51 protein-coding genes, 1 tRNA gene and 1 pseudogene (1 of these 53 only partly in view) are annotated in these 56,872 nt (G+C 59.3%); 29 read left to right on the forward strand and 24 right to left on the reverse strand.

Going from position 1 to position 56,872, the window contains the following annotated elements; translation table 11 throughout:
- On the reverse strand, positions 1-644 hold the 5' portion of the coding sequence (gene dapD / locus C7U61_RS02160; protein WP_106996490.1) for a 2,3,4,5-tetrahydropyridine-2,6-dicarboxylate N-succinyltransferase. 214 nt of this gene lie to the left of the window's left edge; only the first 644 of its 858 coding nucleotides appear in the window; the start codon lies at positions 642-644; its stop codon lies off the left edge, out of view.
- Positions 645-857: 213 nt separating this feature from the next.
- Here dapD and C7U61_RS02165 point away from each other — a divergent pair, with 213 nt between their 5' ends.
- On the forward strand, positions 858-1,745 hold the full coding sequence (locus tag C7U61_RS02165; protein ID WP_106996491.1) for an LOG family protein: 888 nt from the start codon (positions 858-860) through the stop codon (positions 1,743-1,745).
- Positions 1,746-1,816: 71 nt separating this feature from the next.
- Here the strand turns inward: C7U61_RS02165 and C7U61_RS02170 are convergent, their stop codons facing one another.
- Together C7U61_RS02170 and C7U61_RS02175 are read right to left on the reverse strand one after the other, a co-directional pair.
- Complete coding sequence (locus C7U61_RS02170) at positions 1,817-2,545, reverse strand: calcium-binding protein (RefSeq protein WP_106996492.1); 729 nt, start codon at positions 2,543-2,545, stop codon at positions 1,817-1,819.
- 113 nt (positions 2,546-2,658) lie between these two features.
- A complete protein-coding gene (locus C7U61_RS02175) occupies positions 2,659-3,363 on the reverse strand; it encodes a pyrimidine 5'-nucleotidase (RefSeq protein ID WP_106996493.1) in 705 nt (234 codons plus the stop codon).
- Between the two features lie 211 nt (positions 3,364-3,574).
- Here C7U61_RS02175 and C7U61_RS02180 point away from each other — a divergent pair, with 211 nt between their 5' ends.
- Positions 3,575-4,345, forward strand: coding sequence for an isocitrate lyase/phosphoenolpyruvate mutase family protein (locus tag C7U61_RS02180; RefSeq protein WP_106996494.1), 771 nt, complete (start codon positions 3,575-3,577; stop codon positions 4,343-4,345).
- A 66-nt stretch (positions 4,346-4,411) separates the two neighbouring features.
- Here C7U61_RS02180 and argB read toward each other — a convergent pair whose 3' ends face one another.
- Positions 4,412-5,299, reverse strand: a complete 888-nt coding sequence (gene argB, locus C7U61_RS02185; RefSeq protein ID WP_069611182.1) for an acetylglutamate kinase — start codon at positions 5,297-5,299, stop codon at positions 4,412-4,414.
- A 378-nt stretch (positions 5,300-5,677) separates the two neighbouring features.
- Between argB and C7U61_RS19590 the strand changes: the two are divergent.
- Positions 5,678-5,983 (forward strand): annotated as a pseudogene (locus C7U61_RS19590) (sigma factor-like helix-turn-helix DNA-binding protein); the annotation flags it as partial.
- Positions 5,980-6,693 carry an anti-sigma factor gene (locus tag C7U61_RS02200; protein WP_106996496.1) on the forward strand — a complete coding sequence of 238 codons (714 nt, stop codon included), beginning with the start codon at positions 5,980-5,982 and terminating at the stop codon, positions 6,691-6,693. The pseudogene C7U61_RS19590 and the gene C7U61_RS02200, both read left to right, overlap by 4 nt.
- 57 nt (positions 6,694-6,750) lie before the next feature.
- Here the strand turns inward: C7U61_RS02200 and yihA are convergent, their stop codons facing one another.
- From yihA to rpmH, 4 genes are all read right to left on the reverse strand, one after another.
- A complete protein-coding gene (gene yihA, locus C7U61_RS02205) occupies positions 6,751-7,410 on the reverse strand; it encodes a ribosome biogenesis GTP-binding protein YihA/YsxC (protein WP_075855491.1) in 660 nt (219 codons plus the stop codon).
- A 193-nt stretch (positions 7,411-7,603) separates the two neighbouring features.
- A complete protein-coding gene (yidC, locus tag C7U61_RS02210) occupies positions 7,604-9,406 on the reverse strand; it encodes a membrane protein insertase YidC (RefSeq protein WP_106996497.1) in 1,803 nt (600 codons plus the stop codon).
- Positions 9,406-9,807, reverse strand: a complete 402-nt coding sequence (gene rnpA, locus C7U61_RS02215) for a ribonuclease P protein component (protein WP_106996498.1) — start codon at positions 9,805-9,807, stop codon at positions 9,406-9,408. Before rnpA ends, yidC begins: the two co-directional genes overlap by 1 nt.
- A gap of 25 nt (positions 9,808-9,832) precedes the next feature.
- Positions 9,833-9,967, reverse strand: coding sequence for a 50S ribosomal protein L34 (rpmH, locus tag C7U61_RS02220; RefSeq protein ID WP_041677194.1), 135 nt, complete (start codon positions 9,965-9,967; stop codon positions 9,833-9,835).
- A 390-nt stretch (positions 9,968-10,357) separates the two neighbouring features.
- Here rpmH and C7U61_RS02225 point away from each other — a divergent pair, with 390 nt between their 5' ends.
- The 3 genes from C7U61_RS02225 to C7U61_RS02235 all read left to right on the forward strand — a co-directional run bounded on the left by C7U61_RS02225 (position 10,358) and on the right by C7U61_RS02235 (position 14,249).
- On the forward strand, positions 10,358-12,367 hold the full coding sequence (locus C7U61_RS02225) for a methyl-accepting chemotaxis protein (RefSeq protein WP_106996499.1): 2,010 nt from the start codon (positions 10,358-10,360) through the stop codon (positions 12,365-12,367).
- 159 nt (positions 12,368-12,526) lie between these two features.
- Positions 12,527-14,047 (forward strand): HAMP domain-containing sensor histidine kinase, encoded by a 1,521-nt coding sequence (locus tag C7U61_RS02230; RefSeq protein ID WP_106996500.1) that lies wholly within the window; start codon positions 12,527-12,529, stop codon positions 14,045-14,047.
- A 125-nt stretch (positions 14,048-14,172) separates the two neighbouring features.
- Positions 14,173-14,249, forward strand: a tRNA-Arg gene (locus tag C7U61_RS02235).
- A 228-nt stretch (positions 14,250-14,477) separates the two neighbouring features.
- Here C7U61_RS02235 and C7U61_RS02240 read toward each other — a convergent pair.
- A complete protein-coding gene (locus C7U61_RS02240; RefSeq protein WP_106996501.1) occupies positions 14,478-16,034 on the reverse strand; it encodes an MDR family MFS transporter in 1,557 nt (518 codons plus the stop codon).
- The gene (locus C7U61_RS02245; protein WP_106996502.1) at positions 16,031-16,480 is read right to left on the reverse strand and encodes a MarR family transcriptional regulator; all 450 of its coding nucleotides are present in this window, start codon (positions 16,478-16,480) and stop codon (positions 16,031-16,033) included. Before C7U61_RS02245 ends, C7U61_RS02240 begins: the two co-directional genes overlap by 4 nt.
- Before the next feature lie 151 nt (positions 16,481-16,631).
- Between C7U61_RS02245 and C7U61_RS02250 the strand changes: the two genes are divergently transcribed.
- The 5 genes from C7U61_RS02250 (at position 16,632) to C7U61_RS02280 (ending at position 22,648) form a co-directional block, all read left to right on the forward strand.
- The gene (locus C7U61_RS02250) at positions 16,632-17,105 is read left to right on the forward strand and encodes a BA14K family protein (RefSeq protein ID WP_106996503.1); all 474 of its coding nucleotides are present in this window, start codon (positions 16,632-16,634) and stop codon (positions 17,103-17,105) included.
- A 725-nt stretch (positions 17,106-17,830) separates the two neighbouring features.
- Positions 17,831-18,478 (forward strand): methyltransferase domain-containing protein, encoded by a 648-nt coding sequence (locus tag C7U61_RS02260; protein WP_106996504.1) that lies wholly within the window; start codon positions 17,831-17,833, stop codon positions 18,476-18,478.
- Positions 18,479-18,701: 223 nt separating this feature from the next.
- Positions 18,702-19,583, forward strand: a complete 882-nt coding sequence (locus C7U61_RS02265) for an aldo/keto reductase (RefSeq protein ID WP_106996907.1) — start codon at positions 18,702-18,704, stop codon at positions 19,581-19,583.
- Positions 19,584-20,132: 549 nt separating this feature from the next.
- Positions 20,133-21,437 carry an alpha/beta hydrolase gene (locus tag C7U61_RS02275; protein ID WP_106996506.1) on the forward strand — a complete coding sequence of 435 codons (1,305 nt, stop codon included), beginning with the start codon at positions 20,133-20,135 and terminating at the stop codon, positions 21,435-21,437.
- 173 nt (positions 21,438-21,610) lie between these two features.
- On the forward strand, positions 21,611-22,648 hold the full coding sequence (locus C7U61_RS02280) for a 4-hydroxyproline epimerase (RefSeq protein ID WP_106996507.1): 1,038 nt from the start codon (positions 21,611-21,613) through the stop codon (positions 22,646-22,648).
- 217 nt (positions 22,649-22,865) lie between these two features.
- Here C7U61_RS02280 and C7U61_RS02285 read toward each other — a convergent pair whose 3' ends face one another.
- Together C7U61_RS02285 and C7U61_RS02290 are read right to left on the reverse strand one after the other, a co-directional pair.
- Positions 22,866-23,300, reverse strand: coding sequence for an RbsD/FucU family protein (locus tag C7U61_RS02285; RefSeq protein ID WP_106996508.1), 435 nt, complete (start codon positions 23,298-23,300; stop codon positions 22,866-22,868).
- The gene (locus tag C7U61_RS02290; RefSeq protein ID WP_106996509.1) at positions 23,284-24,531 is read right to left on the reverse strand and encodes an ROK family transcriptional regulator; all 1,248 of its coding nucleotides are present in this window, start codon (positions 24,529-24,531) and stop codon (positions 23,284-23,286) included. The genes C7U61_RS02285 and C7U61_RS02290 overlap by 17 nt, the downstream gene beginning before the upstream one ends.
- A gap of 250 nt (positions 24,532-24,781) precedes the next feature.
- Here C7U61_RS02290 and C7U61_RS02295 point away from each other — a divergent pair, with 250 nt between their 5' ends.
- From C7U61_RS02295 to C7U61_RS02320, 6 genes are all read left to right on the forward strand, one after another.
- The gene (locus tag C7U61_RS02295; RefSeq protein ID WP_106996510.1) at positions 24,782-25,807 is read left to right on the forward strand and encodes a sugar ABC transporter substrate-binding protein; all 1,026 of its coding nucleotides are present in this window, start codon (positions 24,782-24,784) and stop codon (positions 25,805-25,807) included.
- Positions 25,808-25,979: 172 nt separating this feature from the next.
- Positions 25,980-27,044, forward strand: coding sequence for an ABC transporter permease (locus C7U61_RS02300; protein WP_106996511.1), 1,065 nt, complete (start codon positions 25,980-25,982; stop codon positions 27,042-27,044).
- The gene (locus C7U61_RS02305) at positions 27,020-27,829 is read left to right on the forward strand and encodes an ATP-binding cassette domain-containing protein (RefSeq protein ID WP_181315769.1); all 810 of its coding nucleotides are present in this window, start codon (positions 27,020-27,022) and stop codon (positions 27,827-27,829) included. The genes C7U61_RS02300 and C7U61_RS02305 overlap by 25 nt, the downstream gene beginning before the upstream one ends.
- Entirely contained in the window at positions 27,826-28,458 is a 633-nt protein-coding gene (locus C7U61_RS02310; RefSeq protein WP_106996512.1) for a nucleoside triphosphate hydrolase, read from the forward strand. The genes C7U61_RS02305 and C7U61_RS02310 overlap by 4 nt, the downstream gene beginning before the upstream one ends.
- 142 nt (positions 28,459-28,600) lie before the next feature.
- Positions 28,601-29,641: a dihydroorotase gene (gene pyrC, locus C7U61_RS02315; RefSeq protein WP_106996513.1), complete on the forward strand. Its 1,041-nt coding sequence runs from the start codon at positions 28,601-28,603 to the stop codon at positions 29,639-29,641.
- Between the two features lie 188 nt (positions 29,642-29,829).
- Positions 29,830-30,981: a GGDEF domain-containing protein gene (locus tag C7U61_RS02320; RefSeq protein WP_106996909.1), complete on the forward strand. Its 1,152-nt coding sequence runs from the start codon at positions 29,830-29,832 to the stop codon at positions 30,979-30,981.
- A gap of 40 nt (positions 30,982-31,021) precedes the next feature.
- On the opposite strand, the gene C7U61_RS02325 is transcribed toward C7U61_RS02320, so the two are convergent.
- Entirely contained in the window at positions 31,022-31,501 is a 480-nt protein-coding gene (locus C7U61_RS02325; RefSeq protein ID WP_106996514.1) for an anthrone oxygenase family protein, read from the reverse strand.
- Between the two features lie 265 nt (positions 31,502-31,766).
- Between C7U61_RS02325 and C7U61_RS02330 the strand changes: the two genes are divergently transcribed.
- The 3 genes from C7U61_RS02330 to C7U61_RS02340 all read left to right on the forward strand — a co-directional run bounded on the left by C7U61_RS02330 (position 31,767) and on the right by C7U61_RS02340 (position 34,245).
- On the forward strand, positions 31,767-32,417 hold the full coding sequence (locus tag C7U61_RS02330; RefSeq protein WP_106996515.1) for a TetR/AcrR family transcriptional regulator: 651 nt from the start codon (positions 31,767-31,769) through the stop codon (positions 32,415-32,417).
- Between the two features lie 126 nt (positions 32,418-32,543).
- Positions 32,544-33,242, forward strand: a complete 699-nt coding sequence (locus tag C7U61_RS02335; protein WP_106996516.1) for an orotate phosphoribosyltransferase — start codon at positions 32,544-32,546, stop codon at positions 33,240-33,242.
- A 76-nt stretch (positions 33,243-33,318) separates the two neighbouring features.
- Positions 33,319-34,245: a carbohydrate kinase gene (locus C7U61_RS02340; protein WP_106996517.1), complete on the forward strand. Its 927-nt coding sequence runs from the start codon at positions 33,319-33,321 to the stop codon at positions 34,243-34,245.
- 82 nt (positions 34,246-34,327) lie between these two features.
- On the opposite strand, the gene pgi is transcribed toward C7U61_RS02340, so the two are convergent.
- Positions 34,328-35,953, reverse strand: a complete 1,626-nt coding sequence (gene pgi, locus C7U61_RS02345) for a glucose-6-phosphate isomerase (RefSeq protein ID WP_106996518.1) — start codon at positions 35,951-35,953, stop codon at positions 34,328-34,330.
- Between the two features lie 174 nt (positions 35,954-36,127).
- Positions 36,128-37,825 carry a long-chain fatty acid--CoA ligase gene (locus tag C7U61_RS02350; RefSeq protein ID WP_106996519.1) on the reverse strand — a complete coding sequence of 566 codons (1,698 nt, stop codon included), beginning with the start codon at positions 37,823-37,825 and terminating at the stop codon, positions 36,128-36,130.
- Positions 37,826-38,173: 348 nt separating this feature from the next.
- Here C7U61_RS02350 and C7U61_RS02355 point away from each other — a divergent pair, with 348 nt between their 5' ends.
- A complete protein-coding gene (locus C7U61_RS02355) occupies positions 38,174-38,566 on the forward strand; it encodes a PRC-barrel domain-containing protein (RefSeq protein ID WP_106996520.1) in 393 nt (130 codons plus the stop codon).
- A gap of 57 nt (positions 38,567-38,623) precedes the next feature.
- On the opposite strand, the gene C7U61_RS02360 is transcribed toward C7U61_RS02355, so the two are convergent.
- The gene (locus C7U61_RS02360) at positions 38,624-39,019 is read right to left on the reverse strand and encodes a VOC family protein (protein ID WP_106996521.1); all 396 of its coding nucleotides are present in this window, start codon (positions 39,017-39,019) and stop codon (positions 38,624-38,626) included.
- 178 nt (positions 39,020-39,197) lie between these two features.
- Here C7U61_RS02360 and C7U61_RS02365 point away from each other — a divergent pair, with 178 nt between their 5' ends.
- Complete coding sequence (locus tag C7U61_RS02365) at positions 39,198-39,581, forward strand: YciI family protein (protein ID WP_106996522.1); 384 nt, start codon at positions 39,198-39,200, stop codon at positions 39,579-39,581.
- Between the two features lie 27 nt (positions 39,582-39,608).
- Here the strand turns inward: C7U61_RS02365 and C7U61_RS02370 are convergent, their stop codons facing one another.
- The 4 genes from C7U61_RS02370 to C7U61_RS02385 form a co-directional block, all read right to left on the reverse strand.
- Complete coding sequence (locus C7U61_RS02370) at positions 39,609-40,358, reverse strand: ABC transporter permease (protein WP_106996523.1); 750 nt, start codon at positions 40,356-40,358, stop codon at positions 39,609-39,611.
- Positions 40,355-41,302, reverse strand: a complete 948-nt coding sequence (locus tag C7U61_RS02375; RefSeq protein ID WP_106996524.1) for an ABC transporter ATP-binding protein — start codon at positions 41,300-41,302, stop codon at positions 40,355-40,357. The genes C7U61_RS02370 and C7U61_RS02375 overlap by 4 nt, the downstream gene beginning before the upstream one ends.
- Entirely contained in the window at positions 41,299-42,465 is a 1,167-nt protein-coding gene (locus tag C7U61_RS02380) for an ABC transporter permease (RefSeq protein ID WP_106996525.1), read from the reverse strand. Before C7U61_RS02380 ends, C7U61_RS02375 begins: the two co-directional genes overlap by 4 nt.
- Positions 42,466-42,697: 232 nt before the next feature.
- Positions 42,698-43,606: an ABC transporter substrate-binding protein gene (locus C7U61_RS02385; RefSeq protein WP_106996526.1), complete on the reverse strand. Its 909-nt coding sequence runs from the start codon at positions 43,604-43,606 to the stop codon at positions 42,698-42,700.
- Positions 43,607-44,052: 446 nt separating this feature from the next.
- Between C7U61_RS02385 and C7U61_RS02390 the strand changes: the two genes are divergently transcribed.
- The 3 genes from C7U61_RS02390 (at position 44,053) to C7U61_RS02395 (ending at position 46,236) form a co-directional block, all read left to right on the forward strand.
- Positions 44,053-45,279, forward strand: coding sequence for a LysR family transcriptional regulator (locus C7U61_RS02390; protein ID WP_106996910.1), 1,227 nt, complete (start codon positions 44,053-44,055; stop codon positions 45,277-45,279).
- A 166-nt stretch (positions 45,280-45,445) separates the two neighbouring features.
- The gene (locus C7U61_RS19430; protein WP_162703228.1) at positions 45,446-45,604 is read left to right on the forward strand and encodes a hypothetical protein; all 159 of its coding nucleotides are present in this window, start codon (positions 45,446-45,448) and stop codon (positions 45,602-45,604) included.
- Between the two features lie 254 nt (positions 45,605-45,858).
- Complete coding sequence (locus C7U61_RS02395; RefSeq protein WP_210202917.1) at positions 45,859-46,236, forward strand: hypothetical protein; 378 nt, start codon at positions 45,859-45,861, stop codon at positions 46,234-46,236.
- 76 nt (positions 46,237-46,312) lie between these two features.
- Here C7U61_RS02395 and C7U61_RS02400 read toward each other — a convergent pair whose 3' ends face one another.
- Positions 46,313-46,612 (reverse strand): putative quinol monooxygenase, encoded by a 300-nt coding sequence (locus C7U61_RS02400; protein ID WP_106996911.1) that lies wholly within the window; start codon positions 46,610-46,612, stop codon positions 46,313-46,315.
- A gap of 147 nt (positions 46,613-46,759) precedes the next feature.
- A complete protein-coding gene (locus C7U61_RS02405; RefSeq protein ID WP_106996527.1) occupies positions 46,760-47,638 on the reverse strand; it encodes a glycosyltransferase in 879 nt (292 codons plus the stop codon).
- A 702-nt stretch (positions 47,639-48,340) separates the two neighbouring features.
- Here C7U61_RS02405 and C7U61_RS02410 point away from each other — a divergent pair.
- From C7U61_RS02410 to C7U61_RS02425, 3 genes are all read left to right on the forward strand, one after another.
- The gene (locus tag C7U61_RS02410; RefSeq protein WP_181315770.1) at positions 48,341-49,657 is read left to right on the forward strand and encodes a site-specific integrase; all 1,317 of its coding nucleotides are present in this window, start codon (positions 48,341-48,343) and stop codon (positions 49,655-49,657) included.
- A 986-nt stretch (positions 49,658-50,643) separates the two neighbouring features.
- Positions 50,644-51,006 (forward strand): hypothetical protein, encoded by a 363-nt coding sequence (locus C7U61_RS02420; protein WP_106996530.1) that lies wholly within the window; start codon positions 50,644-50,646, stop codon positions 51,004-51,006.
- A gap of 660 nt (positions 51,007-51,666) precedes the next feature.
- Positions 51,667-54,426, forward strand: coding sequence for a PriCT-2 domain-containing protein (locus tag C7U61_RS02425; protein ID WP_106996531.1), 2,760 nt, complete (start codon positions 51,667-51,669; stop codon positions 54,424-54,426).
- 120 nt (positions 54,427-54,546) lie between these two features.
- Here C7U61_RS02425 and istB read toward each other — a convergent pair whose 3' ends face one another.
- Both istB and istA read right to left on the reverse strand, forming a co-directional pair.
- On the reverse strand, positions 54,547-55,284 hold the full coding sequence (gene istB, locus C7U61_RS02430) for an IS21-like element helper ATPase IstB (protein WP_106996532.1): 738 nt from the start codon (positions 55,282-55,284) through the stop codon (positions 54,547-54,549).
- Between the two features lie 12 nt (positions 55,285-55,296).
- On the reverse strand, positions 55,297-56,826 hold the full coding sequence (gene istA / locus C7U61_RS02435) for an IS21 family transposase (protein ID WP_106996533.1): 1,530 nt from the start codon (positions 56,824-56,826) through the stop codon (positions 55,297-55,299).
- Positions 56,827-56,872: the final 46 nt, after the last annotated feature.

Consider the following 56,872-nt stretch of genomic DNA (forward strand, 5'->3'; position numbering starts at 1 on the left):
ATGAAGACGCCCATGCCGAGCACGGAACCTTCGCGGATGATGCAGCCTTCGACGACTTCGGAGCGGGCGCCGATGAAGCAATTGTCTTCGATGATCGTCGGGCCGGCCTGCATCGGCTCCAGCACGCCGCCGATGCCGACGCCGCCGGAAAGATGCACATGCTTGCCGATCTGGGCGCAGGAACCGACGGTCGCCCAGGTATCGACCATGGTGCCTTCGCCGACATAGGCGCCGAGATTGACGAAGGACGGCATCAGGATTGCGTTGGGGGCGATATAGGCGGAGTGGCGCACGACGGCGTTCGGTACGGCGCGGAAGCCCGCTTCGCGAAAGCGGTTCTCGCCCCAGCCTTCGAACTTCGAGGGAACCTTGTCCCACCAGGTGGCATTGCCGGGGCCGCCTTCGACGATCTTCATGTCGTTCAGGCGGAAGGAGAGCAGAACCGCTTTCTTGAGCCACTGGTTGACGCTCCAGTTGCCGTCGACACCACGTTCGGCCACGCGAACCTTGCCGCTATCGAGGAGATTGAGCGCCGTCTCGACTGCGTCGCGGACCTCGCCGCGCGTCGACGTGTTCACATTGTCGCGATTGTCGAAGGCAGCCTCGATGGACTTTTCGAGGGAGGCGAGGTCGGTAGCGCTCATGGGAATTCCTTACAACGTCAGGGCCTATCGTGATTTCCGGATAAAGGTCCGGATGCGGTCGATTGGTCCTATAGCATGGATGCTGAAAATGGAATGTCTTTTCCGCGCCGATTGAGCTTGGATTCAAGGCGTTGTAGGGCATATGCAAGAGGTTGGCTATTTCTGTTCGCGGACGAAACGGCCCGTCATGATCGGTTTGAAAGGCATGAATAGATGAGCAAGACGAAGAACGGCAGGCTGAGGCGCAAGGACGGGGTATGGGACCCGTTGAAGACGAGCTCGGCGGACAAGCAGCGGGCGGAGTCGGTGCCGCGCACGCCGCAGTCCATGTCGCCGTCCTACCGTCTTGCCTATGCCGATGAGGATTTCCTGTGCCGTGAGGAACTGCGGCCGATCCGCCTGCAGCTGGAACTGCTGAAGACCGAAATGTCACTCGCCGAGCGAGGCATCAAATCGACGGTCGTCATGTTCGGCGGTGCGCGTATTCCCGCCCCCGGTACCAACGCCTGGGCCGCCCGCAACGAGATGCAGCGCGCCAATCTCGAGGCGGCATCGGTCTATTACGAAGAGGCGCGCAAGTTTGCGCAGCTTTGCTCGCGCTATTCCGCCGGCTTCGACTTCCATGAATATGTCGTCGTCACCGGCGGCGGTCCCGGCGTGATGGAAGCAGGCAATCGCGGCGCGGCCGAAGAAGGTGCTCCCTCGATCGGCCTCAACATCGTCCTGCCGCATGAGCAGGCGCCGAACGCCTATGTGACGCCGGAACTCAGCTTCAACTTCCATTATTTCGCGATCCGCAAGATGCACTTCATGGTGCGCGCCAAGGCGATCGCGGTGTTCCCGGGCGGCTTCGGCACGCTCGACGAATTGTTCGAGTGCCTGACTCTGATCCAGACCGGCCGCATGGAGCGCCTGCCGCTCATTCTCTTCGGCGAAAAATTCTGGCGCAGCATCATCAATTTCGATGCGCTGGCGGAGTTCGGCACTATCGCGCCCGACGATGTGGACCTCATCAGCTTCGTCGATACCGCCGACGCGGCCTGGAAGATCGTCACCGATTTCTACGAGCACGACAACGGCCATCCCGAAAACGGCCATTGACAACGAAAAGCCCGCCGTCGCGTGGGCGAGGGCGGGCTTTTGTTCTTGGGACCGTTGCCGGAGCGATCGGCTTACAGCAGCGGCCGGCCTGGCATGTCGTCAAGGTTGACGACACCGTCATGGTTGCGGTCCAGCCGGTCGAAGAGCTTGTTCACGGCGTCTTCGGCTTCCTTCTTGCTGATCTGGCCGCTTTCGTCGGTATCGGCAAAGCGGAAGACCATTGCGCCGCGCATGAAGCCACCTTCATGCATGAAGCGGCCATGGGCTCCGTGATGGCGATGGCCTTCGCCGCCCTTGTCGTTGTCATTGTCGTTTTGAGCCTGGTCGCTCTTGGACTGGTCGGCCGGAGCCTGGTTGTCTTGCGCCTGATTACTTGGGGCCTGACTACCTGGGGCCTGATCGTTTTGAGCTTGGCCGCCGCCCTGTGCTTGGCCATTTTGAGCCTGATCGCCATTGGCCTTGGCGCGCTCGGCTTTCCATTCCTTGAGGCGTTCCTGCCGGTAGGCGCGATATTCGCCGGGGGTGATTTCACCGTCATGGTTCACGTCGATCTGGTCGAAGATCTTGTCGACGCCGGCCTTGACTTCATCCTTGGTAAGCTTCGTATCGCCGGGATTGCCGAATTCCTTCAGCATGCGCACGTAAAGGACTTCAGGCGAAACATGTGGTCTGTGCCAGCGGCCGTGATGATGCCTGCCCTCACCGTCGCCATCATGCGAAGCCGCAAGCGCCATCTGTGCGGCACCGCCTAGAAGCAGGGTTGCGGAAAGACCGGCCAGAAGAAGTTTTTTCCCGTTCATCGCTTTTCCTTTCGTGTCGAGGAATGGTCAAACGATACGGCTGGCGGTCGAAAACGACCAATTAAACCTCTGTAAGGCGCATGAAACTTTCGTAACCACGTCCTGATGAACCGTTAAACCAGCGCTTTGAGAAAGGCGGTGAGGTCGTCGGTCACGTAGTCGATGTGATCGTCTTCGCCGGTGGTCCGTTCCCACCATTCGACGACTGTCGTCTCGAGATTTTGCGGCACGAGAAGCACCGTTTTCATGCCGAGCGCCTTTGGCACAGTGAGGTTGCGCGGCAGGTCCTCGAACATGACCGCCTTCTTCGTGTCCACGCGATGAAGGCTCATGAACTTGTCATAGGTGCTGCCGGCCGGTTTCGGCACATAGTCGGCCGCGACGATGTCGAAAATGTCGTCGAAATTTTCGAGAATGCCGAGCGCGCCGGCCGTGGCTTCGGCATGCTTGACGCTGCCGTTGGTGAAGATGAACTTGCGTCCCGGCAGCGCCTTGATGGCGGCGGCGAGTTCCGGCTGCGGCGTCAGCGCCGAATAGTCGATCGCGTGCGCCTTCTCCAGGAAGTCATTGGGATCGATGCCGTGATGGATCATCAATCCCTGCAGGGTCGTGCCGTGATCGAGATAATATTGCTTCTGCAGCTTGCGGGCGTCTTCGCGCTCCATCTGCAGGAGGGCCGAGACGTAGGCCGTCATGTTCTTGTCGATCTGCGCGAAGAGATCGACATGATGCGGATAAAGCGTGTTGTCGAGATCGAATACCCAATCGCGGATGCCGGAGAAATCTGAAGGTTCGCATAGCGTTTTTGTCTGGCTCATGCCGTCTTATGACACCCCGTTCCGGGCTGGGGAAGGAAAATATTCATGCTGCTGCATCTCGCCGATTCTGGGAGATTATGGCGCGACCGCTGCCGGCTAGGATTTTACTGTTGCTTTCCGGGGTTTTACTCTATTTCCCTTGTGAGTGAGGGCTTACGCTCTTTCTGGTCGCGGAGGGAAATCGCCCGGCCGGGCTTTCGGAGGGGATGCGATGAGTCAGGTGGAAAAGGCACAGGAATTCGCGCGGCTGCATAAGAAGGGCGAGCCGCTGATCCTTTTCAATATTTGGGATGCCGGCTCTGCCAAGGCCGTCACGGAGGCCGGCGCGAAGGCGCTGGCGACGGGAAGCTGGTCGGTCGCGGCAGCGAATGGCTTCGGTGACGGCCAGGCCATTCCGTTATCATTGCTGGCGGTGACCGCCCGGCTGATTTCGGTGACGAGCCCGTTGCCGCTGTCCGTTGATTTCGAAGGCGGTTACGCCGTCGAACCCGAGGAGGTCGCCGCTAATGTCGAAAAGATCATGGATCATGGCGCGATCGGCATCAATTTCGAAGATCAGGTGATCGGCGGCCAGGGCGTTCATCCTATCGAGGTGCAGACGGCACGCATCCGCGCCATCCGGGATATGGCTGACCGCCGGGAAATGCCGTTATTCATCAATGCCCGCACTGATCTTTTTCTGCAGGAAAGCGACACGGCGCATCATCAGCTCCTTCTCGATGAAGCCTATCGCCGCGCCGATGCCTTTGCCAAGGCCGGCGCTAGCGGCTTTTTCGCCCCGGGGCTCGTCGAGCCGGAATTGATCGGAGATCTTTGCGAGCGTTCGCCCCTGCCGGTCAACATCATGGTGCGGCCGACGACGCCGGACAATGAAACCATGGCAAGGCTGGGCGTCAGCCGCATCAGCTATGGGCCGGCTCCCTATCGCTCCGTCATGGGAATGCTGAAGAGCGAGGCCGAAGCGATCTATCGGCCGTCCTGACGAACCTGCCGGTGCTTCGCAATTCTGTTTGCGACGCACCGTCGGGATAGTGCGGACGAGGCCGTCTTACGGAACGATCAGCGTGCCCGCGCCGCGCTCGGTGAAGATTTCGAGCAGCACGGAGTGCGCCGTCTTGCCGTTGAGAATGACGACGCCCTGAACACCGGCCTTGATGGCGTCGATGCAGGTCTCGACCTTCGGGATCATGCCGCCGGAAATCGTGCCGTCGGCAATCAGGGCATGGGCCTGGGCGACGGACAATTCCTTGATGAGCTGGCCCTGCTTGTCGAGCACGCCCGGAACATCCGTCAGAAACAGCAGGCGCGTGGCACTGAGCGCGCCGGCGATCGCGCCGGCAAAGGTATCGGCATTGATGTTGTAGGTCGCGCCGTCACGGCCGGGCGCGACCGGGGCGATGACCGGGATCATCTCGGACTTGGCAAGCAGGTCGAGCAGCGTGCGGTCCACTTCGACCACTTCGCCGACGAAACCGAGATCGAGCACGCGCTCGATGTTGGAATCCGGGTCCTTGATGGTCTTGTGCGCTTTTTCGGCGAAGACCATGTTGCCGTCCTTGCCGCAGAGGCCGATCGCCCATTCGCCGGTCTGGTTGATCAGCGCGACGATTTCCTTGTTGATCGAGCCGGCGAGCACCATTTCGACAATTTCGACCGTCTTCTGGTCGGTGACGCGCAGCCCGCCTTCGAACTTCGATTCGATCCCCATCTTCGTCAGCATCGCGCCGATCTGCGGGCCGCCGCCATGGACGACGATCGGGTTGACGCCGGACTGCTTCAGGAGCGCGATATCGGCCGCAAAGGCCTTGCCAAGTTCGACATTGCCCATGGCGTGACCACCATATTTCACGACGATGGTCTTGTTTTCATACCGCTGCATATAGGGCAGCGCCTGTGCGAGCAGGTTGGCTTGGAGTTCGCTTTGGGCTTCGGACATGGTGCACCCTTCGGAATTGTTCGCGGGCCTTTTATCTCAAGTTTTTGACAGAGGGAATAATGATCTCGGGAATAAAGCATGTCGCGCAAAACTGTGGCAGCGGTTTTGCGATAACACGGGCGCTCAAATGTCTAAGCGCGAAAAACCTGTCTGTGAAAGATCGCGCTGTGCTTGAGCTGACGCTGTGTCACATCCGCGTCGCCGAATTTGATGACGTCGGCACGTTTGCCGCAGGATAGTTTCCTTCTAAAGATGGTGCAGGCATTGCGATCGGGGAGCTGAATGGCGAGCGGGGAGACGTAAGCGCTGATCGGCCGCGTGCGGCAGCGCCGATAATTTGTGATCGCGAGAGGACCGGTCATGGCTCGATTGAGGAACATCGCAGGCAAGCGAACCATTGATTTTGGCATGCCCGCAAGCCGATAGCCGGCGAGACGGGGAGTGCCCATCGTCTCGCCGGCCCGGAATACGGTGCCGAAGAGCAAGCAATGGCAAAGGGAGAGGGAAGGCGGATTGACAGGTGCATGGAAGAGTTGGAAGCTGATCGCGCGCGGGCTGTTCGCAGCGCCTATGTCGAGGCTTGAGCTACCAGGAGCTCGCCGACCAACACGCTGCACCATGACCACGATGCGCACCTGGCTGCGCCGAAGCCTGATTAGACTGAGAGAGTGCATGGACCGATGAGTACGCCCGATCAAAGCAAGGGAGGCCGCTCCCGCGATGAAGTCCTGGCTGGAGAATATGTGCTTGGCGTGCTCTCCCTGGAGGACCGGCAGAAGGTTGAGCGCCGCATGCGCAGCGACCGCCAGTTTGCCGCCATCGTCAGCCGCTGGGAGCAGAACCTCTCGGAATTCAACGAGGAATACGAAGCGGTGACGCCGTCTTCTTCGGTCTATCCGAAGATGGAAAAGCGCATTTTCGGCAACGTGGCATTCGGTGCCCAGCTCTGGAACTCTCTTTTGGTCTGGCGCTCGGTGGCCTTCGGTTCATTGTTCTTGGCGGCTGGGGTTCTGGTCTTTGCCATCACCAATGAAGGCACCCTGCGTGGGACATCGGGCAAGCAATTGACTGCATCCCTTTCCGGTCAGAACAGCCCGATCGCGCTGCTCGCCAATTATGATGTTAGCAACGGCCGTTTGAAGGTGACGCCGGTGGCGGCCGGCAAACCGGAAGATAAGTCGCTTGAGCTCTGGCTAATTCGCGGCAGCGACCCCGCCGAGGCGCTTGGCGTTCTGCCGCAGGGCGGCGATGGTGAAATCGTTCTGCCGCCGGAACTTCACGGTAAATTAACAGAGGGCGCGATCATCGCCGTCAGCGTCGAACCCTTTGGCGGTTCGCCGGCCGGCAAGCCGACGGGCGATGTGGTCGCTTCCGGCACGATCCACCTGCCCTGAGGAATTTCTGTTCGCGAAAGGGCTGGCGGTGGCCGCCTTATTCCATCTGTGCGGTTTTCAGACCTGGATGCCGACCGTCAGGCCAATAGCTTCGCGCAATTCCTGAAGACCAACGCCTTTTTCCGACGACGTGGCAAGGATGCCGGGATAGGCGGCCGGGCGCTTGCGAATTTTTTCGGCGGTATCGGCGAGCAGCTTGGGTATGCCCGCCTCCTTGATCTTGTCGGTCTTGGTCAGCACGATCTGATAGGAAACGGCGGCCTTGTCGAGGAGGTCCAGAACCTCCGCATCGTTCTTCTTGATACCGTGGCGGCTGTCGATCAGCACATAGACGCGTTTCAGCGTCGTGCGCCCGCGCAGATAGTCGAAGACCAGCTTCGTCCAGGCATCGACCTGATCCTTCGGCGCTTCGGCATAGCCATAGCCGGGCATGTCAACCAGAGCCATGGGCGGCAGGTCGCCGCCCTCGCCGGAAAAGCCGTCGGGAACAAAATAGTTGAGCTCCTGGGTGCGTCCCGGCGTATTCGAGGTCCGCGCCAGTCCCTTATGTCCGACCAAGGCATTGATCAGCGACGACTTGCCGACGTTGGAGCGGCCGGCGAAGGCGATTTCCGGCGGGCCTTCCGGCGGCAGAAATTTCATCGACGGCACGCCGCGGATGAAAATCCACGGTCGTCCGAAAAGCGGCTTGTCGTCTTTGGTCGTCTGGTCGGCCATTTGCTCGGTCTTTTCGCCTGGTTTGATGGTCTGGCTTCGGGGTTTTGCCCCTGAAAGTCAAGTTTCGATCGCGCGATGCGGATATTCTTGAATTCTTCCGCCAAAATCTCGCCCCGGGCGGCATGAGAGCTGAGAGTTGCAGCAAAACGGGCGCTAAAAAAGAGAAGCCCCGCCGATGAAGCGGGGCTTGCCGTCATTTCGATGGCGCCGGTTTTCGTTTGAAGAGGCCCTTCAGATTGTCGAAGAGTTCCACCTTCACGCCGTGGCGCTTCATGATGATCGACTGCTGGATGACCGAGAGCGTGTTGTTCCAGGCCCAGTAAATCACGAGGCCGGCCGGGAAGCTTGCCAGCATGAACATGAATACCAGGGGCATCCAGTTGAAGATCATCGCCTGGGTTGGATCGGGCGGCGTCGGGTTCATGCGCATCTGCAGGAACATGGTGATGCCCATGATCAGCGGCCAGACGCCGAGATGCAGGAAGGTCGGGGCCGCAAAGGGCAGCAGGCCGAACAGGTTGACGATCGAGGTCGGATCCGGCGCGGAAAGATCCTGGATCCAGCCGAAGAACGGCGCATGGCGCATCTCGATGGTGATATAGATCACCTTATAGAGCGAGAAGAAGATCGGGATTTGCAGAAGTACCGGCCAGCAGCCCGCGATCGGGTTGATCTTCTCTTCCTTGTAGAGCTGCATGGTCGCCTGCTGCAGGGCCATGCGGTCGTCGCCGAACTTGGCCTTCAGCTCCTCCATCTTCGGCTGCACGCGCTTCATGTTCGCCATGGAGGCATATTGCCGGCTGGCGAGCGGGAAGAAGAGCGCCTTGACGACGATGGTCGTGCAGAGGATGGCGACGCCGAAATTGCCGAAGTAGCGGAAGAAGAAATCCATCAGCTTGAACATCGGCTTGGTGATGAAATAGAACCAGCCCCAGTCGATCAGGCGGTCGAAGCGTGGGATCGAGTAGCTCGTCTCATAACGGTCGATGACCGGAACTTCCTTGGCGCCGGCAAAGACCAGGTTCTTCAGATCCTGCGACTGCCCGGGAGCGATGGTGATGGCATCCTGCTTGTAATCGGCCTGATAGCGCGGCGTACCGTCGGTGAAGTGCGAGAAGCGTGCGTCATACGCCGTCGACTGCGGCGGCACGATCGTCGCGGCCCAGTATTTGTCGGTCATGCCGAGCCAGCCGCCGGTTGCCTTGGCGGGCGTCGTAGCCTCCTTTTCGGTCGATGCGTACTTGGTCTCGATCAGGCCATCATCGCCGATGACGCCGATGAAACCTTCATGCAGGACGTAGGCCGACGGCGTCTCGGGCTTGTTGTACCGGGTGACACGGCCATAGCTCGACAGCGAAACCGGAGCCTGTCCGGCGTTGGCGATCTTGTCGCTGATCGTAAACATGTAGCGATCGTCGACGGAGATTGTGCGGGTAAAGGTGATGCCCTTGTCATTGGTGTAGGAGAGCGTCACCGGCGTTTTGTCGGTCAGCTTGTCCCCGCTTGTCAGCTTCCACACGGTCGAAGGGCCGGGCACGGTACCGGTCGCGTCGCTGCCGACATAGCCGAGCTCGGTGAAATAGCCGTCCTTGGTGTCGGCCGGGCTGAACAGCGTAATGATCGGACTGCTCTTATCGACGGTCTCGTGATAGCTCTTGAGGCGGAGATCGTCGAGGCGGGCGCCTTCCAGGTTGATGGAGCCGGCAAGGGCCGGCGTATCGATGACAACGCGCGAGGATGCGGTCTTTTCGACGGACTGGTCACGGGTGAGGACCGCCGAGTTCATCTGGCCGTTCGCCGGCAGCGAACCGTTCACCGCAGTGCCCGCAGGAGCTGGCTGCGTCGTCTGGGCCTGCTGGGTCTGCTGGTGGGCCTTGGCGGCCTGCTCGGCCTGGCGCTGCGCTTCGAGGCGCGGGTTCATGTAGAAAAACTGCCAGCCGAGAACAATCAGCACGGACAGTGCAATTGCAATGAAGTAATTGCGGTTGTTTTCCATCATACTTTCCTGGAGCGGTCCTTTTCCGACCGCCGGTGTTTCGGCCTGGTTTCGATGCGGCTTACGAGTTCGCTCGCCAGTTTTTCGAAAGGCGCGGTCAGCACCTCGCGTCGCGCGACAACCACATAGTCGTGTCCGGGCTGCATTGCAAACCCGGCGTGAAGCCGCACGGCTTCTTTCAGCCTGCGCCGCATGCGGTTGCGCTCCACCGCGTTGCCATGTTTTTTGGTAACGGTAAAACCAACGCGGGGTTCGGCGTCGGTAGTCTTGCGGTCCAGCATTTCGATGAGGAAGAAGCTGCCTCTGCGCTTTTCGCCTTCGCGGACTGCAAGAAACTGCGGCCGGCTTTTCAGCCGCCCGACAGTCTTTTTGGGTCGCTCATTCGTCAATTTGCCCGCCATCCTGGATTATCGGGCACTTCGGCGCTTAGGCCGAAAGGCGCTTGCGGCCGCGGTTACGGCGAGCGGAAAGAACCGCGCGGCCGCCCTTGGTGGCCATGCGCGCACGGAAGCCGTGACGACGCTTGCGGACAAGCTTGGATGGTTGGTAGGTACGCTTCATTTATTTAAACACCGCGGAGTGCGGCCCTTCTTGAGCTTTGCTTTGAGTAGCAAGGAGCGTTGTTGATTATGGCGAACGGACTTGGCCCGCAAATGCAGGCTCCATGACCGGACGTGCGCGGGCTTATACGGATCAAGGCCTCGGAAGTCAATTATGGGCGCGCAGATTCCTTGAATTCCGGCAAATTCGCGCCGCGTGCGGGCGTTGGAAGATCGGTTGCCACATGCCGTTGCGGGCCGAATAATTCGCCAGGAGAAATAAGTAGATCATAAAATCCATGGGCACATGGGCCGGGGAGCACTTCAAGCGAACGTTAATTATTTTAGTTGATATCTAATGGAAGTCGGAAACCCATCGATTTCTGGGGGTGGGCGGCGTCGGAGGAATATTGTGAAGATTCGCGGCAAAATTAATCTGCTTGTGTCGGTCATGGCCGGGGCGGCGCTTCTGATTGGCGTCACCGCGCTCTATGCATTGCATCAATATGACCAGAAATTACAAAGCTACGAGCAGACGGCGAGCCGCGCTTACATGGGCGAGCGCCTGAACCGTTACGTGACCGCGGTGGTGATGGAAGCGCGCGGCATCTATGCCGCCGCTGCTGCAAAGGATTCCAAGCCTTTTGCCGATGGGCTGATGGCCGATCTCGACGAAATCGACAAGGTGCTTGCAAGCTGGTCGCCCCTGGTGCCGGAAACGCAGAAGCCGGATTTCGCCAAGCTTCAGGCCCGTGCCCAGGAGTTTCGCGTCTTTCGCATGGAAACGGCGAAGCTCGGCGTGACCGATGGTCCCGATGCCGCCGGCAAGCAGGGCAATAACGAAGCCAACCGCGCCAATCGCAAGGCTTTCCAGGCTGAGATCGATGCGATCGTTCAGACCGACAAGGCGGAACTTGCAAAGGCAGAGACCGAGATCGCAGCCTTTCACAGCAGCGTCTTGTGGGTCGTCCTCGGAATCATGATTGCCGGCATCGTGGCGGGGGTCGGCCTCGGCGCCTATATCGGAACCGTTCATCTGAGCCGCCCGATCCGCAAGGTGACCGACGCGATAAAGAATGTCGCCGATGGCCATTTCGATATCGAGGTGCCATTTGCCGGCCGCAAGGACGAAATCGGCGAGATGGCGGCGGCTGTCGACATCTTCAAGGAAAACGGCAAGGCCGTGCGCCGCATGAATGCCGAGGAAGCGGCCCTGCGCGCAAAAAGCGACGAGCTTCAGTCGAGCATGTCCCTTGCGGTCTCTGCCGCGGCGGCCGGCGATTTCAGCCAGCGCATCGAGAAAGACTATGGCGACGTCAATCTCAATCGCTTCGCCGGCAATGTGAACGCGCTGCTTGTGAGTGTGGACACGGGTATCGGCGAGGTCCGCCGCGTCATCGCGAGCCTGGCCGAGGGCGACTTGACGCAGGCGATGAGGGGCAATTTCCAGGGCGCGTTCGCAGAGCTGCAGCAGAACGTCAACGCGACATTCGAGACGCTCAAAAGCACCATGCGCGAAGTGCGCGAGACCACAGGTTCGATCAACTCCAATACCAGCGAGCTCCGTCACGCCAGCGACGACCTTTCCAAGCGTACCGAACAGCAGGCGGCAGCTCTGGAAGAGACCTCGGCAGCGCTCGACGAGATCACCTCCGTCGTCCAGAACTCCACCGAGCGGGCGCGCGAGGCCAGTGTCATGGTGAGCGAGGCCAAGGACGATGCGGCACGGTCCGGCACGGTCGTTCGCAATGCCATCGACGCCATGGGGCGCATCGAGCAGGCATCCGGCGAGATCAGCCAGATCATCGGTGTGATCGACGACATCGCCTTCCAGACCAATCTGCTGGCGCTGAATGCCGGCGTCGAGGCCGCGCGCGCCGGCGAGGCGGGTAAGGGCTTTGCCGTCGTTGCCCAGGAAGTGCGTGAGCTGGCCCAGCGCTCCGCGACTGCCGCTAAGGATATCAAGGCTCTGATCGGTAAATCCGGCAACGAGGTGCAGGTCGGCGTCAAGCTGGTGCAGGCGACCGGCGAGGCGCTGTCGTCCATCGAGGCCCGTGTGTTGAAGATCAACGATCACATTCATTCGATCGCAACGGCGGCGCGCGAGCAGGCAACGGGCCTGTCCGAGGTGAACAACGCCGTCAACCAGATGGACGAGGTCACGCAGCGCAATGCCGCCATGGTCGAGGAGACATCGGCCGCGACCCACCGGCTGGCGGCCGAAGCGGACGGCCTTGTCCAGCTCGTCTCCCGCTTCAAGGTCGATGCAGCCACTGTTTCCGCTCCCGTTCCAGCGCGCGCCGAAACGCATCGTCCGGCCGCGTCGCCGGCACGCCGCATGATCGATAGGGTCGCGAACGCCTTTGGCGGCGGCGGGGCGCTTGCTCCGGCTGCGCCAGCGCCAGGCTGGGAAGAGCGCTGATCCGTCAGATGCGAGGTCGACTGCGGCGTCTGGGCGTCGCTGCCGGCTTTTACTCCTGTCAAAATCCCGAGCCGATTGGAAAAACCACCACGATCGCCTATTATCTGGTTTCGATCAGGTCGCATCAGATCGCTTTTCAAGCGAAGCGGGACAGTTGAAATGGATAGTGGGCAGGACAAGGGTGCCGTAAAGGACGGCCGGGTCGAGAAAGGCCGCCTGTCCCAGTTTTGCCGCCCCACAGGCATTTTCGGCGGCCTTTCCGGCAAGCTTCTCATCCTCACCGTCGTCTTCATTTCAATGGCGGAAGTGCTGATTTTCGTGCCCTCCGTCGCCAATATGCGGCTGCGCTGGCTGGAGGATCGGCTGAACACCGCCGCCGCTGCCGCGATCGTCATCGACGGCCTGCAGCCGGCCGAACTGCCGCGGGCTCTGCAAAAGGAGACGCTGATGGCGACGGGCACGCGGGCGATCGTCCTGCGCAAGGACGGCACGTCGCGCCTGCTGGCAACGGCCGAGATGCCGGCCTCCGTCGATGAAAAGTACGATCTCAGCGACGTGTCCCAGCTCACCGCCATCAAGGATGCGCTCGATACGCTGCTGTTCGGCGGCAATCGCATCATCCGGGTTTTTGGCCCGGTTGGCGGCGATGCCAATACGGGCATCGAGGTGGTGCTGAAGGATACCCGGCTGCGCAATGCGATGCTTGCCTATTCGGTCAATGTGTTCTTCGTTTCCATCCTGATCTCGCTGTTCACCGCAACGCTGATCTTCTTTGCGATCAACCGCATGATGATCCGTCCCATCCGCCGCCTGACGGACAGCATGCAGGCCTATTCCGATGACCCTGAGGATCCCGGCCGTATTCTTGCGCCGGTGAAGGGGCGCGACGAACTGGCCGTGGCCGGCCGGCATCTCGCGGCAATGCAGTCGCAATTGCAGAAAACCCTGAAGCAGCAGAAGAACCTGGCTGCGCTGGGCCTCGCCGTGTCGAAGATCAATCATGACATGCGCAATATCCTCTCGGCCGCGCAGCTGATGTCGGACCGTCTGGTCGATGTCGACGACCCGATGGTCAAGCGCTTTGCCCCGAAGCTCTTGCGCACCATCGATCGCGCCGTCGGCTATACGACCGAAGTTCTCTCCTTTGGCCAGACTTCCGAGTCGGCGCCGCGCCGGCGCAAGATTCGCATATTCGAACTAATTGAAGAAGTTCGCGATATCCTGGCGATTGATCCGGAAAGTGGCATCGAGTTCATCGTGCAGCTCAGCCCGGATCTGGAGGTCGATGCAGATAGCGAGCAGCTGTTCCGCGTCATCCACAATCTCTGCCGCAATGCCTATCAGGCGCTGGTCGCTTTCGGCGAGGCCGAGCCCGGTGGTGTCAGGCGGATCACGGTCTCGGCGCATCGGATCGGCAGCGTCGTCAGCATCACGGTCGACGATACCGGTCCGGGCATGCCGCAAAAGGCGCGGGAGAACCTGTTTACGGCCTTCCGCGGTTCGGCCCGCTCGGGCGGCACCGGCCTTGGCCTAGCGATCGCCCGTGAACTCGTCCTTGCTCATGGCGGCACGATCGCGCTCGTCGAAAAGCCGGCGGCCGGTACGCAGTTCCGCATCGAAATTCCCGACCGCCCCGTATCCCTCGACGACTATCGCAGCAGGAGCCTGCAAGAAAACTAATTGTTTTCAGTCGCTTGATATCGATATGCATGAAAATTGCGATCTTTTTCAGAAATCCACTTGCATTCCCTCAAGGGAGGCTTTAGAGAACCGCCCACGCCAACGGTTTCTTCCGTTTCGGCCACGCACCCGTAGCTCAGCTGGATAGAGCACCAGACTACGAATCTGGGGGTCAGGAGTTCGAATCTCTTCGGGTGCGCCATTTTCCTTCATTTTCGCATATGATCTGTCTCTTGTGAGACAGGCGCTCCGTGCCTTCGAATCGATCGGCGCCGATCGAATGTGGATCGATCATTCAGCTTTCCTATTGTGAGAGCAATTCCAGGAAAACTGCGCATCGTTTTCCGTCCGGAGTTGCGTCAAAACAAAGAGATAGAGCGGTCCAGAGATTCCGTGAAAAGCTGAATCGCTCCAGTTCGTTGAGCGCCACTCAGCCCTGGCGCTTCGTGGCCCCTCCATGATCCGCTCTTAGCGGCAATTCCGGCAGAAACAGCAGCGCGATCAGCGCCAACGCCACGATCGCCGTTCCCGTCGCAAAGGTCATGGCGATGGCATGACGACAGAGCGTTATCGCAGCCTCGTGCGCTTCCGGCGAGGCGGTGGCGAGTTGCCTCATGCCGGCTTCCGTCAATGAGGATAGATGTATCCCGTCGAGGACGCCGCCGGCATTCTGCACCCGATAGGCGAGAATGGCCCCCGAGCCGGTGACGCCGATGAGGCCGCCGAGCGAGCGGAAGAAGGCGAGCGTCGCCGTTCCCACGCCACGATGGGCGAGGGGCAGGGCGTTCTGCACCGCGATCGTCATCGTAGGCATGACGAGGCCAAGGCCGAGGCCGAGCGCAAAGATAGTAGGCTCGATGATCCAGAAGCCCTGGCTGGTGGCCGCTGCCCAGGCGAGCGCGGCGAACGCGGCGGTTGCGAGACTGAGGCCACAGAGCTGCGCCGGCTTGTAGCGCCCGAAGCGATGCAGCAGCACGCGCCCATTGACCATGGAGGAGATGACGACGCCGATCATCAGCGGACCGGTGAGCAGGCCGGAATGCGAGGCGCTGACGCCCATGACCATCTGGAAGAACAGCGGAAAGAACAGGCTTGCTCCCAGCATACCCATGAAGGTCAGGGCGAGCACGACGCAGGCGACGACAAAGAGCCGGTTGCGGAAGAGATCGGGCGGCAGCACCGGCTCGGGCTCGCGCCGGATATGCAGGATGAAAAAGGTGAAGAGAACGAGCGCAAGCGCGGAAAGGCCGAAAATCTCGGGCGAGTTCCAGCCCCATTCATTGCCGCCGAGCGCAAGCACCAGCAGGAAGCTGGTTGTACAGCTCGTCAGCAGAGCTGCGCCGAGATAGTCGATCCGGCGGCTGCGTGCATGGTGCGGGCGCTTGAGTGCACGGCCGATCATGACGAGGGCGACAGCGCCGATCGGCAGGTTGACGTAGAAGATCCAGTGCCATGACAGAAGATCGGTGATGATGCCGCCGGCGAGCGGACCTATGACGCTGCAGACGGCGAAGACGGCTGCAATCGAACCTTGATTGCGCCCGCGTTTCGCCGGCGGCACGATGTCGCCGATGATGATCTGCGCCAGCGGCAGCAATCCGCCTGCGCCGATACCCTGAATCGCCCGGAAGACGATCAACTGCATCAGCGTCTGCGCCATGCCGCTCAGCACCGAACCGAGAAGGAAGATGAGGATTGCCGCATAGATCATCGGTTTGCGGCCATACTGGTCGCTAAGCTTGCCATAGAGAGGCATGGTGCTGGTCGAGGCGAGCACATAGGCGCTGACCACCCAGGAGAGGTGCGTCAGCCCGCCGAGATCGCTGACGATGCGCGGCAGCGCTGTCGCGACGATGCTCTGGTCGATGGCGCCGAGGCCGAGAACGATCATCAGTCCGAGGATGACGGCGCGGATCTCGCGGCGATCGGGCGGGACGTCTGCCGCCGGCGCCGACGATGTGGCACTATCCGGAAGAGGCGCATTCATTGCCCGATCTCCATGAGCGGATCGATGGCGGCGCGAATGGCGGCGCGCTGCTGCGGCGATAGTTTGACGAGTTCGCAGGCGAGCCAGTCGGTTCGCCGCTGTTTCAGGCTTTGGATGACTTTTTCCCCTTTTTCCGTCGCGACCAAACCATTGCGACGCCGGTCGTTCGGGTCCGGTTCCGAACGGGCAATAAGGCCATCCCGCTCCATCGCCTTCACATGGCCTGAGATCGTCGGTCCGCGCAGTTTCTCCATTCGCGCCAGTTCGGCAACGCCGATGCCCGGCTGGCGCAGGATGGCGACAAGCAGCAAGGCATGCAGCGGGGACAGCCCGGCCTCGCCGCTTTCGCGCCGCAATTGCCGATGCAGGCGGTGCAAGGCAGGACGCAGCGCCTCGGCCAGCGCGTAGGCCTCCTCGATCCCCTGATGGCGGTCGGCTTTACTCATCGATAGTCCCCGTTTACATATAGATAGATAGGCTTCCTATCTATACATCTATCGTGGGGCATGTACTTGCGCAAGTGATAATATTGTGAAAGATTTTCAATCATTGCGCGTTGTTCACCAGTATTTACGACTCATGAGGAGGAGAAGAGCTGTGAAACGATTTCTGACAACCGTAACAGTGACTGCCCTGAGTGCCCTGCTGGCCGTAACGTCTTTCGACCCGGCTGCCGCTGCGCCGATTCAGCCGCTGATCCAGCCGGCAATCCAGCAGACGGACAATCAGCCCGCTGGCCTGACTGAAGTTCAATATCGCCATCACGACAGGCACTACCGCGGGCGGCATCGCCCTCATTATCGTCCCCACTACCGTCCGCATCATCGTCCGGGCTATTGGCATGGTCATCGCGGTTATCGCTATCACCGTCCGGGTTATCGGCGCCATGATGGCTGGTGGTATCCAATGGCCGCATTTACCGCCGGGGCAATCATCGGCGGAGCCGTTTCTCAGCCGCCGCGCGGCAGCGCGCATGTTCGCTGGTGCGCAAGCCGTTACAAGACCTATCGTGCCTCGGACAATACCTATCAGCCGACCAATGGGCCGCGCCGTCAGTGCGTTAGCCGTTGATATCCCGCTATCGAGATCCCTGTCCGTCATGCGGAGAGGGATTTTTCGGCCCGTTGCGGGCAGACACACTTCAACCGGTCAACTGCGCGGAGATGTGCCAGCCGCCGCCTGATCGCATGATCAAAAACACGAGCTGCAATCTTGGCCTAAACCGGCGGAGTTTGAGTTCATGGAAACCGTGCCGTACATGGCGCCATCTTCCGCAGTCGATGCCGCGGCGGCAAAGAGGGTCGGCAAAGCGCCGGCCGCTGCCGATTGCGAGGCAAATGGCTCCATCCCCTTCATGGCGAGTTCGAACAGACTTGCCCGGTCTCTGCCCAGGCGAGGACCCGTGGTTTGCAGACCAGTGACGGCATAGCCGCGATGGGCGGCAATGTTTTAAGCGTCCAGCCTTCGGCGCGCGCGATGCGATCGAGTTTCAGGCTGAAGAGCAGCGTCGCCGGTTTCGCTTGGCAATAAGCCGGCCAGGGCCGATAGCGCTTGCCCACTGCAGATCGTCGAAATAGCCAGCCTCATAGGCCGATATCGCTGTTGGCACCGATAATGACTGCGATGCGGAGCGTCTGCGGCGGAAATGCAAGTTTGTATTGAATTTTTAAGCGCAAAAATATGCGACAACGCTTGCATATCAGGGACTTTCAACAGGTGAATGGGGTGGCACGCCTTTGAATTGCCATCCTGTTCGGCCCTCATCATGCTTTGTGGCGGAAGATTGGATTTGCGGAATGACGACGAAGACCTCATGCGCTGATTTTGTGCAGTTCTTCCGCTCCTGGGTGAGCAATCCGATGCGCGTTGCGGCAGTGGCACCTTCCGGTGAACGGCTCGCTAGGTTGATGACCCAGGAGATCGAGCCGTTTGATGGTCCGATCCTCGAGCTCGGTCCGGGCACCGGCGTATTCACGCGGGCACTGCTGGCGCGAGGCATTCCCGAAAGCGCGTTGACACTCATCGAATTCGGCGAGGAGTTTGCCGTCCGGCTGCGCGGTCGTTTCCCTGAAGCGCGGGTGGTGCATATGGATGCGGCGCAGCTCGGCCAATGTGGCCTTTTCGATGACGCGCCATTCGGCGCCGTCATCAGCGGCCTGCCGCTGCTGTCCATGCCGCCCGCCAAAGTCACGGCCATCGTAGGTGGCGCCTTCGAGACGATGAAACCGGGAGGCGCTTTCTATCAGTTCACCTACGGCCCGCGCTGTCCGGTGCAGAAAACTATCCTTGAAAGCCTCGGCCTCACTGCGAAGCGCATCGGCGGGACGGTGCGTAACATTCCGCCGGCGGGCGTCTACAGAATATCGCGGCCAAATCCCCTGGAACTCTCGATCATCGGCTCCAGATATCGCAGCATCGGAGAGAATGCCGGGATCAGCGCCTAGGCACGGAAGCCGGCAAGGCCGATTTGGGGCGGCCCGAAGCGAGCGCCGGGGTAGCGGATGGCGAAAAGCCGGATGTCGACAGCGCGGTAAAGGAAGGCCGCCGCGAGTGCAAGCGCCGTGCAACCCGCGACGCATCGAAGCCGCCGCCCACAGTCAGATCTTGGCCTCCTTCCCGGATGCCGCCCATGCCAGATATATCCAGATCAGCAAAGGGACTACAACCATGTCAGAACTCGACGCAGCTAAATCCGGCCAGTTCAAGATCGGCGGCGATCTCCCCGTTCATCGTCTCGGTTTCGGTGCCATGCGTATTACCGGTGCCGGTATATGGGGTGAGCCGGAGGACCGTGATGAAGTCGTCCGTACGCTGAGACGCGTGCCGGAGCTCGGCATCAATTTCATCGATACGGCTGATTCCTATGGCCCCGACGTTTCCGAGCGTCTCATCAAGGAAGCGCTTCATCCCTATGCCCACGGTCTCGTCATCGCGACGAAGGGCGGACTCACCCGCACTGGGCCGAACGTATGGGTGCCTTTGGGCCGCCCCGAATATCTGATCCAGCAGGCGTACAAAAGCTTGCGCAATCTCGGCGTCGATCGCATCGATCTCTGGCAGTTGCATCGGATCGATTCCAAGGTGCCGGCGGCGGAGCAGTTCGATGCCGTGAAGTTGCTGCAGAATGACGGTATCATCCGTCATGCGGGATTGAGCGAGGTCTCCATTGCCGACATCGAGGCGGCTTCGAAGCATTTCAAGGTGGTGACGGTACAGAACCGCTACAATCTAGTCGATCGCACCAGCGAAGATGTGCTCGATTATTGCGAAAAGCATGATATCGGCTTCATCCCCTGGTTCCCGCTGGCCGCCGGCGATCTTGCCAAGGAAGGCTCGCTGCTCGATACCATCGCGAAAAAGCACGATGCCGCTCCGAGCCAGATCGCGCTTGCATGGGTGCTGAAGCGCAGTCCCGTGATGCTGCCGATCCCCGGAACCGGCAAGGTCAAGCATCTCGAGGAAAACACCGCAGCCGTCGATATCGTTCTGTCCGACGAGGAGTTTGCTGCGCTCGATGCCGAAGGCAAGAAGGCCTTCAAGGCGGCCTGAAATCGAAATTCGTTTGTCCGGTGGCGGTGGCTGACCGGACAAGCGTCGGCGAGGGCGCTTTCCCATGCAGAAACGCTGATCACAATCATGTGAATCTCAGGATTAGGGTTAGTTACGACTGCAAAATAGGCGCAGAAACGCTCAGAACGCCAGCGGTATGCGATATTCCTGGTGTCTGAGAAGAAAGCGATGCGCTCAGCGCATTGCTGCATTGCGAAAGCCGGTCTGTTCATCCCCATCCGCTCGTTATATCTAATCCCTCGAAGGCAGCGCACTCCTCCTCCCAGCGCTCCTTCAATGATTGGCAACACTCCTCCTCCTCCCAGTTGCCAATCCGGATCAAGAGCCCGATGCATCCTCCTCCCGCATCGGGCTCTTTTTTATTTTCAGCCAGATCATCAGTTCGCGGTGTTGGACGATTGCGTTGCGCCTTTGCAGTGCTGTCGCGAATTAGCATTGCTTCATGAGCCAAAGAATTGCTGGAGTCGCTTGCGCCGTGGACATGCATGCGTAGAGTGGCGCGACGTTACGGCAGTAAGGAAGGGTTGCATGATGCAGCGCATGGCGGGTTCGGGCCGGTGGCGGAAGCTGTTTTTCCGGACCATGGCCCTCGTTGCGACATTGTCGCTCGCCGCATGCGGCCGCCCCATCGGGGTTATGCAACCCGTCAGTGAAAGCGTGCCTGGCACATCCAGGGTCGATCTGCTCGTTGCGACGACACGCCTGCCGGACAAGGATCCGGCCATTCTGTTTTCGGGCGAGCGCGGGCCGGGGCTCAAGGTGGATGCCGTCAGCGTCTCCATTCCGCCGGAGGCCAATCGCAAGGTCGGTCAGGTGCAGTGGCCGAGCCGTCTCCCGGGCAATCCGCTGAAGAATTTCGTCACCACGGCCGTCAAGCCTCTGGCAACGGAGGCGGATGGGCGTGCCTGGCTGCATGCGGAACTGCCGAAGAACAGGCGGGTGCTGATCTTCGTACATGGCTTCAACAACCGCTATGAGGATGCCGTCTACCGCTTCGCGCAGATCGTTCACGATTCGCATGCCGACGTCGCCCCGATCGTGTTTACCTGGCCATCGCGCGCCAGCATTTTCGATTATGCCTACGACAAGGAAAGCACCAACTATTCCCGCGATTCGCTGGAAGAGCTGCTGCGCCGTGTCGCCGACGACCCTGCCGTCGGCGACATCACCGTCATGGCGCATTCGATGGGCAGCTGGCTCGCCGTCGAATCGCTGCGGCAGATGGCGATCCGCCACGGCCGCGTCGCGCCGAAGATCAACAATGTCATCCTCGCTTCACCGGATCTGGACGTCGATGTCTTCGGAAGGCAGTTTGCGGCACTCGGCAAGGACAAGCCGCATTTCACGCTGTTCGTCTCGCGGGACGACCGCGCGCTTTCACTTTCACGGCGTATTTCCGGCAATATAGATCGCCTTGGCCAGATCGATCCAACGGCCGAGCCCTATCGCAGCGAACTGGAAAAGCAGGGAATCACCGTACTCGATCTCACCAAGCTCAAGACCGGCGATGGTCTCAATCACGGCAAGTTCGCCGAAAGCCCGGAAGTGGTGAAACTGATCGGCGCGCGGTTGATTGCCGGCCAGACGATCACGGACTCCGATGTCGGCATCGGCGATGCTGTCGGCGCGGTCGCCATGGGTGCCGCCCAGACGGTCGGCAGCGTCGCGGGTGCTGCCGTCAGCGCCCCGATCGCCATCTTCGATCCCCGCACCCGCGCGAATTACGGCGAACAATGGCGTCGCGTCGGCGCATCGGCCGGCAATACCATAGGATCGCTGGGCGACAGCGTCGAAGCGACCGGCACCAATGTCGGCGAAGCATTGCGTCAATAATGCTATCATGACCCGATCGGCCGCATTCACCGTTGCTGCAAAACGCCATAGTCGTACTCGGCGATCTGATATATCAGGATTGTAATCAATCAGATGGCACCGGCTAAATTCCCTGGCTCGGATATTGGCATCGAGGGCTGCACGATCCGGCATGTGTGATTGGAGTGGATGAGATGAGATGGAAGCGCACGATTCAGCTGCTGGATGTTCACTGCGAGGGTGAGATCGGCAAGGTTGCCATCGGCGGCGTGCCGAAGATCCCCGGCAACAGCATTGCCGAGCAGCTTCATTGGCTGAACACGGATCCGAAGGGCCAGGAGCTGCGCCGTTTCCTTGTGCTGGAGCCCCGCGGTGCGCCGATCGGTTCCGTCAATCTGCTGCTGCCCGCCAAGCATTCCGAGGCCGATGCGGGCTTCATCATCCTGCAGCCCGACCAGGCACATGCAAGCTCGGGCTCGAACTCCATCTGCGTGACAACGGCGCTGCTCGAATCCGGCATCGTCGAGATGAAGGAGCCGGAAACCGTCGTCACTCTTGATACGGCCGCCGGCCTTGTGCGTGCGACCGCGACCTGCCGCGACGGCCGCTGCGAAAAGGTGCGGCTGACCATGGTGCCGTCCTTCGTGCATGAGCTGGATGTCGGGCTTGACACGCCGCAATGGGGCAGGATCAAGCTCGATCTCTGCTATGGCGGCATTTTCTATGCGCTCGTCGATGTCGGCCAGATCGGCCTGAAGATCGAAAAGGCCAATGCGGCCGCCCTCGTGCAGGCCGGTATGGTCATCAAGGAAGCGATCAACAGGGCAATGGCCGTGGTCCACCCGGAAATCTCGGCCATCTCGGGCGTCGCCTATGTGATGTTCCGCGATATCGACGCCGATGGCGCCATCCGCACCTGCACGACCATGTGGCCCGGCCGCGCCGACCGTTCGCCCTGCGGCACCGGCAATTCCGCCAATCTGGCGACGCTGCATGCTCGCGGCAAGGCCAAGGTTGGCGATGTCTTCAAGTCCCGCTCGATCATTGGTTCGGAGTTCGAGGTGGGCCTGCAGGCGGAGACCGAAGTGGCCGGCAAGCCCGCGATCATCCCGACGATCACCGGCCGCGGCTTCACCTTCGGCTTGAGCCAGGTGGCGCTCGATCCGTTCGACCCGATGGCGGAAGGCTTTGCCATGGCGGATGTCTGGGGGCCTTCTGCGGGCGATATTTGAGGGTAGGCAGTTGGTTAGCTCTTGCCGTCAGGAGAGCTTTGCCCCTCACCTTAACGCTCTCCCCGTTTTGACGGGGAGAGGGGACTAGCTCTACATTCTCGTCTGGGCAACTTGCCGGAGGGAAGGCTGTAGGTGCGCCCATCCTCTCCCCGCAAGCGGGGAGAAGGTGGCCGAAGGCCGGATGAGGGGTTTATCTGCAACAGATATCGCGACCTCGCTATCCCTTCGGATAAATCACACCCTTGCGCAGAATGATATTCCCATAGAGCCGCGGCTCGCTGGTCTGGATGAGCGCATGCGCACGCTGCACCCGCTCGTAGAATTCCGCCGGCAATAGCGGCACGACCTTGATCTCGGGGACATGCCGGGCGCAACATTCGATCATCTCCGCATGAACGGGGTCGACCGCATCGCGATCCTGCTTGACGGTCGCCCGGAATATCGCCTGGGGCACGAAATCGTCGATCGGCAGTACGCTCAGGACTGCATCGAGCACGGGAACGACACCGTGACCGTCGAGGCGGATAAGGCGGCGCCCATGTTCGAGGCCGGGATAATTGCCGTCCACGAGGGCGATTTCGTCGCCATGGCCCATGGCGCGCAAGGTCGCCAAAAGCTCTGGGCTCAATAGCGGGTCAATGCCCTTCAGCATGCTCAATCTCCTTGAAAAGAACGTTCTGGTCGATGAGGTAACGCGCGAAGATCGGCAGGCTGGCGCCCCCGATGGCGCGGGCCTGCGGCCCGACTGCACCCTCGATGATCTCGGGCATGACGACACCCTGTAGATCGAGTTCCGCCGCTGCCTTAATGGTTGCTCGCACCACGCGCTCCCGCACCCAGCCGGGAAAACCGCCGTCGATGACGGCGGCGCTGAAATCAAGAACGGAGGCGGAGGCGACGATCGCCTGCGCCAGCGCCTTGGCCGTGTCCTGGATCCAGATCTCCAGCGGCTCGCCGAAATCGATCCAATTATCCGCCGAATACCAGAGGGGACGTGGATCGAAACCATGATCCCGCAGCAGATTTTCCAGCACGAAGATCGAAGCGATCTCGAGGAGCTGGCGGTTCTCGCCGTTGCGGCCGCGCACGGGCAGGGGGCCGAGCGCGCCTGCCGTTCCCGTTCGGCCAACGAAGACGGACGAATTCAGGACGATGCCGCCGCCGAGGAAGGAGCCGATGAAGAAATAGACGAAATCCGGATAGTGCGGACCGATCCCGAAGACCAGCTCGGCGCCGCAGGCGCTGGTAGCGTCGTTCTGCAGAAAGACGGGGTAAGGCACGCGCGAGGCGATTTCGGCTCTTAGATCGAAGCCGCGCCAGGCATCCATCGCTCCCGGAGGCGCGCCTACCTGCTCGGCCCAGTTCCACAGCTCGAACGGTGCGGCAACGCCCATTCCCGCGATCTTGCGGCGCTGCTCTTCGCTGAGGCACCCTTCCAATTCTTTTATGCCGGCCGCCACGAAGGCAATGATCTCTTGCGGCAGCGGGTAAGGGTAGATCTGATGGAGCTGCATCCGGATGCCGCCGACGAAATCCATCAGCACGAGGTCGGCGCTGCGCCGGCCGATCTTGACGCCGAAGGAGAGTACGGCATCCGGATTGAGCCGCATCGGAATGGAGGGCTGGCCGACGCGCCCGCGAACCGGCGCATCGCGGGACAGCAGCCCGTCCTTTTCCAGCTCCCGCATGATGACGGAGACCGTTTGCGCCGAAAGCCCGCTCCGCCGTGCGATATCGGCCTTCGAAAGCGCGCCGTGACGGCGCACGAGTGAAAGTACGAGCCGTTCGTTATGGGCGCGCACGCCAAGCTGGTTCGCGCCCCCGGAGGGGTCGAGAATCGCCGGTGTTGTGGGTGTGTCCTCCGGGTCATGCACGAGAGACATGGGCCTGCTCCTTCCATCATGGCCATGCCCTATTTCTTTCCAGAATGCCACATCGAATTAATAATTCAATCCGATTTATTTATTGACAGGGGGATTTCTTTAGGGTCTGATATTGCCGTCGAGGATACGCGCATAGCCTTGGAGGAGGTCTACCAAAACAATCCGACAGGCTTGGCGCATCTTTAACCGGGTTCGAAGTGGAACCCGCGACAGCCGGACGGTCCGGCTTTTCAAACATCGGGAGGATTGAATGAAGAAATCCGTTATTTCCGCAGCCGTTGCCGCCCTGGCGCTCGGCGTTGCATTTGCCGCACCTGCCAAGGCTGCCGGCGTATCCGCCTGCCTCATCACCAAGACCGATACCAATCCCTTCTTCGTCAAGATGAAGGAAGGCGCCACCGCCAAGGCCAAGGAACTCGGCGTCACGCTGAAGTCCTATGCCGGCAAGATCGACGGCGACAGCGAAAGCCAGGTTGCCGCCATCGAAAGCTGCATCGCCGATGGCGCGAAGGGCATCCTGATCACCGCATCCGACACCAAGGGCATCGTTCCCTCGGTCAAGAAGGCGCGCGACGCCGGCCTGCTGGTCATCGCGCTCGACACGCCGCTCGAGCCGGCGAATGCAGCCGATGCCACCTTCGCCACGGACAATCTCCTTGCCGGCAAGCTCGTCGGCCAGTGGGCCAAGGAAACGCTGGGCGACAAGGCCAAGGACGCCAAGATCGGCTTCCTCGATCTGACGCCGTCGCAGCCGTCGGTCGACGTTCTGCGCGACCAAGGCTTCATGATCGGCTTCGGCATCGACCCGAAGGATCCGAACAAGATCGGCGACGAAACCGATCCGCGGATCGTCGGCCACGACGTCACCAACGGCAACGAAGAGGGCGGCCGCAAGGCCATGGAAAACCTTCTGCAGAAGGATTCCAGCATCAACGTCATCCACACGATCAACGAGCCGGCTGCAACCGGCGCCTATCAGGCTCTGAAGGCTGTCGGTCTCGAAAAGCAGGTTCTGATCGTCTCGATCGACGGTGGCTGCCCCGGCGTCAAATCGGTCAAGGATGGCGTGATCGGCGCAACTGCCCAGCAGTATCCGCTGATGATGGCGGCTCTCGGCGTCGAGGCGATCAAGAAGTTCGCCGATGGCGGCGAGAAGCCGAAGCCGACCGAAGGCAAGACCTTCTTCGACACCGGCGTTTCCCTGGTGACGGACAAGCCGGTCTCGGGCGTGAAGTCCATCGACACCAAGGAAGGTCTCAACAAGTGCTGGGGCTAAGTCCCTCACGAATGTGATATAGTCCCTTCTGGAGCCGCGTCATGCGCCTGCTGGCGCGGCTCTTTTACAGGGAGCAGACAATCGCAATAGTCACGTCGGTCGGGTTCAGATCCTGGCTGGCCCCCAACAGCCGGCGGTTTCCGCGCATATGCGCGGTGGCGGAGGAATAATTATGTCCGGAGCACAGGAATTCGAACGTGTTCTCGACGGCAGCGACAAGAATGTCGCTTCGTTCGAGCACAACGATGTCTCTCTTTTGAAGCGCGTGCAGCATTTTCTGCACTCGACGCCGGCGGCGGTGCCGCTCATCGTCTTGGTATTGGCGATCGTGATCTTCGGCATCGCGATCGGCGGGCGGTTCTTTTCCGCCTATACGCTGACGCTCATCCTGCAGCAGATCGCCATCGTCGGCATTCTCGGCGCAGCCCAGACGCTGGTCATCCTGACCGCCGGCATCGATCTCTCGATCGGCGTCATCATGGTCATCGCCTCCGTCGTCATGGGCAATGTCGCCGTGACATACGGCTTGCCGACGCCGATCGCTATCGTTGCCGGCATGGCGGTGGGCGGCATTTGCGGGCTCCTCAACGGTTTCCTTGTCGCCCATATGAAGCTGCCGCCGTTCATCGTGACGCTCGGCACATGGAATATAGTCATGGCGACGAACTTCATCTATTCCGCCAATGAAACCATCCGCGACACCGATGTCGATGAAAAGGCGCCGCTGCTGCATCTCTTCGCCGCAAGCTTCCGCGTCGGCGGTGCCGTGCTGACCCTCGGCGTCATCGCCATGGTGCTTCTGGTCATGGGCCTCTGGTATGTCCTCAATCACACGGCCTGGGGCAGGCATGTCTATGCGGTTGGCGACGATCCGGAAGCGGCGAAACTCGCGGGTATCCAGACCAAGAAGGTTCTTCTCGCAGTCTACGGCGTGTCGGGACTGATCGCCGCCCTTGCCGCCTGGGTCTCCATCGGCCGTAACGGCTCGGTCTCGCCGTCTTCCGCCGTGACCGACTTCAATCTTCAGGCTATCACCGCAACCGTCATCGGCGGCATCTCGCTCTTCGGCGGCCGCGGCTCGATCCTCGGCACATTGTTCGGCGCCATGATCGTCGGCGTCGTCTCCATGGGTCTCAATATGCTCGGAGCGGATCCGCAGTGGAAGGTGCTTCTGACCGGCGTGCTCATCATCGGCGCCGTCGCGATCGATCAATGGATCAGAAAGGTATCGGCATGACCACGACCGTCGAACCCATCCTCACGGCCCGCGGCCTCGTCAAGCGCTATGGACGCGTGACCGCGCTCGACAATGCCGATTTCGATCTCTATCCCGGCGAGATCCTCGCCGTGATCGGCGACAACGGCGCCGGCAAATCCTCGCTGATCAAGGCGATCTCCGGCGCGGTCATTCCCGACGACGGCGAGATCAGACTGGAAGGCAAGCCTGTCCACTTCCGCTCGCCGATGGAAGCGCGCGAGGCAGGCATCGAAACGGTCTATCAGAACCTAGCACTGTCGCCGGCGCTCTCGATCGCCGATAACATGTTCCTCGGCCGCGAAGTGCGCAGACCCGGCATTCTCGGCTCCGTCTTCCGCATGCTCGATCGGCCGGCCATGGAAAAGCGCGCCCGCGACAAGCTCTCGGAACTCGGCCTGATGACGATCCAGAACATCAACCAGGCGGTGGAAACGCTCTCCGGCGGCCAGCGCCAGGGTGTTGCCGTGGCGCGCGCCGCCGCCTTCGGCTCCAAGGTCGTCATCATGGACGAACCGACGGCGGCCCTGGGCGTCAAGGAAAGCCGCAAGGTTCTCGAACTCATCCTCGATGTGCGTGCGCGCGGCTTGCCGATCGTCCTGATCTCGCACAATATGCCGCATGTCTTCGAGGTTGCGGATCGCATTCATATCCATCGCCTTGGACGACGCCTGACCGTCATCAATCCCAAGGATTATTCGATGTCCGACGCTGTTGCCTTCATGACCGGCGCCAAGACTCCGCCGGTCGAGAATGTCGCTGCATGAGCGTCTCTCTTGACGATGTTGCCGGCGAGATTATCGCGCGCGCCGGCAACGCCAAACGCTTCCTGGTCGCGATCGCCGGCCCGCCCGGTGCCGGCAAATCCACCCTGGCCGACAATGTCGCCAAGGCCTTGAAGGCGAGGGGCGAGAGCGCCGAAGTCCTGCCGATGGACGGCTTCCACATGGATAATGCCGTCCTCATAGAGAAGGGACTTTTGAAGCGGAAAGGCGTGCCTGACAGCTTCGACGTGCGCGCCTTCCTCGATATCGTCAAGGCCGTGCGCGCAGCCGACCAGGAGGTCCTCGTGCCGGTCTTCGACCGCTCGCGGGAGATTGCGATCGCCTCGGCTCGCATCGTCTCGGCCGATCACCGCTTCATCGTCGTCGAAGGCAACTACCTGCTGTTCAGCCAGGGAAAATGGGCCGAACTGGAAGGCATGTTCGATTATTCGATCATGCTCGCTCCGCCCATCGAGGTGCTCGAGGAGCGCCTGTGGGCACGCTGGAGGGGCTACGATCTCGATGAAGACACCGCCCGGGCCAAGGTCTATGGCAATGATCTGCCGAACGGCCGGCTGATCCTCGAGAGCCGCCGCCGCGCAGACGTCACCATCGATATCGTGCAGGATTGACCTTGCTCCTCATTTAAGCGCCGTCGCGGATTGTTTTGCGAGGGCGGATGGTGCTATCGAAGCGCGATAGCAAAGTGCGATCCCGAAAAGCCGGAGGCAGCCTTCGGGAAAGATCGCGCTCATATTTCCAGAGGTCGCGCCCATGCAAAAGCTCACCATCCGCCGTCCTGACGACTGGCATCTGCATCTGCGGGATGGAGCCATGCTGGAAGGCGTGATCGCTGATACTTCCAGGCACTTCGCCCGCGCCATCATCATGCCCAATCTCGTGCCGCCGGTCGTAACGACGGCCGATGCGGCTGCCTATCGCGAGCGCATTCTGAAGGCGTTGCCGGCGGGTGATCGCTTCCAGCCGCTGATGACGCTCTATCTCACCGAGCACACCAGCGCCGACGATGTCGAAGAGGGCAAGAAGAGCGGCCTCATCACCGCCGTCAAGCTCTATCCGGCGGGTGCGACGACCAACTCGCATGGCGGCGTTCGCGATCTGGACAAGGCAATGCCGGTGCTGGAGCGCATGGCGAAGATCGGCCTGCCGCTTTGCGTTCATGGCGAGGTGACGACGCCCGAGGTGGATATCTTCGATCGCGAGGCCGTGTTCATTGAAACCGTGCTCGATCCGTTGCGCCGGCGCCTGTCGGAGTTGAAGGTCACGATGGAGCATGTGACCACCTCGGACGGCGTGGACTACATCAAGTCGGCGAAGGCAAACCTCGCCGGCTCCATCACGACGCATCATCTGATCATCAACCGCAATGCGATCCTCGTGGGCGGCATTCGCCCGCATTATTACTGCCTGCCGGTCGCCAAGCGCGAAAGCCATCGTCTGGCCCTGCGCGCGGCCGCCACTAGCGGCGATGCAAGGTTCTTCCTCGGCACGGATTCGGCTCCCCATGTCGATCCGCTGAAGGAATGCGCCTGCGGCTGCGCCGGCATTTACACGTCGATCAACACCATGAGCTGCCTTGCCCATGTTTTCGAACAGGATAGCGCACTGGACAGGCTTGAGGCCTTTGCTTCGTTGAATGGCCCGGCATGGTATGGATTGCCTGTCAATGAGGATAGCATCACGCTGGTCCGCCGCGACCATGCCGTGACTTTCCCGTCCAAGATCGAGACCGGAGCTGGCCCGGTCACCGTTTTCGACCCCATGTTCCCATTGCATTGGGACGTCGAGATTTAGTCAAGCTATACATAAGTAAATTAATATATAAAAGCCGTATTGCAATCCGTAAGTGTTTGCCGCACCATGAACGTATATTTTGTTGAAATATATCTTCTTTATTATTTGCTGTAACCAATTTTATACCTCTGCGGGTGCAGTGTTCGGTCGACACCTTGCGGTGGAAATCAAGCCGTCGAAAGAGCATGATGCTGGTCGATTACAATTCCCTGCTTCTCGCCCTCGGCGTTTCCGCATCGTGCCTTGCGGTCACATTGGTCGGAAGCTGGTTTTCGCGTCGGCCCGATACCTTCCTCCTGACGTGTTCTGCCGGCCTCGTGCCCATCGTCGGCGGCATTTTCCTCTATGGCGCCTATGTCGACCATCCCAAGCCGATTTTTGCCATTTTGACTTTCGTCTTATTCTTCCTCGGCTTCGCGACGATCTGGGTGGCTGGTCATCAGTTTCGCACGGGTCGCCTTTCCAGGATCCGCTTTGCCCTCGGTTGCCTGCCGGGCATGACGGCATCGATCGGATCGATGCTTGCAGGCTATGACGGACTGGCATTCATTGCCGATAACCTTGTGATCTGCGTGCTCCTGCTTCTGACGGCCCGCGAATATTGGCTCAGCCGGCGCGAGGCACCGACGCCGCTCTATGGCATTACGGCGCTTTACACGCTGACGGCTATTTCCTTTGCCTTATGTGCGGCCGTGCTGATCGTTGATGGCAAGCTCGTGCTCGGTCACGCGCCGGATAACTGGGCGGAGGATGTCAGCCTCGCTATCTGTATTGCCGGAATGACCGGGATCGGAGCACTCTCGCTTGCTTTGCATCAATGGCGCCAGGCCGCATTGCACCGTCAGGAGGCGATCACAGACGCCCTGACCGGGCTGCTCAACCGTCGTGCATTGTTCGATCTCTACGGCCGCCGCTCCTTCGGTCCGTCAATGGCCGTCGTCATCTTCGACATCGATCGCTTCAAGGCGATCAACGATCAGCATGGCCATGCTGCCGGCGATCTTGTGCTCAAGCTTTTCGCGAAGGAGCTCTCCTTCGGCTTGCGCTCTTCCGACACCGTGGCTCGTCTCGGCGGCGAGGAGTTCGCGCTCGTGCTCGACAATATGTTGCCGGGTCGTGCCGAGCAGGTGGCCGAGCGGGTGCGCGATTCCTTTGCAGCGCGGGCAATCAGCATCGAAGGCAAATCCTTAGCCTGCACCGTCAGTGCCGGTGTTGCGACCGGTACCGCCAAGGGGCTCGGCTTCGACGACGTATTACGTGCCGCCGACAAGGCGCTCTACGAAGCAAAGCGAAACGGCCGCAATCGTGTCGAGGTCGCGGTCTATCTGCGGGCCGTCTAGGCGGTCGTTTTGGCTGGGCGTCCAACTATTCCCGAAACTTTCAGAACAGCGCCTTCACGAAAGCGCATGCGGCGAGTAGCGAGGCGACCGTGCGCACATGGTTCCAGCGCGTCCAGTCGACGAGATAGGTCGACCAAAGCTGCGCCGACTCGGCCGAATGGCCATCCACTTTATCGAGTGCGTCGTTCAGGGGCACATTAAAGATCATGGTCGAAAGCAGGCTGGCGACAATGTAGAGCGCTGCGCCCGCCAGCATCAGAACGCTGGTGCCGCCCCGCCAGTAAAGAATGGCCATCACGGCGACGAAGATCGACAGCGCTGCCGTCAGCAGGAACAGCACGATGAAGGGTGAGCGCACGATCGTCGTGTTGATCGATTGCATCGCTGCAATCCCCTGATCGGAGGGAAGGCGGGCGAAAGCCTGCATGATGAAGGTCGAGAAGGCGAAATAGACGCCGGCAAGAAGGCCGCTGCTGAGCGCGGCGACGATGATAGCGATATTCGTGATCGGAAAGGTCATGACTGAGCACTCCAGAGGCCGGTTGCGGCGATTTGTCGGCATAAGGGGAAAAGTCTTTCGGCTAGCTGCCAAAGATTGGATGGAATGTCGTTCAGCGCGGCCGTCTTTTGTGGCAATCCGGGCCGCCGATTTCCCCACTCACTGATGACGACAATCGTCGAGATAAGCATTTCAGGCTCCCAGGCTAAAATGTGATAAATTCTCGCATTTGTAAATGTGATAAACTCTCTTATATTGCCTGTCAACAGTCACGGGCGGGAATGAGATGACGCAGGAACCAATCACGAGACGCAGGCGCAGCAAGGACGAGGCCGGTACCCCGCGCCGCATACCCAGCCAGCAGCGCGGCCGCGAGCGCGTAGATCTGATCCTTTCAGTGGCATCCGAGCTGATTGCGAGGAATGGCAGCGATGCGCTGCGCATGGGTGAGATCGTCGAAAAGGCAGGCGTTTCCTTCGGTTCGCTCTACCAATATTTCCCCGACAAGACGGCGATCATCCGCGTGCTGGCCGAGCGCTTCAACGAGCAGGGTCGGCAATGTGTCGAAGATGAGCTGGCGGCGATCGAAAGCCGTGATCAGCTCCAGTCCGCTCTCGGCCGCATTGTCGATGGCTACTACACCATGTTTCTGGAAGAGCCGGTTATGCGCGACATTTGGCATGCCACTCATACGGACAAGCTGCTGCAGCAGGTCGATGCGGAAGACATGGAGTGGCATTCGCAGGCATTTCTGACCGTCCTGAAACGCCTATGGCCGGAGCGCGACGATACCGAACTTGCAAGAACAGCCCGATTGACCATGCAGCTCGTCGCGGCCGCGGTGCGCTATGCGATTTCGATCGAAAGAGAAGAGGGCGACAAGGTCATCGGGCTGTTCAAGACCATGCTCCCTGCCGATCTCGGAGTTCTGCGCTGATTGCTTCCAGTCGCCTCTGCAGAGAGCGGCGGAGAGGATATCCGTAAAAGCTTCCGTGCGTCTGGAAACTCGGGCCGCTTGCTGCTATTGCCGCTGGAACATTAGCGCTCGCGAAGGAGGCCCCGCATGACCCAGATGATATTCACCGATCGTACCGTCATGGCCGAGCTGATGGCCAGGATGCTCTGGGAGATCAAGGCGGTCCACTTCAATGCCGACAAGCCCTATAAGTTCGCCTCCGGCATGGCGAGCCCCGTCTATATCGATTGCCGCAAGCTGATCTCCTATCCGCGCATCCGCGCGACGGTCATGGATTTCGCCGCCAGCATCATCGTGCGCAATGTCGGTTTCGAGCAATTCGACTGCGTCGCCGGCGGTGAAACGGCGGGCATCCCCTTCGCCGCTTTTCTGGCCGAGCGCCTGAACCTGCCGATGATCTATGTACGCAAGCAGCCGAAGGGCCATGGACGCAATGCCCAGATCGAAGGTGACATGAAGGAGGGCGCCCGCGTGCTCGTCATCGAGGATCTGACGACGGCCGGCGGCAGCATGTTTACCTTCATCGATGCCATTCGCGCGGCCGGCGGCATCGTCGATCATGGCATGGCGCTGTTCTACTACGGTATTTTCTCCGAGGCGGTGGAACGCTTTGCCAACCGGAAGGTGAGCCTGCATCACATCACGACCTGGCGCGAGGTGCTCGCCGTCGCCAAGGAGCAGAAGCTGTTCGACCATAAGACGCTGGAGGAGGTCGAGGCCTTTCTCAATGCGCCGCTCGCCTGGTCCGGCCGGAACGGCGGTATTTCGGAGCTGCCCACAAACTGACGCTTTGCTTTTGCACTGAATCTATCTAATCGATTTATGTAATGGACACGATGGACGCGCTCTTTGGGAGGCCGGAATGATTTTGTGCTGTGGCGAAGCTTTGATCGACATGCTGCCGCGGGATACGACGCTGGGTGAAAAGGGCTTTGCCCCCTATGCCGGCGGCGCCATCTTCAATACCGCGATCGCCCTTGGTCGTCTCGGCATTCCCACGGGCTTCTTCACCGGCATTGCCGATGACATGATGGGCGAAATCCTGCGCGACACGCTCTCGGCCTCCAAGGTCGATTTCAGCTATTGCGCCATCACGCCTCGTCCGAGCACGATCGCATTCGTCAAGCTCGCCAACGGCCAGGCGACCTACGCCTTCTACGACGAAGGCACGGCTGGCCGCATGATTACCGAGGCCGATCTGCCGGCGCTTGGGGATGATTGCGAAGCTCTGCATTTTGGTGCGATCAGCCTGATCCCCGATCCCTGCGGCGCGACCTACGAGGCGCTGATGAAGCGTGAGCATCAGAGCCGCGTGATCTCGCTCGACCCGAACATCCGCCCAGGCTTCATCAAGGACAAGGCAGCGCATATGGGCCGCATCGGCCGGATGGCGGCCATGTCCGACATTCTCAAATTCTCCGATGAGGATCTGGAATGGTTTGGCATCTCCGGCAATCACGATGAGCTGGCCGCCCATTGGCTGAACCAGGGCGCCAAGCTTGTCGTCGTCACCAAGGGTGCGGAAGGCGCAACCGGCTATACCAAATCGCTCAAGGTCTCTGTGCCGAGCGAGCGCGTCACCGTCGTCGATACGGTCGGCGCGGGCGACACCTTCGATGCCGGCATTCTGGCATCGCTGAAGATGAACAACCTCCTGACCAAGGCGCAGGTGGCGTCGCTGAACGAGAAGGCGCTGCAGGATGCGCTGGCTCTGGGCGCCAAGGCCGCGGCGGTGACGGTGTCGCGCGCTGGCGCAAATCCGCCCTGGGCGCATGAGATCGGGCTCTGACCGCGATCGGCTTTCAAAGCTACCAATAGAAGAGCCCGCCTGATGCTTCAGGCGGGCTCTTTTGTTTTCCCGATGAGGAGATTTACTTCGCCCGGCTTGCGAGCGCAGCCACCAGCCCCTGCGTCGAAGAATCGTGGCCGGCGGCGCTTTCCTTGCCTTCGATGACCGGCAGCAGGCCCGTTGCCAGTTCCTTGCCGAGCTCGACGCCCCACTGGTCGAAGGAGTTGATGCGGAAGAGCACGCCTTCGACGAAGACGCGATGCTCGTAGAGCGCGATCAGCCGGCCGAGCGCGTAAGGCGTCAGCTTGTCATAGACGAAAGTGATCGACGGACGGTTGCCGGTGAAGACGCGGTGCGGCGCGATGAAATCGGCTTGTCTGTCGTCCATGCCTTTGGAAGTGAGCTGTGCCTTGGCTTCCTCGAAGGTGCGGCCCTTCATCAGTGCTTCCGACTGCGCCAGGCAATTGGCCATCAAAAGCTGGTGCTGGTGGCGCAGCTCCGGCTCGAAGCCGTTGGCGGCGATCATGAATTCGGCCGGGATGATGCTCGTGCCCTGGTGGATGAGCTGGTAGAAGGCGTGCTGGCCGTTGGTGCCGGGCTCGCCCCAGACGACCGGGCCGGAATTGCCTTCGACCGGTGTGCCGTCGACGGTGACGCCCTTGCCGTTCGATTCCATATCCAGCTGCTGCAGATAGGCCGGGAAGCGTGAGAGGCGCTGGTCATAGGGCAGGATCGCGCGCGTCGGATAGTCGAGCACGTTGCGGTGATAAAAGCCGATGAGGCCAAGCAGCATCGGCAGGTTTTCCTTGAAGGGCGCCTGACGGAAATGATTGTCCATCGCATGCGCGCCATCGAGGAACTTGCCGAAGTTTTCAGGGCCGATCGCGATCATCAGCGGCAGGCCGATGGCAGACCAGATCGAATAGCGGCCGCCGACCCAATCCCAGAAGCCGAAGACGCGCTCGCTGTCGATGCCGAAGGCGGCGACCTTGTCGAGCGCCGTCGACACGGCGGCGAAGTGATGCTGCACGGCAGCTTCGCCGAGCGCATCGGCGATGAACTTGCGCGCCGTCTGGGCATTGGTCATCGTCTCGATGGTCGTGAAGGTCTTCGAGGCGACGATGAAGAGCGTCGTTTCCGGCTTAACGAGCTTCAGGATATCGGCGATATGCGCGCCGTCGATATTCGAGATGAAGTGCGAGCGCGGGCCGTCGTGGTAGGGGGCGAGCGCCAGCGTCGCCATGACCGGACCGAGATCCGAGCCGCCGATGCCGATGTTGATGACATCGGTGATCGCCTTGCCCGTCGAGCCCTTCAGCGCACCCGAGCGGATGCCGTCGGCAAACTTGCCCATGGCGGCGAGAACGGCATTGACATCAGGCATGACGTCTTTGCCGTCGACGAGTACGGGCTTGTTCGAGCGGTTGCGCAGCGCTGTGTGCAGCACGGCGCGATTTTCAGTGAAGTTGATGGCGACGCCGGAGAACATTTCTTCGCGCTTGGCGGCAACGCCACCCTCGGCTGCAAGCTTCTCGAGAAGGGCGAGGATATCGTCGTTGACGGCCGTCTTGGAGTAATCCATCAGCAGGTCGTCGAACGAGGCGCTGAAGCGGGAAAAGCGTTTCGGATCGGCAGCGAAGGCGGCGCGAATATCCGTGGCCTTCGTTGCCGATGCGGTGCTCTTCAGTTGATCGACGAGGGCGTTCATGGGAGGCTCCTTGCGGGTTCGCGCTGCTGGCCGTAAAACCGGGCCAAGCGCTTCTAGTTTGGTCGCGAAAACTATTCCCTATGTAGGGCGTAAATCAAGTTCACCTATTGCCCAAAACGAAAAAACCGCTCGTGAAACAAGCACGAGCGGCCTCCTGAATGACACGGAATTATGTCAGCCGCGCAACTCCTTGCGCAGGATCTTGCCGACATTCGATTTCGGCAGTTCGCTGCGGAATTCGATGAAGCGCGGGCGCTTGTAATTGGTTAGATTTTCAGCGAAATGAGCCTTGACGTCGGCCTCGGTCAAAGCCGGGTCTTTCTTGACGATGAAGAGCTTCACCGCCTCGCCGGAATGTGGATCGGGCACGCCGATTGCCGCCGCCTCCAGGACGCCCGGATGCATGGCGGCGACTTCCTCGATTTCGTTCGGATAGACGTTGAAGCCCGAGACCAGGATCATGTCCTTCTTGCGGTCGACGATCTTGGTATAGCCGCGCTCGTCCATGAAGCCCATGTCGCCGCTGCGGAAGAAGCCGTCGGGCGTCATCACGCGCGCGGTTTCGGCCGGCTGCTTCCAGTAGCCCGCCATCACCTGCGGGCCGCGGATGCAGATTTCGCCCACTTCGCCGAGCGGGAGCGAATTGCCGTTCTCGTCGCGAATGTCGAAATCGGTTCCCGTGATCGGCAGACCGATGGTGCCGGTGAATTCCGGGCTGTCGAAACGATTGGCGCTTGCGACCGGCGACGTTTCGGAGAGGCCATAACCTTCGGTGATCCAGGCCCCCGTCATCTTCTGCCATCGTTCGGCGACGGGCCGCTGCACCGCCATGCCGCCGGCAAGCGTTGCGGTATTCGAGAGGTCGAGCTTGGCGAAATCCGGATTGTTCATCAGCGCGTTGAACAGCGTGTTCAGGCCGGGGAACATGTCGAACTTGTATTTGCCGAGCTCCTTGATGAAGGCCGGTATGTCGCGCGGATTGGCGATCAGCACATTATGGCCGCCGAGCGACATGCCCATCAGCGAATTCACCGTCAGCGCGAAGATATGATAGAGCGGCAGCGCGCAGACGAAGGTCAGCTGCTCCGGGCGCGGCTTGTTGATATAGGCGGATTGGAGCCAGAGCAGCAATTGCAGCTGGTTGGCGAGCAGATTGGAATGCGTGAGGATCGCGCCCTTGGCGACGCCGGTCGTACCGCCGGTATATTGCAGGAAGGCGATGTCGCTGCCGGTGAGCTCCGATAACTTCAATGGCAGGCGCGAGCCTTCGGCAATCACGCTCTTGAAACTGCGATGGCCCGGGATGGACCAGGCCGGTACGAGCTTCTTCACCTTGCGGACGATCAGGTTGACGATATGGCCTTTGACGCCCAGCATGTCGCCAAGCGCGGTCACGACGACATGGCGCACACCCGTATGGGCCAGAACCTGCTCGACAGTATGGGCGAAGTTTTCCAGAACGAAGATCGCCTTGGCGCCGCAATCGCGCAGCTGATGTTCGAGCTCGCGCGGCGTATAGAGCGGGTTGACGTTGACGACGACGAGCCCGGCGCGAAGAACGCCGTAAACCGCGATCGGATTTTGCAGCACGTTCGGCATCATGACGGCAACGCGATCGCCCTTCTGCAGGCCGAGGCTCTGCAGCCAAGCGGCAATCTTGCGCGTCTGCAAGTCGAGATCGCGATAGGTGATGGATTTGCCCATGCTGGTGAAGGCGGGCCTCTCGGCATAGCGCGCGCAGCTTTCCTCCAGCAATTCGGCGAGCGAGGCATGCTCCAGCGGCGGCAGCTCCGCCGGTACGATATCCGGATAAGAAGCGAGCCATATTTTCTCGACCTGCGGTCTATCCGAAGGAGCGGAGACTGAATTCATGCGCATTTCCTCCTCTACGCACCATCACCACGCCCCGCCGTCATATGCGGCGGCTCTGCAGAGTGTCATTGGACGATCAAAAAGTCTCCCGCTTTTCGCATCGCCGCAGCGTTGCTCTCAATTAAATAATTAGAGCACGACGGAAGCTATAATAACCTTGACGTAAACGTCAATATTTGTTGCGCGCTCACGTTTTTTTACAATCCTTTAAAAAAGTACTGGAACTTTTATGACAACGGAGCGTTAATAGCGCCGTGGGTCCAAACCCATCGGAGCATCGTGCTGTCTCAAAGAGCAGATCGGACGCTCCATAGTTTATGTGACGCGTATCCAAAAGGAGGTGCGCATATGCATAAAGAGAGTGCCGATTTCTCGGGTCATGACCTTTATATCAAGGACATGTCGATGCTGGTTGCCTGCGACCGCGTCGAAGGGTCCAGGGTCTACGGCTCGGACGGCAAGCAGATTGGTCATATCGAGCGGCTGATGATGGAAAAAAGTGATGGGCGCATCGCTTTCGTCATTCTGAGCTTCGGCGGTTTCTTCGGCATCGGCCAGGAGCATTACCGGCTGCCGTGGGAGAAGCTGCGCTACGATGCCCGCATTGACGGCTATCGCGTCAGCATGACCAAGAACGACATCGAAAAGGCGTGCCGCTTCGCTGCCAAGGACGATCACGATCTTAAGAATCATGGCCGCAAGAGCCATGATTACTTCGGCGTGCCTCCGTATTGGATGTGAGCGCGCTGGCGAAACTGCTAGCTGCCCCGCCGATGCGGGGCTGGCGCCGTGTTTGGGCTATTTGTACCGCCCAAGCCTTTGCACAACCTCGATCTTGTAACCATCGGGGTCGGTGACGAAGAACAGCAATGCAAAAAGCTTCCCATCACGATTGAGTTCGATGATCTTGCCGGGATTGAGCCCGAGCTGGGCCATGCGCGCATGCTCGTCCCTCAATTCCGCAACGGAGACTGCGAGGTGGCCGTAGGCGTCCCCTTGTGCATAAGGGTCGATGCGGCCCTGGTTGATGGTCAATTCGAGTTCGAACTCCGTCTCGGCATTGCTGAGATAGACGAGCGTGAAGGTATCGAAGGCAATCCGGTCGGCCACCTTCAGGCCGAAAGCCTTGTCGTAGAATTCTACCGAGCGCGCCTCGTCCAGCACGCGAATCATAGAGTGAATCATCTTGGCCATCGGCGTCTCTCCGTAAATCGTCGGGCATGCCATTGCAGCCAATGCCATCGGCAGCCAGTGAAGGCAAGTATGGGGAAACTCGCCATATCTCCAATCGAGCATAGATCCAGGGTTCCCGGATGGCGATCGGTCTGCTTAACTGCCCGGCGCTCAGGCATATGTCGCAAGGGGGGAAGTCATGTACTACGTCATTCTGGCCTATCATGAGGAAGACATCGTCGAATCCTGGAGCAGGCAGGAGGACGCCGCGCTCATGAAGGAGCTTTTGGAGATCAATGACCGCATGGTCGCGCAGAAATCGCTGGGCCCCGCCGCGCGTCTGGGCTCGACACGGAATGCCGTCACCTTGCGGGGGCCAGGCGCGGGAACGGTGATCGATGGACCGTTTGCAGAAACCAAGGAGCAGTTGCTCGGTTTCTATGTCGTCGATTTTCCGACGATAGAGGGGGCGGTGGAGGCTGCGCGCGAATTGCGCCGCGCCAATCCGACCGCTGTCTACGAAATCAGGCCGGTCTCGCTTTACCTGCCCGGTGCATGCTTGCCATCAGGCGGAGGCAACTGATCGCGCAGGCTGTGATCGACGCTGACCTCAATGAGGTTGAAGGCCGATCCTGCTCGTGACCGACCGCTCGATCATCTCCATGCCGTCATAGATCAGCACCGCCATCAGGCCGACGATCAGGCCGCCCTGGAGGATGAAGGCGGTGTTGTCGTTGATGAGACCCGCGATGATAACCTCGCCGAGCCCTTTGGCGGCGACGGTGGAGCCGATCGTTGCCGTGCCGATATTGATCACGGTTGCGATCTTCAGCCCTTCGATGATGAGGGGGAGGGCAAGCGGCAGCTCGACGCGGAAGAGCCGCTGCCAGCCGTTCATGCCCATGCCGTCGGCGGCATCGAGCACGGAGGCTGGCACCTGCTGCAGGCCGGCGACCGTGTTCTCGAAGATCGGCAGCAGCGCGTAGAGAAACAGCGCGATGAATGTCGGGACGGCGCCGAAGCCGGTGGTCGAGATCGCAAGCGCCAGCACGGCAACGGGCGGGAAGGTTTGTCCGGCATTGGCGATCGCCCGCGACAGCGGCAGGAAGTCGGCGCCGATCGGCCGCGTCACGAAGATGCCGCCGAGAACGGCCAGGACGCCGCTTGCCGCGATCGAAACCAGGATCAGCTCGAGATGGCTGAGCGCCAGGCTCGGCAGGCTATTCTGCGTATAGATCGGCGACGCTCCGAATTTGGTCAGCGGCGCCAGAACAGGCATCAGCCATTCCGGACGGAACAGCATGACAAGCAGCAAGGCCAGCGCCAGGAGACGGAAGAGATTGGCGGCGAGAAATCTCATGCTTTGCGGCCCAGTTCGATCAGGTGCTGGATCGAGATCGAGCCGACAGGCACCTTGCGCTCATCCTCGACGGTCGCCTCATCCGCGCCCTGCCAGATCAATTCGGCCAAAGCATCGCGCAGATTGAGCGTCTGCGGCAGGCGGTGACCGAGGCCGGGCCGCGGCGGCTGCATGCTGTCCTTCAGCGGCAGCAGCGACATCAGCTTCAAGGCGCGGTCGGATGTGCCGGTCAGCTGCTGCACGAAAGGATCGGCAGGCTCCGTCAGGATCTTTTCGGGCTCGGAGCATTGCAAAAGCTTGCCGCCGCTCATGACGGCGATCTTGTCGCCGAGATGGAAGGCTTCGTCCATGTCGTGGGTGACGAGGACGATGGTCGTACCGAACTGCTTCTGAATGGCGAGCAGATCGTCCTGTGCCTTGCCGCGGATGACCGGATCGAGCGCGCCGAAGGGCTCGTCCATCAAAAGCAGCTCCGGCTCCGCTGCCAGCGCGCGGGCGACGCCGACGCGCTGCTGTTGGCCGCCGGAAAGCTGGCTCGGATATTTGTCTGCAAAGGTGCCGGGGTCCAGACGGAAGAGATTGAGCAGTTCCTCGACGCGCCGGTCGGTGCGCGCCTTGTCCCAGCCGAGCAGCTCGGGAACGGTGGCGATATTCTGGGCGACGGTGCGATGCGGAAACAGGCCGTGCCCCTGGATGGCATAGCCGATGCGGCGGCGAAGCTCCGTCGCGGGTACGGTCATGACATCCTCGCCGCCGACGGAAATATGTCCCTCCGTAATCGGCACCAGCCGGTTGATCATCCGCATCAAGGTCGACTTGCCCGAGCCGGAGGTGCCGACGATGACGGTGATCGTGCCCTTTTCCATGCTCATGCTGACATTATCGACGACGGTCGCGCTGCCGTAGCGCTTGGTGACGCCCTTGAGCTCGATCATGTTGGTCATGTGCGGTGTCCCCGGATGCTGTCGATGACCGCATCGAGGATGACGGCCGATGAAAAGGCGAGAAAGACCGTCGGCACGGCGCCGAGCAGCACGAGATCATTGGCCGTCTGGCCGATGCCCTGGAAGATGAAGAGGCCGAAGCCGCCGCCGCCGATCAATGCTGCTACGGTGACGAGGCCGATCGCCTGCACCAATACGATGCGGATACCGGTCAGGATGACAGGAAAGGCGAGCGGCAGGTCGATGCCGGTCAGGATCTGCCGGCGCGTCAGCCCCATGCCGGCGGCGGCATCGCGCACGGAAGGGTCGACGCCGGCAAGGCCGACGACGGTATTGGCAACGATCGGCAGCAGCGAGTAGATGACAAGCGCCACCAGCGCCGGCGCCACGCCGATACCCTGGATACCGATCGCGGCGGCGAAGGGCACATGGGCGGCGATATAGCCGAGCGGCAGCATGAGAATGCCGAACAGCGCCAGGCTCGGAATGGTCTGCACCAGGCTCAGCGCCCGCAGCACGACGGCGCGGATGCGCGGCTGCCAATAGCAGAATATGCCGAGCGGCAGCGCAAGCACGATGGCGATGGCGACGGAGCCGAGGGAAAGGAAGACGTGACGCAGCGCTTCGTGCCAGAACTTGTCGGCATTGTTGGCGTATTCCTTCATGATCGAGAGATTGTCGAGCAGGCCGGAGCGCAGGACGAGAACGAGCAGCACGGCATAAACAGCAAGAGCCGCCACCCGCAGCCAGGGTGTCAGCCGCAGCTTCACCAACGCGTCCGAAATCATCAACCCGACGACCCCGAGCAGCACCCAGAAGGAGCCGCCGGGCGTAATTCGTGCCACAGTGCTGCCTACCGGCGTCGCGGCGGTCGAGACGAGGCCAAGGGTAACGATAAGTGCGGCGATCGCAAGCGTCGCCATGCCGAGGCGAATGAGCTGGTTGCGGAAGAAAAGGGCGGCAAGCGCCGCCGCAGCGAGAAGGACGATCAGCACCAATGCCGCCGGCTGGGCAATGAGCTGCGTCAGCAGTTGCGGCTTGCCTGCGGCGATACGGTTTGCCTTGACGATGATGAACGGCATCCATGCCATTGCCAGCGCGCCGCCGGCCACCAATACCACTCCGAGACGGTCCACTCTGCGGACCGCTAGCGCATCTTCCATCAGGCAAGCTCCGTCAGCGCATGAGCCCAAAATTCAAGGCGGGTTCGGACAAGATCATGCCCATTCGAATGTCCGCGGCTCCACTTTATCAAAATGGAGTCCCTGGCGCGGATGATTTTAGGTCTGTTAGACCTAAAATCTGAATCCGCTCCGGAACTAGCGGAGTGGAGCATGATGTCGTTCGAAAACCGTTCACACTTTTCGGCATCATACTCCGGAGCAGCGTCAAAGCTTACTTCAGGAAACCATTGTCCTTGAGGTAGGATTCGGCAACAGCCTTAGCCGGCTCGCCATCGACCTGGATGCGGCCGTTGAGCTTGCGCAGTACGTCAGCGGTCAGCCCCTTGAAGATCGGCGCCAGGACTTCTTCGATCTTCGGATTGGCCTTGAGGACGGCCTCACGGATGATCGGCGTCGGCGCATAGACCGGCTGTACGCTCTTGTCGTCGTCAAGGACGGTCAGTTCGGCAGCTTCGATGGCGCCGTCGGTGCCGTAGACCATCGCGGTGTTGACGCCATTGGTCTGGTCGGCCGCGGCCTTGATCGTTGCCGCGGTATCGCCGCCCGAAAGCACGACTTCCTGATCCGGCTTCAGCTTGAAGCTATAGGTGGTCTCGAAGGCGGGTAGGGCCGCCGGCGAATTGACGAATTCGGAAGAGGCAGCGATCTTCACCGAGCCGCCGCCGGCAACCCACTTGCCGAAGTCTGACATGGTCTTCAGCTTGGCCGGGCCGGCCACATCGTTGCGCACGGCAATCGCCCAGGTATTGTTGGCGGGCGAAGGCGTCAGCCAGACGATCTTGTTGGCGTCATAGTCCAGTTTCTTGGCGAGGTCGTAACCCTGCTGCAGGTTCTTCCAGGCCGCATCGTCGGCCTTGTTGAAGAAGAAGCCTGCATTGCCGGTATATTCGGCGTAAATGTCGATTTCGCCCGACGTGATCGCCTTGCGCACGACGGGTGTCGTGCCGAGAGCGATGCGATCCTGCGCCTTGATTCCGTTGGCATTGAGTGCCGCGAGGATGATGTTGCCGAGGAGCGTGCCTTCGGTGTCGATCTTGGAGGAGACGACGACGTCGGCGGCGCTGGCACCGCTGGCAAGAAAAGCCGTCAGCGTGGCGGCAAGTGCAAGCTTCTTGAACATGATGTTTCCCTTTGTACCCCGTTAAATCGTTCTTCTGCTTGCCCGCGCCGCTTTGCAGGGCCACAGTCCGGACAGGCAGGCTTGGAATGGGCCGGCGGCCCACAACAGGCGAATTCGTGGCTGCTTCGGGTAAGTAGCGCTCATCGCGGAAAAAGCGATGCTCCCGGATTCCCGTTGCAGTCGCGCGATTATGGCGAGGGTACTCGACATTCGCGCGAAATTGGATTTCTTTTTTCGGGGGCAAGTGCGTTTGTTTTTGTTCCCCTGACCCGTTTGGCGCTGTTCCGATCTCATTTTCGCGGCCCGATCGGTAAGGCGCCAAAAAAACGATAGCCGGCGCCTTACGGCTTAGGGATATCTTTTTTTAAGAACACGACATATCGTCGGGATATTGTTGATCTTCTTGCGGCCGAGCCGGAATGCGCGCTGCGGATAAGGGGATGGGATTGTATCTCGGTGCTTTGTTCGTAGCCGACATGGTGTTCTCCATCGGCTCGGTGAGGGAAACTGCGCGACGGCTGTCCTTTTCGGCGTCGACCGTCTCCGGTGCGCTGCGCCGGCTCGAGACGGAACTTGCCATGAAGCTTGTCGAGCGCGCCTCCGGGGAGCTTGCAACCCTTCTGGCGAGCTCGAAGGTTCAGAAGGGGCTGCAACCTATTCTCGGCGGCATGCGCCAGCTTTCGACCCTGATGAAGGAACCGCCTTCTCGCGAGGACTATGACCAATGGGCCGCGCGCCTGCCATTGAAGATCGCCACCATCGAACGCTTCCTCGAGGTGGCCGACCAGGGCAGCATCAATCGCGCCGCCCGGCGCCTGCGTCTTGGCCAGCCGCAGCTCTCCCTACAGATCGCCAATCTGGAAGAGCTGTTCGGCTGCCGCCTGTTTGCCCGGCAGGCGCAGGGTTCGGTGCTGACGGAAGCCGGCCAGGAAGTTCATGCCATCCTCTCCGCCATCGCGCAGGCCTGGGACGAAATGAAGGCGGCGGCGGACGAGCGCTTTCAGCGCACCGCGCGAGCGGTTCGCATAGGCTCGATCATTCCAACCGGTTCGGAAAGCTGGGTTGCCCGCTCGCTGGCAAGCCTGGTGTCGCGCTGGAACATCGGCGGCAACCGCAACATGCTGTCGCTGCTGCTGATGACGGCCGACGATCTGCGCGAGGCGCTTCGCTCCGGCCGCATCGATGTTGCCATCGTCGATTCCGTGTTTGGTCTCGATGCTTTCGAACATATGGAGCTTCTCGCGACGGACATGGTGGCGATCGCGCCGCCTGATAGCACGGAGCAGACCTTCGCCGCGCTCGTGGAAAACCATCCGCTCTGCGTGCCGAGCCCGCGCACCGGCATCGGCAATGCCGCGACGGCCTTCGGCTATGACAGCCGCGACCGCCGGCGGTTTCGCGGACGCGACATCACCTCGGCCGACTCTCTGCCCGTCATCGTCGATCTCGTGGCCAATCATGGCTACGTCTCGTTCCTTGGCCGCGTCAGCGCGCTTCCGATCGCCGACAAGGTCCGCATCGTCGATCCGGATGAGGTTTTACCGCTGTCCTACCATCTCGCCCATAATGGCCGCAAAGCCTCGGTCGAAGCGTGCCGGCTGATCCTGGAGGCGGTTCGCGAACTGGTTGGAAACGTGGGGACAACGCCAAGACGCTCGTCGTCCCGCAGGTAGCGGAACCAAATGCGTTATCTTCGCGTTTAGCTGGGTTAGGTTAGTCCGGACGTACGCAGCCGGGGGGCTCGTTCGGCACCCAAGGAGAGACCATACATGAAAATTCTTACAACGGCGCTCGTCGCATTAGGCATCATCGTTCTACCCGCTACTTATGCCGAGGCGCGTGATCATCACCATCACCGCTGGCATCATTACCATCGTGACTATCGCCCCCATCATCATGGCTGGCATCGCCATGAAGGATGGCGGCATGGACATCGCCATCATCGCTGGCACAGCAAGCCGCATTTCTCGCATGCCTGATGGCGGCGGACGGCCATGAAAACGGCGCCTTCGGGCGCCGTTTTTGCAACTGCCGATCAACTGCATCCTTCTTCTTCCATTCTGACGATATCGATTGAAACGCACCGGCCGATGAGCGCGCCATCGCGATCATGCGGGACCTGCGCCGATGCCCCGAAACGACTGCCGCTCAGGGGATAGCGGAACTTTCGAAGGCGCTCTTGCGTTTATTATTCGTCCGGAGGACGCAAGTAATCCAGTAGCGTTTACGTCCGGCGTTCAAGGAGGCTGGAAATGAAAATTCTGGCAACGGCGCTGGTTGCGCTAGGTATGGCCGCGCTACCGGCAACTTATGCCGAGGCCCGTCCTCATCACCACGGGCACCACCATAGAGTGATCGTCCATCGGCACTATCATCACCACTATTATCGCCCATATGGCTATTACGCGCCGTACTATGGCTATGACCGGCCTTATTACGGCTATTACCAGCCCTACTATCCATTGGGTGTCTTCGGCGTTTTCGGCGGCTATGGCGGCTATCGCCATTATCACGGCTGGTATGGCGGGCGGGGATACCATCACGGCTGGTATGCCGGCGGCCACCGCGGGTGGCACGGCGGCGGCGGCCATTGGCGCTATTACAGCCAGCCGCACTTCTCGCATAATTGACGGCCAATCCTATGGCAGAACGGCGCCTTTTGGCGCCGTATCAGGATGAATGCATAAACTGTCGGGCAGTGCGGGCTCACGCGGGATTCAACACATGGACAGCGCGGCCGGCCATCAGATGCTTCACCTTTTCGCCGTAAGCGGCCATGTGCGCCGAAGCCGCATGAGCCTTAAGCGCCTGCATGCTTGCCCACTTTTCGACCACGACGAACGTATCAGGCCCAAAGGCCGGATCGGCCCCTTCGACATCCACGACGGCGGTATATTCGATGCATCCGTCTTCCGCATGAACGGCCGGAACATTCGCCTGGAAGGCTTCGAGCACCTCGGCGCGCTTGCCGGGCAGGGCGGTGAGGATGGCGAGAACGTGAATCATGGAAATGTCCTTGAAACGATAGACGATAGCAAATGAAGAACAACGGACGCCGCCGATGGCGCGGCCCGTTTCAATCTCTATCACGGAACGGAGCGATCCAAACGCCGAACTTCGTTTGGTTGGCCGTGCGGCGAGTCCGGCTCGGCCTCACATCCGGTTGATGTGCTTCGGATCCAGCGATCCGCTCAGCAGGTGGCCGAAAGCGATGAGATTGCCCTGCAGGCGGCCGCGACGGTCGATATAGGGCGGCGGGTTGAGTGAGCCGGCGAGATTTGAGGCGACGTTGCCGCCCATCAGCTTGAGCGCCCATTTCAGCGAAACGGAGCGTTTCTTGACGAGGTAAAGCGGATTGGCCACCTGGGAATAGCCGAAGCGCAGGCCCGAGGTACGACCGGCCTTGACGCCGAGATGGACGCCGCGCAGGCGATTGAACTTGACGATCTTGCCGAAAGGACGAAGCCGCCGGCACAGATCCACATCCTCCTGCCAGCCGTAGAGCGGCAGATCCTCGTCGAAATAGATACCATTTGCGAGCATCGCCTTCCGGCGGAAGATCATGTTGCAGCCATAGGCATTGTGCGTAGCCTCGATCACCGGCGCCGGAAAGGGCGTGGCGTCCGCTGCGAGCGCTCCGTCCGCTTCCTCCGCGGTCAACCCCGGCCCAAGAATACCGTCACGGACGACCTCACCGGTCGCCACGACGATGTCTTCATCCGCCTCGAACAGGGCTTCCGTCTCGGCGAGATAATTCGTTGCTGGGAAGAAATCGTCATCGAAGAAGACGATGACATCGGTGCCGACAGCCGCATCGATAATGGTATTGCGTTGCGGGCAGCTTCCCTGCGGCGAGGAGAGGATCGTCACCGGAAATGGCGCAGAGCTCAAGCGCGCCATGTCGATATCGTCATTCTTGGTCGGGCACAGGAAGAGATGATCCGGCCTGCGTGCCTGTGCGGCCAGCCGGTCGATCGTGGCGGCGAGGATCGCCTTGCGACCGCATGTTGCTATGCCAACGGCAATCTTCATGATGCATCCCCCCAAGAACATTGTCCCGAGATGGACGAAATCATCAAAATCTGAATCTTTAGTTGCAACAATCGCGTGCATTCAACGGATCGCGTGCAAACGCGCCTGATAGCTTTGGCTCAGCCGTAGAGCGAGCGGGCTTGCCGGGCGCGGGTATCCGAACGATTGAAAACACTCAGGAACGGGCAAAGAAAAATGGTGCCGCTTACGTGACTCGAACACGTGACCCCATCATTACGAATCCTAGACTCGGATGCAATCCTCGTAGCAGCTTCGCTCTGTTTTGGTTGTGACCAGACCTCTTGTCGCCCGACCCCCGAGTCCGCAATTAGCTTGAACCGACCCATTAGAACCGACCGATGCTTTCAGTTTCGCTCAAGTTCCTATCATCGTACAAGTGGATGGCTGGGCCGTATGCTTCATGCCATTGAACGTAGAGATTCGACAGAAAATCAAACGGTTAGATATTAACGGCTTCGGATATGTCCTCCGACATGGTTCACATACAGCGCCATGCACCATGAACTCCCAAAATTTCCTGCTTTCGCTCTTCTTCTGTCGCTTAAATTATTGATTTTATGTAATAAATTTCGAATTCAGGATTCACTTTGACCCTTGAATATGCTATCAGGGAGAGTCCACTTGGAGTCCGGCGAGTGGGTGCCACTCAGGCTATCTTTCTGGGTATTGTTGGGGTATCATATGGCCACATTTCATCTCACCTCGAAGTCGCTAATGCAACCCGTCAAGATCGCTGTCGCTGAGCAAAGATCATTACATATTTGGGACACGGAACTATCCGGTTTCGGCTGCTACATCTCTCCAAAGGGGAAGGTCAGCTGGCTTGTTCAACGATGGACAGGTGGCAGGGAAGGCGGGAAGGCAACAAGGCAAGTCATCGGCAAGGGTGATTTGATCGACCTACAGGAAGCCCGCAAGATTGCCAGACGTGTACTCCTCGATATCGATAGCGGAATTGATGTCGCAGAGAGAAAGCGTGAAGCTCGCAAGCCTAAGGTTCAGCAAACTGCCATTACCGTCTCTGAGGCTATTGGGAAGTTCTCCGATCTTTCTGCACCATGGAATTCCGGTAGGACGGAAACATACCTATTGGAACGTCAGCGGAGATTGTCGGTAGGGCTGGCTGAACATCTATCCAATCCTTTGCCCGGTCTTCAGAAGGCAGATATCAGGACAGCACTCGACAAGAAGGAAACTCAGAGTACCAAGCAAGCATTATACGCTGCACTGTCACCATTTCTGTCGTGGTCGCTTGAGCATGATCTGATCGAAACAAACCCTCTGGCGTCGATATCCGCTATCCAGCCTGTCGCTTCTCGTGAGCGTGTCCTTACCAAACTGGAAATCAAAGCCCTGTGGTCGGCTTCCTATCATATGCCTGATCGATGGGGCTCATTCTATCGGCTTCTTCTTTTGACCGGACAGCGAAGGGAAGAGGTTGCGGGGATGCACCTGTGCGAAATTGATTTCGATAAGTCCGAGTGGACGATTCCAGAGGAGCGAACAAAGAACGGTAAGACCCATATTGTCCACCTATCATCAACGGCATTGGCTGAAATCGGGCAAGCTCAAGGTTATGTGTTCCCGGCTGCTAGGATCAGGTTAACTTCAACGAAGTCGAAGACGAGTAAGGACCAGAAAACAGAGGCGCATATCTCCGGCTATTCGAAAATGAAGATCAAGCTAGATGGATATATGAAGAAAGAGCTTGCCAAGGAAGGGCACGAATTCAAGCCGTGGCGTGTTCATGATCTTCGAAGGACTATGGCGTCGGGACTTGCTGAAATCGGCGTCTTGCCCGAAGTGATCGAACGGGTACTCAACCATACTTCCGGTGCTACTGGTGGTTTGAAGGCCGTTTACCAGCGATATGAGTACCTGAAGGAACGGAAAGAAGCCCTTGAAGCATGGGCTAGCCGCGTGGGTGCCTTAGTCTCACAAGAAAAGCGCATATATTCCAATGAGTTACTGGAGGATGGGGTCTGTGTGGCGGAATGACTGGCTTGGCGTTGGGAGTGCCCGAGAGTCCTTGGAAAAAGTGTTAGATATTGTGTAATATTTTCAGTGACTTAAATTCCGATCCGTTTTAAACTTAGAATTAATTTCTAAATACTTGACAAAATCAAAAAAATATTAAATGGTATATGTGTAGAGTGAGTTGATTTTAGAACGATTTTGCGTCTGAAATCTCTCTTCTGGCCGAGAGTTTAATTTCTAAATACTCGGTAGATCATGCTGGCCATCCATCGCAGTGTTATTCGCGTCAGCCAGAGGACCGACCTATAGCGGTCCATTCAACCCCCAACCTATTATTAATGTGCGAAGCTCTTAAAGGAACTTCGTTCCGAATACTTTGAACGTTGCCCGCTCAGGGTCCCGTTCGTTTTTCTATCGGTTGAGAACCTACGAGGCTTCCAGCCGGCCAGTTCGAAAGGAACACATATGAACACAAAAATTAGCCACGTCGTCTACGGAGGGACACCAAATCCCCCGAGCAGTAACGCAGTGTCAATCGATGGCTCCATCACACATACCAAGTCATGGAGCTTGACCGACTATTTCCCCGAGAAAGCCGAAGACAAGATCAAGGTCCGCGATGTCGCCGACTACATGGAGGTCATTGTCAAGGATAAGAAGTCCGGTGAGCTGATCGACTGTGTAATCTCAAAGCCGAACGAACTAGGCCATTTCTATACGATTGGCTTTTCGAAATCCCGGCCCGAAGGTGCACGAGGTCCAGTCGGCAAGTTCGATACGCCGAAGGAATGCAGTGGAAGGTTTACTTCGATCCAAGAGGCACAACAAGTCCTACGGAATTGGATTGAGAACTCTACGTCTAGTGTCGAGTTATTTGATGTAGATCGAAAGTATAATAACATACGGTAATAAACTTAAAATATATAAGCACATATTTCTCAAAATCAGATAGGATCTAATGTAATGTTGAGATTTTATCCTATTATTATTCAATAAAGGAAAATATAATGGCAAAGATTAGTTGGACTAATATCGATCCGGCAATGAAGAAGAACTTCGACAAGGCAAGCGATGCTGAAAAGAACTACGTTAAACATGAGATTGGCAAGCTGGCGGAACAGATCAATGACAGCAATTTGTCTGAAGATGCACTGCGAATCCTGATTGGTAGATTGAAGAAATCCGAAAGTTCCGGCTCCGGCTCTGCGTCGAATACGAATGACCACCCTGAGTGGCGCAGAAAGCTTCCTGCCCATGTCCTCGAAGTCCTCGAAAAAGAGGAACGTCTTAGCGCTGAGTCTAAGAAATCGATTGAGGATCATTTGGGCAAAGTCTTCGGCCTGTCATCTGAGTCACCCTTCGATTTCTGACCGGATTCAACAATGAAGTTTGGGCAATCAATGACGCCCCGACAGATTGGGGCAACGAATGAAAATCTTACGATCACGGTCGCTGTTTCGAAAGACGATGCACACCCTAGGGCCGTTCTGTCATACGATGACTATCAGCATTTGGTTGAACTCGGGCTTTCTCCTAACTGGCATCTGTCTGGGGGGAATGTTTGCGGTTACGCTCTGAAGACTAACGGATACGTCAAAGTTCCGGTCGCTCGATTGCTGCTCAGAGCTAGGGCCGGTGAGAAAATCCGATACCATGACGGCAATCGTTTGAACCTACGTCGCGAGAACCTCACTCTGATTGACGGCTACAGCGTCGGAGATGCATCGAGTGCACCGTAGGTGCTGAGCTACTAATTAGGCGACGCTAGGGGAGCTTAATCCTCATATTGAGTCATGGAGGCTCGTACAGAGCGTTCGGTATGTTTTGGCTAGGTTGTAGCTGAAATGGTTGAATGACTCTGTACGGGCTTCTGTGAGTCAAACAGGGCCAACAGCAAGCTGTTAATACCATATTTAGTGCAACGAATTACTTAGGCCACAAGGAATAGCAAACGGAGTCGCCTTGAGCGTCTTCGATGCGAGACATGGGGTGTGCGCCACCTTTAACCCGAGCGCGGAATTTGAAACGAAATGGACAAGAAAGAGAATATTAGATTTCTGAAATACCTGACGCATAAGAATGACCGGGGCGATTATGTTCCTTCCCCGACGTATCTATTCCAACCGTACCCAGAGAAGGGCAAGGGCACAAGTTTATATGCCCCCGTATGGGGTTCTCTAGCTACCCGTCAATCCACTCTCGAAAAAGCACAAGATGAGTACTCGGCCATCGGTGTGACGGTCAATATCATTCCGGAAGGCATGGCTCGGAAAGATGAAAACGTAACCGGTTATCGTGCTGTCTGGCATGATGACGACGGCAAGGGGTTCAAAGGAGAGGTAGCCCTTGAGCCCACGCTTATTGTCGAGACATCTCCTGATCGATTTCATCGGTACTGGTTTATCGATAGATCAAAGGGCGACATAACGGCGGAGCAGTGGACCGGTATCATGGACGTCATGCATCAGGTCTACGGTTCTGACAAAGGCCATCCATGCCAAGCGATGAGGTTACCCGGTTCCTATCATCAAAAACTACGCCCCGAGGGCTCGCAAGGGGAAGGTGATCGCTGGACGGTCAAGATCGTTCAGGAGACCGGCTACCTGTACTCCGCTGCTGAGCTCATCGAAGCGTTCGGGACGATGGCGGAATGGGTCGATTTATTTGAGCAGCCGGGGGCGGATAAGGTCAAAATCCCTGTCGATTGGAAGCAAGATCGGGATCGGATAGTAAGGGCTTTGAAATACGTTCCTGCCGAAGATCGTTTGGATTGGTTCAAGATCGGCGGGGCGATCTACGACGCATGCGGGGGTGCAATCGAAGGATTTCGGATTTGGGATGATTGGTGCCAGACTTCCGAGAAACACGATCCCACTACTCAGCTTGAATATTGGAACAAGGAATTTCCCAAACGGGAGAATACTGCCAACAGGGCTGGCCTCGGGACGATCTTTCGAGATGCTATCGAGGCAGGTGCTAATCCGGATGAAGTCTACCTGTTGCAGAGTGAAGATGACTGGACCCCTCCGAGCGGGTTTGTCGATCTGACTTCAACGGCCGTGACGCTTGTCGATCCTTTCGCTAAGGACACAATCAATGCGCTCCGCGTGGTATTCGATAGCAGGAAACACTACCCGTCTGATGTGCAACTTCTTGGATTGGAGAATATTGCGACATCATTCGTCCATATGGCGGTCGGCGTTGCAGGACCGAGTTTCTTCCTGTCCTCACTACCTTGCGGAGTTGGCAAAACGACCACCGTTATTGAATCGACAAAACAGTTGATGAAGCGGCCTGACCTGTCTGGCGCTGGTGTGATTTATTTCCTTGCTCGCGTCGAGGAGATCAAAAACCTCGTTAGGGAAATGAACCTCAGCCCGGAGATGTATGCCGTTCTGGTCTCGAAGGGGAAGGCTGAAATTCTCACGAATGCCGGTGTTAGCCTAGGTAATCAGAATATCGACGAGGCTAGAATTCTCTTTACGACACAACAGCAGCTTGAAGTAAGAACGAAGGGCGGCGACAAATTTGAAGAGATCGACAGATTCTTTTATCGAGGCAAGCCGAGAAAGGTCCGGGTATGGGATGAGACGATCACTCCCTCGATGGCCCTTACGCTGGCAAGATCAAAACTTGGCGTGATCAGCACGAGGCTTTCGGATAACAAGCATCATGGATTGGCAGAAGAAATCCTGCAGTGGCAGACCACTTTAAAGGGTGCGAAGACGGGTGACGTCGTTTCGGTCCCAGAGGTTTCGTCTGTCGTTCTGGACCTTCAGGAATTTCGTGAGATGTTCGGAGAGGAGGACCGGACCAATGCAGAGGCGCTCTGGCGGCTATCTGGACGGCAGGCAAGGGTAAGGACCGAGAATAATCCGGGAGAGGCGTGGAGCGTTATTACGCTCGATTACCACGATAATCTTCCGAAGGACTTGGCTCCGATGCTGATCCTTGATGCGAGTGGTTCACTCAGGCAGACGTACCGGTTTTGGGCTGAGTACCGGCAGAGCTTGGGCGAGAGATTGGTATTTCTCGTGTCCCCCGAAAAGACGTACCGCAACCTGATAATTCACAGATGGGATGTTGCGGCGGGGAAAACGGCCAGCAGGGATCACAAACAAGCCCGTGATATTGCCGAAGCTGTCGCTAGGGAGGTCAGGACGCTACCGGCTGGCGAAAAGGTCCTTTTTGTCCACTTCAAACGTCAGAGGATCAAGGGAGGGTGGGGTCCGGATATGGAGCAATTGATACGCGACGAATTCGTATTCGACACAAAGACCGTGGACCGGCTAAATTTCCTGACGTGGGGTAATCATGCCGCGACAAATGATTATGCAGATGTAAAGAACGTCTTCCTGATCGGCGTTCTGCAATACAATGAGGCAGCATATGAAGCTGACGGCAGGGGGGCGAAGAAGATGGGGGTGACTGACGACTTCCTCGACACTGATCTGAATTCTATCCGCATGGGTGAGATCGGCCATAATATATTGCAGGCAGCTAATCGAGGGTCGATGAGGAAGAGCGTTGGAGACGACTGTCCGGAAGGCTGTCGGTTGTACATTATCGGCTCCGAGAACAAAGGGACTGGCTTCCCACGGCATGATCTTCGAAAGGTTTTCCCAGGGGCTGAGATTGTCGATTGGAACCCTATACCGAAGAAGTTGAGTAGGAAGGCGCAAGCGATTATTGAACAAGTAAAATACGCCTTACAGCACTTTGAATGGATTGATGCGAAGGCGATTTCGGACGATCTCGGAATGGATAAAGGGAACTTCTCAAGGTGCTGATTCCGATGAAGCCGCCCCTTTGTTCCGAGATGATTGCGCCCCTTGATTCCGGGATGATCTCGCCCCCTGTTTAGTGGGGTCTGCAGGCAGTGATTGTTGTCAGTTCATTTAGGCAGGGTGTCAAGCTTTTCGGGGCAGGTTTCGTCGTAGGCTTTCTCCGCTGAGTTCGATGCGGTGGGCGTTGTGGACGAGGCGATCCAGGATGGCGTCGGCGTAGGTGGGGTCCCCAATGACGCCATGCCAGGCGGATACGGGGAGCTGGCTGGTAATAATCGTCGATCGGCGGCCGTAGCGGTCCTCGAGGATTTCGAGAAGGTCGTGCCGCGCCTGTTCGTTGAGCGGTTCGAGGCCCCAATCATCGAGGATCAGGACCTGAACATGACCCAGTGTGCGTTGCAGCCGGGCATACCTGCCGTCGCCACGAGCGAGGGCAAGCTGGGCAAACAGTCTTGGGACACGTTGATAAAGAACGGATCGGTCGTCACGGCAAGCCTTGTGACCGAGAGCGCAGGCTAACCAGCTCTTTCCGACACCCGAGGGTCCGCAAATGGCCAGATTGTCATGAGCGTTGATCCAATCGCCACCGAGCAGCTTCATGAAGAGCGCGCGATCAAGGCCGCGCTCGCTGCGGTAATCGACGTCTTCCGGGGTCGCCTGGTGACGCAGCTTGGCGAACCTGAGGCGTGCGGCAAGCTTGCGATCGTAGCGGGAACTCCATTCCCGTTCGAGCAGCAGTCCGAGCCACTCGGCATGCGAGAGATGTTCGGCCTCGCCGTTGGCTACGAGTTCGCCGAAGGCTTTGGCCATGCCGGCCAAGCCCATGGCGTTCAGTCGATCAAGTGTTGGATGCGCAAGCATTCTTCGTTCTCCTTAGTGGTAATAGCGAGGTCCGCGGATGTTCTCGTGGTGGATCGGTTCGTGCGAGGCAGCTCCATTCGAGCTCGCCGCCCGATCGAGATGATTGTCGAGGATGGAGCGCACCGAACCATAGGTCCGGGCCCCGATCTCCAGCGCTCGGGCGCAAGCGGCATTGACCCTGTCGCGGCCGAAGCTCTTGTTAAGGCGGATAATCCCGAGGCAGGCGCGAAAGCCCTGCTCGGGATGCGGCCGGTCGGCAAGGATGCGCTCGCACAACAGGTCGACATCCGGCCCCATGGCTGAGGCTTCGCGTCGAATGCGTTCGATCGTCCAGTCGGCGAAACGACGATGCGCCGAGGGCATATGATCGGGGATGGTCGTGTGCTTGCCGTTGCCGCTCGAGCGGCGGTGCGCGGCGATCCGCTCGCCCTTATGGAATATCTCGATCGTATTGGCGGTGATACGCGTCTCTACTTGCTCGCGGGCAAAGCGATAGGGAACGGAGTAATAATGCCGTTCGATCTCGACATGATAATCCAGCCCGGCACGCCGGATACGCCATTCGGCGAAGACATAGCGCTCGACAGGCAAGGGCCGCAAAGCCGGCCGATCAAGCTCTTCGAACAGTTGACGGCGGGTAACGCCAACCCGGCGCAGGACACGTTTATCGTTGAGGTCGCAAAGCAAGTCGGCGATCGCCGCATTCACCTCGGCCAGGCTGTAGAAGACCCGATGGCGAAGGCGACCCAGCAGCCACCGCTCGACAATACGAACCGCAGCCTCCACTTTCGCCTTGTCGCGAGGGCGTCTCGGCCGCGTCGGAAGGACGGCGCTCCCATAGTGCGCCGCCATTGCGCTATAGGTCCTGTTGACCTGGGGATCAAAGTGGCATGCCTTGATGATCGCCACCTTGGCATTGTCGGGAACAAGCAATGCCGGCGCACCACCGAAGAACTCCAGCGCCTGGATATGGCATTCAATCCAATCGGGAAGCGTCTCGCTCCAGCGAGCATGGGCATAGGAGAGGCTCGATGCGCCCATGACCGCAACGAACAGATGGGCCTGTCGCGTCTTGCCAGACAATCGATCGACAATCACCGTGACCGTGTCGCCGGCATAATCAACGAACAGCTTGTCGCCGGCCATATGATCCTGCCGCATCGTCACCGGCAGCTTCAGAGCCCAGCCGCGATAGAGGTCACAATACCGGCTGTAGCGGTAGCCGTCGGGATAACGGCTCATGTATTCGTCCCAGAGAATTTGCAGCGTCATATGCTTGCGCTTCAGCTCGCGATGGACCTGCGCCCAGTCCGGCTCCGGCGCGCGACGATGACCCGTCTTCGTCCCGGCCGCCTTATAAAGCGCTGCCTCCAGGACCGTATCGCTGACGTCGTCGCCCAAAGGCCACGACAACCCAGCAACCGCTGCCCGCCGTAGCGTCTCGCGCACCGTCGACGGCGCAGTCCCAACCCGCACCGCAATCGACTTGTGCCCAAGTCCTTGCTCAAAGCGATATCTCAGTATCTCGCGGACACGCCGCATCTCCAGTCTCTCCGCAGGCATACCGTTCCTTCCCTGTCACCATCGA

Source organism: Rhizobium sp. JAB6 (assembly GCF_003024605.1).
GTDB lineage: Bacteria > Pseudomonadota > Alphaproteobacteria > Rhizobiales > Rhizobiaceae > Rhizobium.

Coding starts and splice junctions, on each gene's coding strand:
- C7U61_RS02165 (WP_106996491.1), top strand. CDS start 858: ATGAGCAAGACGAAGAACGGCAGGCTGAGGCGCAAGGACGGGGTATGG.
- C7U61_RS02170 (WP_106996492.1), bottom strand. CDS start 2,545: ATGAACGGGAAAAAACTTCTTCTGGCCGGTCTTTCCGCAACCCTGCTT.
- C7U61_RS02175 (WP_106996493.1), bottom strand. CDS start 3,363: ATGAGCCAGACAAAAACGCTATGCGAACCTTCAGATTTCTCCGGCATC.
- C7U61_RS02180 (WP_106996494.1), top strand. CDS start 3,575: ATGAGTCAGGTGGAAAAGGCACAGGAATTCGCGCGGCTGCATAAGAAG.
- argB (WP_069611182.1), bottom strand. CDS start 5,299: ATGTCCGAAGCCCAAAGCGAACTCCAAGCCAACCTGCTCGCACAGGCG.
- C7U61_RS02200 (WP_106996496.1), top strand. CDS start 5,980: ATGAGTACGCCCGATCAAAGCAAGGGAGGCCGCTCCCGCGATGAAGTC.
- yihA (WP_075855491.1), bottom strand. CDS start 7,410: ATGGCCGACCAGACGACCAAAGACGACAAGCCGCTTTTCGGACGACCG.
- yidC (WP_106996497.1), bottom strand. CDS start 9,406: ATGGAAAACAACCGCAATTACTTCATTGCAATTGCACTGTCCGTGCTG.
- rnpA (WP_106996498.1), bottom strand. CDS start 9,807: ATGGCGGGCAAATTGACGAATGAGCGACCCAAAAAGACTGTCGGGCGG.
- rpmH (WP_041677194.1), bottom strand. CDS start 9,967: ATGAAGCGTACCTACCAACCATCCAAGCTTGTCCGCAAGCGTCGTCAC.
- C7U61_RS02230 (WP_106996500.1), top strand. CDS start 12,527: ATGGATAGTGGGCAGGACAAGGGTGCCGTAAAGGACGGCCGGGTCGAG.
- C7U61_RS02240 (WP_106996501.1), bottom strand. CDS start 16,034: ATGAATGCGCCTCTTCCGGATAGTGCCACATCGTCGGCGCCGGCGGCA.
- C7U61_RS02245 (WP_106996502.1), bottom strand. CDS start 16,480: ATGAGTAAAGCCGACCGCCATCAGGGGATCGAGGAGGCCTACGCGCTG.
- C7U61_RS02260 (WP_106996504.1), top strand. CDS start 17,831: ATGACGACGAAGACCTCATGCGCTGATTTTGTGCAGTTCTTCCGCTCC.
- C7U61_RS02265 (WP_106996907.1), top strand. CDS start 18,702: ATGTCAGAACTCGACGCAGCTAAATCCGGCCAGTTCAAGATCGGCGGC.
- C7U61_RS02275 (WP_106996506.1), top strand. CDS start 20,133: ATGATGCAGCGCATGGCGGGTTCGGGCCGGTGGCGGAAGCTGTTTTTC.
- C7U61_RS02280 (WP_106996507.1), top strand. CDS start 21,611: ATGAGATGGAAGCGCACGATTCAGCTGCTGGATGTTCACTGCGAGGGT.
- C7U61_RS02285 (WP_106996508.1), bottom strand. CDS start 23,300: ATGCTGAAGGGCATTGACCCGCTATTGAGCCCAGAGCTTTTGGCGACC.
- C7U61_RS02290 (WP_106996509.1), bottom strand. CDS start 24,531: ATGTCTCTCGTGCATGACCCGGAGGACACACCCACAACACCGGCGATT.
- C7U61_RS02295 (WP_106996510.1), top strand. CDS start 24,782: ATGAAGAAATCCGTTATTTCCGCAGCCGTTGCCGCCCTGGCGCTCGGC.
- C7U61_RS02300 (WP_106996511.1), top strand. CDS start 25,980: ATGTCCGGAGCACAGGAATTCGAACGTGTTCTCGACGGCAGCGACAAG.
- C7U61_RS02305 (WP_181315769.1), top strand. CDS start 27,020: ATGGATCAGAAAGGTATCGGCATGACCACGACCGTCGAACCCATCCTC.
- C7U61_RS02310 (WP_106996512.1), top strand. CDS start 27,826: ATGAGCGTCTCTCTTGACGATGTTGCCGGCGAGATTATCGCGCGCGCC.
- pyrC (WP_106996513.1), top strand. CDS start 28,601: ATGCAAAAGCTCACCATCCGCCGTCCTGACGACTGGCATCTGCATCTG.
- C7U61_RS02320 (WP_106996909.1), top strand. CDS start 29,830: ATGCTGGTCGATTACAATTCCCTGCTTCTCGCCCTCGGCGTTTCCGCA.
- C7U61_RS02325 (WP_106996514.1), bottom strand. CDS start 31,501: ATGACCTTTCCGATCACGAATATCGCTATCATCGTCGCCGCGCTCAGC.
- C7U61_RS02330 (WP_106996515.1), top strand. CDS start 31,767: ATGACGCAGGAACCAATCACGAGACGCAGGCGCAGCAAGGACGAGGCC.
- C7U61_RS02335 (WP_106996516.1), top strand. CDS start 32,544: ATGACCCAGATGATATTCACCGATCGTACCGTCATGGCCGAGCTGATG.
- C7U61_RS02340 (WP_106996517.1), top strand. CDS start 33,319: ATGATTTTGTGCTGTGGCGAAGCTTTGATCGACATGCTGCCGCGGGAT.
- pgi (WP_106996518.1), bottom strand. CDS start 35,953: ATGAACGCCCTCGTCGATCAACTGAAGAGCACCGCATCGGCAACGAAG.
- C7U61_RS02350 (WP_106996519.1), bottom strand. CDS start 37,825: ATGAATTCAGTCTCCGCTCCTTCGGATAGACCGCAGGTCGAGAAAATA.
- C7U61_RS02355 (WP_106996520.1), top strand. CDS start 38,174: ATGCATAAAGAGAGTGCCGATTTCTCGGGTCATGACCTTTATATCAAG.
- C7U61_RS02360 (WP_106996521.1), bottom strand. CDS start 39,019: ATGGCCAAGATGATTCACTCTATGATTCGCGTGCTGGACGAGGCGCGC.
- C7U61_RS02365 (WP_106996522.1), top strand. CDS start 39,198: ATGTACTACGTCATTCTGGCCTATCATGAGGAAGACATCGTCGAATCC.
- C7U61_RS02370 (WP_106996523.1), bottom strand. CDS start 40,358: ATGAGATTTCTCGCCGCCAATCTCTTCCGTCTCCTGGCGCTGGCCTTG.
- C7U61_RS02375 (WP_106996524.1), bottom strand. CDS start 41,302: ATGACCAACATGATCGAGCTCAAGGGCGTCACCAAGCGCTACGGCAGC.
- C7U61_RS02380 (WP_106996525.1), bottom strand. CDS start 42,465: ATGGAAGATGCGCTAGCGGTCCGCAGAGTGGACCGTCTCGGAGTGGTA.
- C7U61_RS02385 (WP_106996526.1), bottom strand. CDS start 43,606: ATGTTCAAGAAGCTTGCACTTGCCGCCACGCTGACGGCTTTTCTTGCC.
- C7U61_RS02395 (WP_210202917.1), top strand. CDS start 45,859: ATGAAAATTCTGGCAACGGCGCTGGTTGCGCTAGGTATGGCCGCGCTA.
- C7U61_RS02400 (WP_106996911.1), bottom strand. CDS start 46,612: ATGATTCACGTTCTCGCCATCCTCACCGCCCTGCCCGGCAAGCGCGCC.
- C7U61_RS02405 (WP_106996527.1), bottom strand. CDS start 47,638: ATGAAGATTGCCGTTGGCATAGCAACATGCGGTCGCAAGGCGATCCTC.
- C7U61_RS02410 (WP_181315770.1), top strand. CDS start 48,341: ATGGCCACATTTCATCTCACCTCGAAGTCGCTAATGCAACCCGTCAAG.
- C7U61_RS02420 (WP_106996530.1), top strand. CDS start 50,644: ATGGCAAAGATTAGTTGGACTAATATCGATCCGGCAATGAAGAAGAAC.
- C7U61_RS02425 (WP_106996531.1), top strand. CDS start 51,667: ATGGACAAGAAAGAGAATATTAGATTTCTGAAATACCTGACGCATAAG.
- istB (WP_106996532.1), bottom strand. CDS start 55,284: ATGCTTGCGCATCCAACACTTGATCGACTGAACGCCATGGGCTTGGCC.
- istA (WP_106996533.1), bottom strand. CDS start 56,826: ATGCGGCGTGTCCGCGAGATACTGAGATATCGCTTTGAGCAAGGACTT.